Origin of the sequence: Nonomuraea sp. NPDC050202, from assembly GCF_040656115.1 — a bacterium.
Taxonomy (GTDB): Bacteria; Actinomycetota; Actinomycetes; order Streptosporangiales; family Streptosporangiaceae; genus Nonomuraea.
Genome location: NZ_JBFALF010000004.1, coordinates 169,423 through 225,690 on the forward strand (window position 1 = coordinate 169,423; position 56,268 = coordinate 225,690).

Sequence of the window (56,268 nt, forward strand, 5' to 3'; positions counted from 1 at the left end):
CCCCCGCCTCCACCAGCCCAAACACCGCCCCGGCATGCTCGGGCGGGTCCCGGGTAGGCGCAGCGGCATGGGTAAGAAGGATGGAGCCGTGCTGGACGTCCTGCTCGACCGCTACGGCCGCACGTACGCGGCCGAAGCCGGCATCAAGCTGGCCGACCAGCCGAAACCGCTCTACCAGCTTCTCGTCCTGGCCACCCTGCTCAGCGCGCGCATCTCGGCCGAGGTCGCCGTGGCCGCCGCCAAGGAGCTGTTCGCGGCCGGGTACGGCACGCCCAAGGGCATGCGCGAGGCGAGCTGGCAGGACCGGGTGGACGCGCTGGGCCGCGGCCACTACCGCCGCTACGACGAGCGCACCGCCACGATGCTCGGCGACGGCGCCGACCTGATCATCGACCGCTGGAAGGGCGACCTGCGCCGCCTGCGCGACGAGGCGGGCGGCGACGAGCGGCGGCTCATGGACCTGCTGATGGAGTTCCCCGGCATCGGGCCGACCGGGGCCGACATCTTCCTGCGCGAGGCCCAGGCCGTCTGGCCGCAGGTCGCGCCGCACCTGGACAAGCGGGTGCTGGACGGCGCGGGCAAGCTCGGGCTGCCCCGCCAGGCCCGCCCGCTGGCGGAGCTGGCGCACTCGGGCGACGAGCTGGCCCGCCTGTCGGCCGCCCTGGTGCGGGTCTCGCGCAGCAAGAAGTCGGTGGACGCGGTCAAGTCCGCGGCGGCGGCCGGGTGAGCACCTGTTAGGTTCGATCACATGGGTGAGTTTGTGAGCGTCGAGGTGGCCGACCAGATCGCCACGATCCGTCTCGACCGGCCGAAGATGAACGCCCTCAACGGCCAGGTCCAGGGTGAACTCGCCGAGGCGGCGGGCATCGTGGACGCCGACCCGCAGGTGCAGGCGGTGATCCTGTACGGCGGGGAGCGGGTGTTCGCCGCCGGGGTGGACATCAAGGAGATGGCCGACATGTCGTACGCCGACATGGCCGCCCACTCCGGCACGCTCCAGGCCTGCTTCACCGCGGTCGCGAAGATCGGCAAGCCGGTCATCGCCGCGATCACCGGCTACGCCCTGGGCGGCGGCTGCGAGCTGGCCCTCTGCGCCGACTTCAGGGTCGCGGGCGAGTCGGCCAAGCTGGGCCAGCCGGAGATCCTGCTCGGGATCATCCCCGGCGCGGGCGGCACCCAGCGGCTGCCCCGCCTGGTCGGGCCCGCCCGCGCCAAGGACCTCATCTTCACCGGGCGTCACGTGGGGGCCGCCGAGGCGCTGGCCATCGGGCTGGTCGACCGGGTGGTGCCGGACGAGCAGGTCTACACCGCGGCTCTCGAGTGGGCCGCCACCTTCGTGGGCGGGCCGGCGATCGCGCTGCGCGCCGCCAAGCAGGCCGTGGACCACGGGCTCGAGACCGACCTCGACAGGGGGATGGAGATCGAGCGCCTGCAGTTCTCCGGCCTCTTCGCCACCGAGGACGCCAAGATCGGCCTGCGCGCGTTCGCGGAGAAGACCAAGCCCAAGTTCACGGGCCGGTAGGCAGGCCCAGACGAACAGCTCGCCGATGGTCAGGGCGGTCGCCGCGCGATGTGGACCGGCCACGTGGCGGGCGACATGGTCTCCTCCAGAACCGGGCAGATCGCCTGCCGCGCCGGGTGCAACGAGAAGTCAACGCATTCGGTAAGGGTCGTCCATTTCGATGTTGGTTTGCCACTATGGTGGCGTTTCATGATGCGCGTCCCCGTCCCTGCCCGGCTCAGAAAGGCCGTGCGCAGATGGTTCGACTCCCGGTACATCTCCATCGCCGATCACCGCCAGGACATCCGGGACGCGCTCTGGGAGGTCCAGACCCTGCGGCGGGAGATGGCGACCCTGCAGAACGAGGTCGAACGGCTGCGGAGCGCCCGCCCGGCGGCGGCCCCCAAGCCTGACCCGGCGCTCAGGGCCAAGCTCGACGACACCCACCGGCTCGCCCAGGAGACGGCCAAGGCGCTGGACGGCGTGCTGCAGAACGAGGTCCTGGTCTGGCAGGCCATCGACGACCTGCGGGCCCGCCGCGACGAGCCGGGCAGGCCCGAGGAGCAACCGTGCGCGTGACCTGGAGCGCCGGCACGACCCTGACCTTCCGGCTCGACCCGGAGGACGAGATCACCGGCCAGGCGTCCGACGAGTACCCGATCAAACTGGCCACCAACTCGTGCTCCATCGGCGGGGTCCCCGGCGACGCGCACCCCGACCTGTACGCCGTGGCGGCCTGGACGATCGTCGCGCCCTGGACCAGGAGGCGGATGACGTTCGACCGGGCCGTCTCGGCGGAGCTGGCGCAGGCGCTGCACGACGGCTGGGGGGTCGAGGCGGGGCCGGTGGGCGCGCAGCCCCGGCGGCCGGGTGCCAGGCTGGCGATCTCCTACAGCGGCGGCGCGGACTCCGTGGCGGCGGCGACGATCTTCCCCGAGGCCCCGTTCGTGCACTTCCGCCGGGTCGCCCACCCGCGCGTCCCGAACCGCTGGCCGCACTACCGCTCCGACGTGCTGGCCAAGCTGGCCGCGCGGACCGGCCGCGAGCTGAGCACGGTCACCTCCGACCTGGAGTACACCCTCGCCGAGCCCCGCCCCGGCTATCCCGAGCACCACGCGGTGGCCGCCGGCGCCCTGCTCCTGGCCGACCGGCTCGAGCTGGGCGGCCTGGGCTTCGGCTACGAGATGGGCTCCCGCTGGCTCGGCGGCGGCCGCTACCTGTGGCGCTTCACCCCCGACAACCCGATGTGGGCCCCTCACGGCAGGTGGGGCCGCCTGTTCGCCGCCGCGGGGGTGCACATCGTGCTGCCCGTGGGCGGCGTGAGCGAGGCCGTCACCATGCGCCTGGCCCTGGGCTCGCCGCTCAGGGAGCAGGTGCGCTGGTGCCTGCGCGGCACCGACGGCCCGTGCCGCAACTGCGGCAAGTGCCTGTACAAGGAGCTCATCCAGGCCGCCGTGGAGCGCCGCCCGCTCGACACGCCGATCACCGCCGACCGCCCCATGGCCCGCAAGTACCTCAAGAAGCCGCCGTACGGGGGCCAGGAGATGATCCAGTACGGGCTGGCCCGCGTTCCCGGGATCGAGAACACGCTGTTCGCCCCGGCGCTCGACTACTTCGACGTCTCGGAGGAGTCCACGAGCTGGCTGGACCGCTGCTACCCGCCGGCCCTGGAGGAGATCCCGGAGCGGTGGCGGGCGCAGGCGGCGGCGTTCATGGAGGAGAACGTCGGGCTGATGACGGAGTCCGAGGTGCGCAGGGTCGAGTCGTGGGGGAGCGCGTGAAGGTCTATCTGTCGGTCGACATGGAGGGCGTGACGGGTCTGACCGACCCCGAGGAGATGCACGCCGGCCAGCGCGGGTACGAGCGGGGCTGCGAGCTGATGACGGCCGACGCGAACGCTGCCGTCGAGGGCGCCTTCGAGGCGGGCGCGAGCGGCGTGCTGGTCAACGACGCCCACGGCTCCACCAAGAATCTCCGCATCGACCTCCTCGACCCCCGGGCGAGCCTGATCAGGGGGCCTGGCAAGGCGCAGCGCATGGCGCACGGGCTCGACGGCTCGTTCCAGGCGGCGGGCTTCGTGGGGTACCACGCCCGCGCCGGCGTGCCGCACGGGGTGCTCAACCACACGTGGATGGGCAAGGAGATCCAGAACGTCTACCTCAACGGCGAGCTGTGCGGCGAGACGCGGCTGGTCGCGGCCTGCGCCGGGTTCCACGGGGTGCCGGTGGTGCTGGTGACCGGGGACGAGGCCGTGGGCGAGGAGGCCCGCGAGCTGCTCGGCGACGTCGAGACCGTCGCGGTGAAGAAGGGGATCGGCAAGTTCTCGGCCGAGCTGCTGCCGCCGAGCGTCGCCCAGACCCGGATCCGTGAGGCCACGGCTCGGGCGCTGGGGCGGTTGAACGACTTCACGCCGTACGTGGTGGAGGCGCCGTACACGCTCGGGGTGGAGTGGAACTCCACCGCCATCGCCGCGGCCGTGTCACTGATCCCGGGCGTGACGACGGCGGGCCCGCGGCACACGGAGTTCAGCACCGGCGACTTCAACCAGATCATGGCCCTGTTCGGCCTGTTCGCCTCCATCGCCGGCCAGGTCGCCTGCGGCAGCGGGCCCTATGGCTGACAGCCCCGGCTCCGAGAGCCCTGGGCCCGACAGTCCTGCGTCTGACAGCCCTGCGTCTGACAGCCCTGTGTCCGGGAGCCCTGTGTCCGGGAGCCCTGTGTCCGGGAGCCCTGTGTCCGAGGGCTCCGGGGCCAGGAGCAGGGGCGGCGTGCTGACCCGGCGGGGGCTGCTCGTCGGGATCGGGGCGGCCGGTGGCGCGGGCGCCATGTACGCCGCGATGGGCGCGCTCGGCCTGGCCCCCGCCGGGCAGGACAAGGAGTACACGCCGCCGCGCCAGGGCGACTTCACGCTGAGCGGCAGGGCCTCGGCCAAGGTCGTGATCATCGGCGCGGGTGTGGCCGGGCTGACCGCCGCGTACGAGCTGGGCAAGGCCGGCTACGACTGCACGCTGCTCGAAGCCCGGCAGAAGCCCGGCGGCCGGAACCTCACGCTGCGGGCCGGCGACCGCCTGACCGAGCTGAACGGTCCTGCCCAGGACGTGAGGTTCGGCCCGGGCGTCTACTTCAACGCCGGCCCCGGCCGCATCGCCCAGTGGATGGTGACCCTCGACTACTGCCGCGAGCTGGGCATCCCCATCGAGACCTTCATCAACAACAACGCCTCGGCCTACGTCCACACCAACGGCCAGACGGTCAGGGCCCGCACCGCCCGAGCCGACATGTACGGATATATCGCCGAACTCCTGGCCAAGGCCACGAACCTCGGCGCCCTGGACAAGGCGCTCACCAAGGACGACAGGGAACGCCTGCTGGAATTCCTCAGGCGGTTCGGCGACCTGGGCCCGAAGCTCGACTACGAGGGCTCCGCGCGCCGCGGTTTCATGAAATTTCCGGCCATGGACGGTGGGATCCCCATGCCCGACCCCGGCACCCTCCACCAGGTCCTCGCCGCCGGCACCGGCCGCGCCATCACCAACGACTTCGGCTACGAGCAGGCCACCCCCATGTTCCAGCCCGTCGGCGGCATGGACGCCATCGTCACCAAGCTCCAGCAGGCCATCGGCCAGGACAGGATCAGGACAGGCGCCAAGGTCACCGGCATCACCACCCTGGACGACGGCGTCGAGGTCACCTACACCGGCGGCACGCTCAAGGCCGACTACTGCATCGCCACCCTCCCGCCCCACCTCCTCGCCAAGATCCCGCACAACCTCGGCGCCCGGATCACGGCCGCGCTGAGCACCCCCGTCCCGATCGCCGCAGGCAAGATCGGCCTGGAGTACGGCAGGCGCTGGTGGGAGCTGGAGGACCGTATCTACGGCGGCGTCACCGAGACCGACCTGGACATCACCCACATCTGGTACCCGTCGCACGACTACCACGCCGAGCGCGGCCTGCTCGTCGGCTACTACAACACCGAGCGCGCCGCCGAGCTGTACGGCGCCCTCACCCCGGAGGACAGGCGGCGCAGGGCGCTCACCCAGGGCAAGAAGATCCACGGCGAGAAGTACCGCCAGAACCTGCTGTCCAGCGTCTCCATCGCCTGGGAACGCCAGGAGCACATCCAGGGCGGCTGGGTGCGCTGGCCGTCCGTTGATTCGTCCTTCACTCTTCTGCAACGCCCCGCGGGGAGGGTCTACTTCGCGGGCGACTGGCTCACCCATCTGATCGCCTGGCAGGCGGGGGCCATGGAGTCCGCCCGCGGCGCCGTCACCCAACTGCACAGGAGAGTCCTGCAGTCTCCGTGACGTCGCCCGCTGCTCCCGGGAGCGCAAGTAGGCTCCTGGGAGAGGCGATCGAGGAGATGGAATGACGTTGCGCTGGGTGCCCGCGACCGGACGGACCGACCTGCTGGCCGATCCGGTGGCCCGTGCCGTGCCGAACGTGGAGGGCGTCGAGGTGGCCGAGATCGATCCCGATCTGGCCGACACGGCGGCGTTCTGCGAGAAGTACGGCGTGACCCTCGACGAGTCGGCCAACTGCGTCGTCGTGGCGGCCAAGCGGGGCGGCGAGACGCGTTATGCCGCGTGCATGGTGCTCGCGACGATGCGCGTCGATGTGAACGGCGTGGTGCGCAGGCACCTCGACGCCCGCAAGGCCAGCTTCGCCCCGATGGCGGAGGCGGTCGAGCTGACCGGCATGGAGTACGGCGGCATCACGCCCCTCGGCCTGCCCGAGGAGTGGCCGATCCTGGTCGACACGCACGTCGCGGAGCACCCGAGGGTGGTGATCGGCAGCGGTGTACGCAGGTCGAAGCTGGCCGTCTCCGGCGCCGCGCTGGCCGGGCTGAAGAGGGCAGAGGTGCTCTCGCTGGGCGGCTGAAGGCAAACTGAGGCCGATTCGAGACCGTTGGATGGGAAACCGATGAGGCCGTTCTGGACGTTGTACGAGTGGGAATGTGGCCTCATGGTTCATCTCGTGGGCGGGGATTAAGCCGGTATGGTGCTTCATGCCATGAACGATGACCGACTAGGCCCTTACCGGCTGCTCAGGCGGCTCGGTGAAGGCGGGATGGGCGTTGTCCACCTCGCTGTCGACCCCCAGGGGCGGCAGGTGGCCATCAAGGTCCTGCGCGGAGAGGTCGCCGGTGACGAGGTCGCCAGGCGACGGCTTTCGCGCGAGGTCGAGACCATGCGCCGGGTGCGCAGCAAGTACATCGCCGAGGTGCTCGACGCCGATGTGACCGGTCATCGTCCGTACATCGTCACGCGTTACGTGCCAGGGCCGCCGCTCGACGAGATCGTCAAGAACGACGGGCCGCTCGACCTGCCCGCGCTGCTCAGGATCGCCCACGGGGTGGCCTCGGCGCTGGCCGTCGTGCACTCGGTGGGCGTGATCCACCGCGACCTCAAGCCCGGCAACGTGCTGATCCTCGACGGCGAGCCGGTCCTCATCGACTTCGGCATCGCCCAGGCGGTCGACGCGACGCGGCTGACGCAGACCGGCATGTTCATCGGCACGCCCGGCTACCTCGCGCCCGAGATCATCGAGGGCCAGGAGGCGGGCCCCGAGGTCGACATCCACGCGTGGGCCGGCACGCTGCTGTACGCGGGCACGGGCCAGCCGCCCTTCGGCAAGGGCACGCTGGAGATGATCTTCTACAACATCACCGCGGGCAAGGCCGACATCAGCGCCGCCCCCGCCGAGCTGCGGCCGCTGCTCAAGGCGGCCTTCCAGCGCAACCCGGCCAAGCGGCCCAAGGCCGCCGAGCTGGCCGAGCAGATCGCCCGGATGTTGCCCAAGCCGGCGCAGAGCTCCTCACCCGACGAGATCTCCACCGTGCCGCGCCCGGAGCCGCGCCCGGAGCCGCGCCCCGAGCCGGTCGCGCCGCCCCAGGTGACGGAGCGGCCGTCCTACGAGATCTCCACGCCGCCGGTCACGCCCAAGCGGCTGCTGGAGAACCAGGAGCAGCCGGCCGCGCCGCCGCAGCCGCAGGAGCAGCAGTACGTCTCGCTGCTGCCCAACCAGCCCGACCCGTGGCCGACCAGGAGGGTCTCGCCGGAGGAGCTGCGGCAGATCCAGCGCGAGGCCGGGGTCTACCCGCCGCAGTCGCCGCCGGCTACCGGCAACGGCCCGGCCGCGCCCGCGCATGGCGAGACCGACGTGCCCACGCGGCGGGTGCGCCCCGAGTCGCCCGACTACCGCAGGATGAACCCGGGCCCGCAGTCGGGCCCGAACCTCGGCAGGCCCGTCGTCGGCCCCGACGGCCGGCCGGAGACACCCGACTACGGCCGGCCCAACCCGATCCCGGTGCAGCCGCCTCCCTACATCCCGGCCCAGCCGCAGTTCCCGCCCGCCCAGCCGGACCGGCTGAGCACCAAGCGGGAGCCGTTCATCCCGGGCGCGCAGCCGGGCAAGCCGCTGCAGCGTTCCAGGGCGTACGGCGTGGCAGGCGCCATGCTGCTGATCCTGATGATCGTCGCGGCCGTGTTCAAGCCCGTGCTGGTGGCGATCGTGGCGATCCCTGTCGCGGTCCTGCTGCGCGCGGCCGACCTAGCGCAGCCCCAGCTCGCCGCCCGGCGGGCGGCGGGCGCGGCGGCGTTCGACGTGGTCAGGGTGTTCGCCTACCCGGGCGCGCTGGCCAAGTCGGCGGGCATCACGCTGGCGCTGGTGCTCTACGCGCTGATCCTGGGGCTCCCGGTCACCCTGCTGCTCACCGTGGTGGCCGGGATGGACTCCTACTACGCCCTGGCGTGGGGCGCGGCGATCGCGCTGTGGACGGTCTGCGCGGGCCCCGGGGTCGAAGGTCCGGGCAAGCAGATGCGCAGAACGCTCTCATCGCTCGTACCCTCGAGAACAGCGGCGATGGTGATGGCGGGAGTTCTCGCGGCGGGTGCCGCGCTCTCGCTGGGCCTCGCATCCAGCACGTTCGGGGACAAGCCTGAGGGGGAGGCCGTATGGACTCCGCTGGACGTCGGAGAAGTGGCCGAGCAGCTCAACCAGCTAGGGGGGAATTCCGGGGGATGACGCGGGGAAGGTGGCGATGAGCACCCAAGCACCAGAACGCCTCGGCCCGTATCGCCTCGTCAGGAAGATCGGCGAGGGTGGCATGGGGGTCGTCCATCTCGGCCTCGACGGTGAGGGACGCGAAGTCGCCATCAAGGTGCTGCATCCCCACGTGGCCGCCGACCTCAAGGCACGCGACCGGCTGACCCGCGAGGTCGAGACGATGCGGAGGGTGCGCTCCCCGTTCGTCGCGGAGGTGATCGACGCCGAGCTCGTCGGGAGCCAGCCGTACGTGGTGACCCGCTTCGCCCCGGGCCGGACCCTGGAGGACACCGTGCTGGCCGAGGGCCCGCTGGAGGCCCGCCAGGTCATCCAGCTCGCCCAGGGGCTCTGCCGGGCGCTGGTGGCCATCCACGCGGCCGACGTGATCCACCGCGACTTCAAGCCGTCCAACGTCATGCTGGTCGACGAGCGGCCGCTGGTCATCGACTTCGGCATCGCCCACCTGGTCAACGCCACGCGGCTGACGCAGACGGGCATGTTCGTGGGCACGCCCGGCTACCTGGCGCCCGAGATCATCCGCGACTCCGAGATCACCCAGGCGGCCGACGTGCACGCGCTGGCCTCGACGGTGTTCTTCGCCGCGACCGGCGCGCCGCCGTTCGGCACGGGCACGTTCGAGTCCGTCTGCTTCAACATCATGGAAGGGCGGGCGCAGATCGACAAGGCGCCCGCGTGGCTGCGCGGCTGGCTCAGCCGGGCGCTGCAGGTCGAGCCGTCGGACCGGCCGGGCGCCCAGGAGCTGCTGCGGATGGCCAAGGCGCTGGACCCGTCGGTGACGACGTTCAACGAGGGGCCGACGGGGACGAAGCCGGTGGGCCGTACGCGGACCATGGACACGTTCTCCGACCTGCTGCCGCCGGTCGAGTACGGCCAGGCCGCGCCGCCGCCCTCCCCGACGCGGCACGAGGAGCGGCCCAAGCGCAGGGAGGAGCGGCCCAAGCGCCGCGAGGAGCGGCCGCCGCCGTACGTGCCCGCGCCGATGCCCGCCAGGCCCGCGCCGCATCCCGACCAGCGCGTGGCCGGCTACCCGCCGCCCGACCGGCGGCTGGTCCCGGCGCCCACCTCGCCGTCGCCGGTGCGGCCCTACACCCCGCCGCCGCAGTACACGCCGCCCTCGGAGCGGAAGCGGTACCTGTTCGGCAGCCAGGTGGTCGGGTTGCTGCTGCTGGTCACGCTGGTGGCGCTGACCGTCATGATGCCGGTCATGGCCGGAGCGGTGGCCGTCGCGCTCGCGTTCGTGCTGCGCATCGGCGAGTACCTCTTCGGCGACCTGGTCAAGCGCCGCCAGGTGCGCGGGAGCAGCGCGGCCGACCCGCTGCTCGCCCTGGTCGGCACGCCGTGGGCGCTGGTCAGGTCCGCGCTCGTGACGGTGGTGCACGTGCCGCTGGCGCTGCTGTTCGGCATCTGCGTCTGGGGCGTTCTGTACTGGGCCGGGCAGATGGGCGTGAACGAGGCCGCGGCGTACGCGGCGGGCGCCTTCACCGCGGGGCTGTTCGTGCTGCCCGGAGGCAGCGCGCCCCGCAAGGCCGTCACGCGTACGCTCACCGGCGTGCTGCGCAGCCCCGGCGCCGCCCTGGTGGCGGTCGTGCTGGTGGGCACGGCGGCGCTGTTCGCGGTGATGTTCGCGCTGGGCCAGGACACCTCGTGGGCGCCCTGGCGGGCGCCGGAGTCGGTGGTCAACGATCTGGCGAGCGAGGCGAGGCAGAGCACGATCGGCCTGATCACGGGGCTGATCGGCGATCTGCTCAAGGAGCTGGGGCTGGGGTGGCTGAATCCCTGGTCCTGAGTGTCCCCGCCGTTCCCCCGGGGGAGAGATGAGGTATGAGCGAGCGCCTCGGCCCGTACGAGCTTCTCTCCCGTCTGGGGGCCGGCGGATTCGGCGAGGTGCACCTGGCGCTCGACCCTGAGGGCCGGACGGTCGCGGTCAAGGTCCTGCATCCGCACGTCGCCGCCGACGGCGTGGCGCTGGCGCGGCTGGCGCGCGAGGTGGAGACCATGCGCATGGTCGGCGGGCCGCACATCGCGGAGGTGCTCGACGCCTCGCTGGAGGGCCCGAGGCCCTACCTCGTCACCCGGTACGTGCAGGGCCGCCCGCTCAGCTCCGTCCCCCTGCCCGTGGCGGACCTGCGGCGGCTGGCCTCGGGGCTGGCCGACGCGCTGCTCGCGATGCACGAGGCCGGGGTCGTGCACCGGGATCTCAAGCCCGCCAACGTGATGATGACCGAGGGCGAGCCGGTGGTGATCGACTTCGGCATCGCCAGCGCGCTCGACTCGCTGTCGGTCACCGCCTCCGGCGCGGTGGTCGGCACGCCCGGTTACCTGGCCCCCGAGGTGCTCGAAGGGCGGGCCGTGGGCGTGGAGGCCGACGTGTTCGCCTTCGGGGCGACGCTGGCGTACGCGGCCACCGGGCGGCAGCCGTACGGGCAGGGGCCCGCCTCCGCGGTCGCCTACCGGGTCGTGCACCATCCGCCCGATCTGGAGGGCGTGCCGGAGTGGCTGGAGCCGTTGTTACGCGAGTGCCTGACCACCGATCCGGCCGCGCGGCCCACGGCCGCGCAGATCTGCGCCAGGCTGGGCGTCGCACCGGTCCCGCACGCGCCGCGCGCCACTCCCCGGCCCGCCTCCGACGAGATGAGCACCATGGAGTGGCGGCCCGGCAAGGAGCGTTACCGCCGTTCGGTCGAGGAGTCGAGGGCCAGGCACCGGGAGAAGGTGCGCAGGCGCTGGCTGATCGGCTCGGGGCTGTTCGTGTCGCTGCTGGCGGCCGCCGCCCGGGAGCCGCTGCCCGAGGTGTCGCTCTTCCTGCTGGCGGCGTACGCGCTGGGTGTCGTGTCCGACGCCGGGGTGGCGCTGTTCTCCCGCAGCCCGTTCAAGCGGGGTCGCCTGATCGCCGATGTGGTGAGCGTGGCGGGGGCGGTCGGCCTCTGCTTCGGGCTGGCGGCGACGTTCAGCACCTTCACCCTGGCGCTGTTCGCGGGCACCGCTCTGGTGGTGGGTGTCGTGTTCCTGCTGTCCGCATGAGCAGCAACCGAATAAAGTTCGGTATGGTAGTGGTGGTTACGCGCGGATCACACGTGCTGCTGGTTTGCGCGTAAGCTACCCATGGGTAACATAACCGCGAACCACGGCAGACCCTCTGTCGGATGCCCGGCGGGCACCTGGCAGTCTGGACAGATGCATTTCGGCGCCCACCGCAGCGAGGCGGGGGCGCACGCGAACTACGGGAGGTCGGCCACCGGCCATGAACATCGTCGTCTGCGTGAAGCAGGTCCCCGACACGGCGACCGAGCGCAAGCTGCGGTCCGATGACAACACGCTCGACCGCGACGCCGCTGACGGCGTGGTCAACGAGCTTGACGAGTACGCGGTCGAAGAGGCGCTGAAGCTCAAGGAGGCCCACGGCGGTGAGGTGACCGTCCTGACCATGGGCCCCGGCAAGGCGACCGACACCATCCGCAAGGCACTGGCCATGGGCGCCGACAAGGCCGTCCATCTGAGCGACGACGCGCTGCACGGCTCCGACGCGCTGTCCACCTCGTACGCGATGGCCCAGGTGCTCAAGAAGATCGGGTTCGACCTGGTCGTCCTGGGCTCCGAGTCGACCGACGCGCGCACCGGTGTGCTGGCCGCGATGCTGGCCGAGCGGCTCGGTGCGTCCCAGCTCACGCTGGCCAACAAGGTCGAGGTCGACAAGGGCGCGATCACGATCCAGCGGCTGACCGACTACGGCTACGACCGCGTCGAGGCTCCGCTGCCCGCCGTCGTCTCCGTGGTGGAGAAGATCAACGAGCCCCGCTACCCCTCGTTCAAGGGCATCATGGCGGCCAAGAAGAAGCCGGTCGAGACGCTCGCCATCGGCGACGCCTCCATCGACGCGGCGCAGGTCGGCCTGGCTGCCGCCTGGTCCGAGGTCGTCGACTTCGCCGCGGCCCCGCCGCGCGCGGCCGGCACGATCGTCAAGGACGAGGGTGACGGCGGCGAGAAGGCGGCCGACTTCCTGGCGTCCAAGAAGTTCATCTGAGAACGGGGGTTAAACGGAAATGTCGGAAATTCTCGTTCTCGTTGAGCACGCCGAAGGCGAGGTCAAGAAGGTCACGCTCGAGCTGCTGACCCTGGCCCGCTCCCTCGGCACGCCCGCCGCCGTCTGGGCAGGCCCCGGCATCACGCCCGAGGCCAAGGCCCGCCTGGCCGAGTACGGCGCCGAGAAGATCTACGTCGCCGGCGCCGGCGACATCGTCGACTACGTGGTCGCCCCCAAGGCCGAGCTGCTCGCCCAGCTCGTCGCCGGCAAGTCGCCCGCGGCGGTGCTGGTGGCCGCCACGGCCGAGGGCAAGGAGATCGCGGGCCGCCTGGCCATCAAGACCGACTCGGGTGTCATCACCGACGCCGTCGGCCTGAGCGAGGGCTTCGTCGCCGACCAGTCCATCTTCGGCGGCGGCGTCAACGTGCACTCCCGGGTGCGCAAGGGCACGCCCATCGTCGCCGTACGCCCCAACTCCACCGCCCCCGTGGCCGCCGCGGGCGCCGGGACGGAGGAGGAGGTCTCGGTCACCCTCTCCGACGCCGCGAAGGCCGCCCGCGTGGTCGAGCGCGTCAAGCAGGAGAAGGGCGCCCGGCCCGAGCTGACGGAGGCCGCCATCGTCGTCTCCGGCGGTCGCGGCGTCGGCTCGGCCGAAAACTTTTCGGTCATCGAAGGCCTCGCCGACGCCCTCGGCGCCGCGGTGGGCGCCTCCCGCGCCGCCACGGACGCCGGCTGGTACCCGCACCAGTTCCAGGTGGGCCAGACGGGCAAGACGGTGTCTCCGCAGCTGTACATCGCGGCCGGGATCTCGGGCGCCATCCAGCACCGGGCCGGCATGCAGACGGCCAAGACGATCGTGGCCATCAACAAGGACCCCGAGGCCCCGATCTTCGAGCTGGCGGACTACGGCGTGGTGGGCGACCTCCACCAGATCGTGCCCCAGCTCACCGAGGAGGTCAACAAGCGCAAGTAGGGGTGATCCGGGGGTAGCGGCGCGGTCTTCCCGCCTCGGCGCCACGCGTTCGGGGCCCAGACCGTGACTTCGGGGGGCGCGAGCCCCTCGACGTGTCCCCCGGACCTCCGCCTGCGTGATCCCGGCGGCACTACCGTTGCCCGAGGAATCCTGGCTCACCCGTATCGGTGGGAAAGGCGGGACGAGATGTAGCGATGATTACATCGACTAGTCATCGCATCGGCGATTCGACTGGTTGAAGAAGTCATCGCTACATCCCCAGGCTTCGCCGGCCAAGCCTGTGATCGCCGGGCTCATGCCGTCCGACTGTGCGTCAAGGTGCCGTAGCAAGATGCGGTCGCATCCACGGGTACGGATCGGCGAGTGGGGTTCGCCTTGCTCGACGGCCTTGTTGAATGCGCTGCAACGGTTCGCCTGCCGTGTAGAAGCGTCCTCTTCCGCTGCCGTGTGCGATGAGGACTCCGGCGTTGGCCAGAGCGGCCAGATCGCGGGTGGCGGTCTGGTCCTCGACACCGGTGCGCTTGAGATAGCCGGCGCGCCTGACTCGGTAGCCCAAGACAGCTTCGAACATGGCATCGATCGAGCGTTCGGGCAGCGCATGTTCGGCGATGAGGGCGTCAAGCTCGGACCACGTGACTCCGGCCTCCTCGATCCGTCGAGCCACGGTCTGGGCCTGCATGTGGTGCGCACGCAGATTGAACGACAGCCAAAGATTCGCATCGTCGCGTGGTCGCCAGGAACCGTGCCCCGTGAGGGCCAGGGCGGAGTAGTAGTCCTCGGTATTTGCTCCAAGCCATTCCTCGATGCTGGAGAACTCGGGCTCCCCGATATCGGATCTGGTGAGCACGGATGTCGCAAGGGCGCGAGCCATGCGCCCGTTGCCGTCGCGAAAGGGGTGGATCATCACCAGATTCAGGTGCGCCATGGCGGAGCGTACGATCGGATCGATCTCTGGCTCGGCATGCAGGCTCTCGACCAGCGCCTCCATGAGCGCAGGGACGTTCGCGGCATCAGGACCCTCATAGACCACGCGGTCTGTGCGGTCGTCATGCACAAAGACGGGCCCCTTGCGATACCGGCCGGGCGACTTCGATGGTTCATGTCGAAGCATCATGTAGTGCATCGCGCGAATCTCTGTGGAGTCGAAAGTCGAATAGTCCTCTTCACCCATCGCCAGCACGTAGCCCAAGGCGTGCCGGTATCCCTGGATCTCCAGGAAAGTCCGTTCATCGGCGCTGATCGGCTCGGCATCATCGAGCGCAGCGGCGGCGTCGTCCTCGGCGACCCGGTAGCCCTCGATGCTGTTGGATCCCCGAATCGCTCGCGCCAACGCGGATCGGCGCAGGTTGCCTTCCCAACGTTTGGGTGTTCGCAGGACGTGCCGGAGCTTCTTGCGCATCTCATGGATCTCGGCCAGCACGGCTCGATCCTCTGAGCTCAGGGCGGGCGTTCTGTAGATCGGCGGATGTAGCGATGAGGACTTCATCTAGTCATGATAGCTAGGCTAAGGCTACTTCAATTAGACATTGCTTCATCGGCGACCCCGCCGGTAGGAGTGGAACGTTGCCGTTGAGCGCGATTCGCGTCCACCAGTGCCGGCCCGCCGTCCCGTCGTGACGACGATTCTGGTGCATGGCTCACCCGATGAACTGGTGATCGGACAGGACCCGGCCGTCGCCGTCCAGGGTCAGGACGTCCAGACCGCCGCCGACGGCCTCGCCCGTACGGACCGACACCATCGACCACCGGACGCCGACCACGCGCGGCAGCAGCAGGACCGCCTGCCCGGCCGCCTCGAAGACGTGCTCGCCCGGCTCCACGAACATCTCGTAGGCACGCGTCACCCGGGCGTCCAGGGCATCGTGGCCGTGGACCTCCAGCGGCGGTGCGGGGAAGGCGATGGCCGCGGCGGCGTCGCGGATCGCCTCGGGCGGGTCGACCAGGACGTGGACGGCGTCCTTCGCCCACAGCTCGCGGATGAGGGCGCTGCGCGCCGCCGGGTCGGGCTCGTTCCACTGGGCGACGTAACGGCCGGCCCACTGCTGCACGTCGAAAGCGTTGCTCATGCCCGGCAGTCTGCGGCCAAGCCCTGCGGTCCCGCGATTCCCCGCAGGGAATCGCGCAGCCGCCGGCGTGCAGTATGAATGGGGGCATGACGGTGCCGACGAAGCCTGATCGGTTCGCCCGCGAGCTGCGGCGATGGCGGACGCGCCGCCGCTTCAGCCAGCTCGACCTGGCGATCAGGGCCGACACCACACAGCGCCACCTGAGCTTCCTGGAGCAGGGGCGATCCCGGCCGGGGCGGGCCATGGTGGTGCGGCTGGCCGAATCACTGGACCTGTCGCTGCGGGAGCGGAACGGGCTGCTGCTCGCTGCCGGCTTTGCCCCCGTCTACACCGAGTCGAGGCTGGACGCGCCCGAGCTCGGCCCGGTGCGCGAAGCGCTGGAACGCATCCTCGAGGGGCACCTGCCGTACCCGGCGGCCGTCGTGCGGCCGTACGGGGAGCTGGTCGCCGCCAACGCGGCGTTCGGGGTGCTGGGCGAGGGGGTCGCGCCCGCGCTGCTGGAGCCGCCGGTCAACGTGCTCCGGCTCGCCCTGCACCCGGAAGGGATGGCCCGCCGGGTGGAGAACCTGGCCGAGTGGGGGCGCCACATCACGGGCAGCCTACGCGAGCAGGCGCTGCGCAGCCCCGATCCGGGGCTCGACGAGTTCATCGCCGAGCTGGACGGGTACCTGCCGGAGCTGGATCCGCCGGCCGAGCACCTCGGCTTCGCGGTGCCGCTGCGGTTGCGGGCGCCGGAGGGGGAGTTGCGGCTGATCAGCACCTTGACGTCGTTCGCGACCGCCGTCGACGTCACGCTTTCCGAGCTGCGGCTCGAAGCGTTCCTGCCCGCAGACGAGGCCACGGCGAAGATTCTCAGGCAGCGTGCCGCCACTGCTCGCGGATGAGGGCGAGATCCGCGGGTAGCGCGGTGTCACTCCTCGCGGGTGAGGCGGACGTATCCGTACGGGTTGAAGAACAGGTCGTCCTCGTCGTAACGGTCGCATGTGCCGGTGCGCAGCACCCAGCGCGGCGCGGGCCGCTTGACCCAGGCGGTGACGAGCGCGGCGGCCAGGTTCTCGTTCGTGGCCCCGGCGGCGTCGTCGGCCAGCGCGAACCAGCGGGCGCGGCCGTGGGTGAGCCCGTTGCTCTCGTTCTTCACGGCCGCGGCGCCGGAGCGCAGCAGGGCGGCCGTCGCCGCCAGCAGCCGCCGGGACGTGTCGGCCGCCAGCTCCCGCATCAGGGGCGCCGACAGCAGGTAGCCGACGGTGTCGTGGGACCGCACCGCGTCCCGGTCCGCCTCGTCGAACGAGACCGCCGCCATGCTCGCCTCGAACGCGCCCGGCATCCGGGGGTCGGGCTCAGCCTCGGAGTACTCGCGGTCGAGCACGAAGCCGCCGAAGCCGGCCGCGATCCGTTGCATCTCCGAGAGCTCCAGGCCGGAGCCGAGCACGCACAACACATGCCGAGGGAAGACCTCACTCATCCCGGCACATTATCGATCAAGGCCGACGTCTCACGTGGATGTCCACAAATCCTGTAAGTGATCGTCAAGCGTGTCGCCCTACCGTGATCACGTACCTGGGCACGGGGGAGTGGTCATGAGAGGGTTCGGCAGGGCGATCTGGCTGGTCGCGGCAGGCGCGCTGGCGGGTGCGGCACTCGTGGCGGGTGGTGTGGCACTGGCGGACGGGCCCCCGTGGAGCGGCGGCGAACAGGTCAGCTACGTCAAGGAGCGCAGGTCGATCCCGGCCGGCTACCTCTCCACGAACGTGGTGTGCCCGAAGGGGCAGCAGGCCGTCGGCGGCGGCTACGCCCATCTCGGCGAGCACGACCGGGAGAGCCTGGTGATCGCCGAGGTGAGCGCTCCTAGCAACACGAGCGGGAAGCCGGACGAGGTGAACAACGCGTGGAGCTTCTTCTTCATGAACGAAAAGGAGAAGACGACGCCGATCGACGTATATGTGATCTGCGCGCCGATCGACGGCTGATGACCGTCGAGTGACCGATGCCGCGGGATGATTCCTCGCCTGCCGCGTGCGGGGCTGTGATCACGCGAATACGGAGGCGGGGCCGGCGGCACTATCCCGGAGTTCGGCTCTGATGGATACTGGCCCGAAAGGCCGCCCTCTCGCAGTTTCGCGTTCGAGGAGAAACATGTCGAGTGAGCCTCTTGACGGGCTGATCGCCGCCGACCGGTCAGATGTGCACGAATCATCGTATATAGGTCAGCTCTTCGATGTGTTGGAGTCGGGATACCGGAAAGTCTTCATCGTCTGGCTTTCCCGGTCCTTGAGTGCCGCGAAAACGAGTCGGCTGGCTGCCGCGATCTCCGTCCTGCTCGTGGCAACCTGGCCGTACGTGGTCGATCTGCTGCTTCTTGTCGTGGCGCCGAGCCAGACACTGCGTGGCGGACAGGAACTGATGTGGACCGGCTCCGTAACCCTTACGGCTCTGCTCATGCTCGCCTTCGCGTGGAGCGCGTGGTCATACGCGAAACGGCTCGTGGTTCCCCTGGGGCAACTGCTCGGCGACTCCCCGCAGCGCGATGAGCTGCTCGTCTGGCTGCGCAGGCGCATGAGCTTCGGATGGCAGTTGCTGAGCTCGCTGTGTGGAGTCGCCATCGCCTGCGCCCTGGTGGTGTTCACGTCGTTGCAGCCGACGAGCAGCATGGAGTCGACGGTGGCTCTGTACGTGCATGCCGGATGGTCGGGATTCCTGGGCGGCAACGCGTTGTACTGGCTGATCACCTTCGCTGACCTGCCGCTGCGTATTCGGCATTTCAGCGGGTTACGGTTCTCCTGGATCGACCCTGCGCGTACCCCTGCCATGGTCCACCTGTGCCGCTGCTATGCCCTGGTCTCGGCCGCGATGGGGGTGGGGCTCATAGGTACGGAGCTGACCGGCATCATCCTGGCCGCACAGAATCCCGGGATGGCGCTGAGCCTCTTCATCATCAGCTTCCCTGTGGTGGGTGCCGGCATCGCCCTGTACGTCGGTGTGCAGCCGTATGTCACTCTCGCCAGGATCGTTCGCCATCACTTGGACGACATCCTCCTGCCGCTGCTGGAGCCTGATACGCATGCGCACGATTCATGGGTGCGGCTCAACAAGTCCGAGGAGCAACTCAAGGCGTATTCTTACTATTCGTCCTTGCCTGCGCTGCCCATCAAGACAGCGAATATCCTGCAATACGTCGCCGGAATCCTGGCCTCGCTCATCGTGTTCTTCTTCCAGCAATCCCTTTCGTGAACGTGCTGACCCCGCAGCGCGGGTCCTAGGACGAGGGGGCGGGTGCCGTCCAGCCGGCCAGGAGGCGGAGGGCGTCGGCGGTCGGGGAGCCGGGCTCGACGTTGTAGACGCACAACGTCTGGTCCGGATCGCCGGGAGGCTGGAAGGACTCGTAGGCGAAGTGCAGCTCGCCGACGAGCGGATGGTGGTAGTGCTTGGCGCCGTGCGTGCGGCGCAGCACGCGGTGGTCGTTCCACCAGGTGCTGAACTCGGGCGAGCGCAGGGTGAGCTCGCCGATGAGGTCGGCGAGGCGGCGGTCATGGGGGTAGCGGCCGGCTTCGAGGCGGAGCATGGCGACGGTCTCCGCGGCGATGCGCTCCCAGTCGCCGGTACGGGTGCGGGCCTCGGGGTCGAGCAGGTAGTACCTGGCCAGGTTGCGCTGCGTGGCGGGCAGGGCGTCGAAGTCGGTCAGCACCTCACGGGCCAGGCGGTTGGCGGCCAGGACGTCGGTGCGGCGGCCGAGGACGAAGGCGGGCACGTGGTCGAGGGTCTGCAGCATCAGGTGCAGCCCCGGCCTGACCCGCTGCGGGCTGATGGGGGCGTGGCGGGCGGGCCGGGTCAGCAGGTCCGTGAGGTGCTCGCGCTCGGCGGGGTCGAGCTGGAGCGCCCGGGCGAGCGCCTCGGTCACCTCGGGCGAGGGGTTGCCCGCACGGCCCTGCTCCAGCCGCGTGTAGTACTCGGTGCTGACCCCGGCCAGCCTGGCCACCTCGTCGCGGCGCAGGCCGGGCACGCGGCGGGGGCGGCCGTCGGCGGGCAGCCCCGTACGGTCCGGCGTGATCCGGGCGCGGCGGGTGCGCAGGAAGTCGGCGAGCTCGCGACTGCGGTCCATGTCCCCAGTGTGGCCCGGCCCGCGTGCCGGCGGGGCCGCCGGGGTGGCCCTGCCAGTACCTGTTTCGCGGTTACCTGCCTGGTCAGGGCAGCCTCGGGCACCCCGCGAGCGGGGTCGCGGGTGGTGTGCTGGTGGAGGAGCGCGGCGACCGGCCGCGCAGGACGTCGAAGGGCGTACACACCATGAACACCTCTCTTTCCGGCCGCGTGGCCGTCGTCACCGGTGCCTCCAGCGGGATCGGCGAGGCCACGGCCGAACACCTGGCCGGGCTGGGCGCGCGGGTGGCCGTTCTGGCACGGCGCGCGGAGCGGCTGGACGGCCTGGTCTCCCGCATCGAGCGGGCCGGGGGCCGGGCGCTGGCACTGGCGGCCGACGTCACCGACGCGGCGGCGGTGCGGGCCGCCGCCGAGCGGGTGGCGGCCGAGCTGGGCGGCGCCGACCTGCTGTTCAACAACGCGGGCGTGATGCTGCCCGCCCCGGTCGAGGAGCTGGCCGCCGACCAGTGGCAGCACCAGATCGACCTGAACATCTCGGGCCTGATGAACGTGATCGGCGCGTTCGTCCCGCAGCTCGTCGTGGCCGCGGGCGAGCGCGGCGTGGCCGACCTGATCAACACCTCGTCGATCGCGGCGCAGAACATCTTCCCGAACTTCGCCGTCTACTCAGGGACCAAGGCGTTCGTCACGCACCTGTCGCGGCACCTGCGCGTCGAGCTGGGCCCCAAGAACGTGCGGGTCTCGGCGATCGAGCCGGGCATCGTCGGCACCGAGCTGCAGAGCCATGTCACCGACGAGGGCGCGCGGGCGTGGCTGGAGGGCTCCAAGCAGACGATGGAGTGGCTCACGCCGCAGGACGTGGCGCAGACGGTCGGGTTCGTGGCGAGCCTGCCGCCGCGGGCGAACCTCCAGCAGGTCACCATCATGCCCACCGCCCAGCAGAGCTGACGATGAGTTCCGCCCGCCGGGCGGGTCATCATCGGTAGGGGACCCCGGCAACCGATGGGAGCACGCTCGTGAGGATCACCTTGGCCACCTACCTCTCGCTGGACGGCGTCATGCAGGGGCCCGGCAGGCCCACCGAAGACCCCAGCGGCGGCTTCGAGCACGGCGGCTGGCAGTTCCCCTACGCGGACGAGGAGCTGGGCACCTTCTCCGAGCAGTGGTTCGCCGAGGCGGATGCGTTCCTGCTGGGCCGCAGGACGTACGAGATCTTCGCGGCCTTCTGGCCGACCGTCACCGACGCGGACGATGTGATCGCGACCAGCCTCAACACCCTGCCCAAGTACGTCGTCTCGACGACCCTGGACAGGGCCGAGTGGCACAACACGACGATCATCAGGACCGACGTGCTCGAGAAGATCGCCGAGCTGCGGGAGCGTCCGGGCCGCGAGCTGCAGATCCACGGCAGCGGCGCGCTGGCCAGGACGCTGCTGGACCACGGCATGCTCGACGAGCTGCGGTTGTGGACGTACCCGGTCGTCCTGGGCAGCGGCATGCGGCTGTTCGAGCCGGGACGTACGGCGACGGCGATGCGCCTGATCGAGTCCAGGACGACGGGGAGCGGCTGCGTGGTCAGCGTGTACCGGCCGGCGGGCAAGCCGACGTACGGCGACTTCGCGCAGGAGGGCTGAACGGCGCGCCTGGGAAGCGGCTCGGTTCAGGGGGGCGGCGGCGGAAGCCTGGGAAGCGGCCCGGTTCAGGGGGCGGCGGCGGGAAGCCTGATCTCGAAGGCCGCGCCCCTGCCCGGCGCCGACCGCAGCTCCACCCGCCCGCCGTGCGCCGCCACGATCGACCGGACGATGGCCAGCCCGAGCCCGGCCCCGCCCGTGGCGCGGGCACGGGAGCCGTCCGCCCGGTAGAAGCGGTCGAAGACCCTCGACGCCTCCTCGGGCTCCAAGCCCGGCCCCTCGTCGGCGATCACGAGCACCGCCTCGCCGCCGTCCGTGCCGACCCCGATCCTGACCGGCGTGCCGGCGGGCGTGTGGGTGACGGCGTTGCCGACGAGGTTGCTGACCACCTGCCGCAGCCGGGCCTCGTCGCCCAGCACGGGAGCGCTGGCGGCCGGGCCGCCGGAAGGGCCGGTGTAGGCGATGGGCCTGGCGGGGTCGAGGGCGGCGAAGTCGTGCCGGGCGTCGGCGGCCAGCGTACGCAGGTCCATCGGGGTCAGGTCGAGCCCCGGGCCGTCGCTCTCGTCGAGCCCGGCGAGCAGCAGCAGGTCGTCCACCAGCTTGGCCAGGCGGCCCGACTCGCTCTCGATGCGGGCCATGGCCGGCCCGGCCTCGGCGCCGCCCATGCGGTACAGCTCGGAGAAGCCCTTGATCCCGAACAGCGGGGTACGCAGCTCGTGGCTGACGTCGGCGACGAACCTGCGCATCCGGGCCTCCGACTCCACCTTCGCCGCCACGCCCTGCTCGATCTGGGCGAGCATCGTGTTGAGCGAGCGGGCCAGCCGCCCCACCTCCGTACCGGGGGCGGCGGGCTCGGGCACGCGCCTGGTGAGGTCGCCGCCGGCGATGGCCGCCGCCGTCTCCTCCACGCGGCGCAGCGGGGCCAGCCCGGCCCTGATCGCGATCCCGCCCGCCAGCGCCAGCACGGCCAGAAGGATCGCGCCGGCCACCAGGCAGGCCGCGCGCACCCGGCTCACCGTCGCGTGCACGGTCTCCAGCGACACCGCGGCGACCACCCCCGAGTGCGCGGTGCCGCCGCGCGCGGGCAGCGCCACCACCCGCCACTCCTGCCCGTCCGCGCCCTCCACGGTGAACGGCTCGCCGGCGCGCGCCGCCACCTCGGCGGCGTCGAGGCGAGGCAGGCCGGGGCTCGCCAGGTCGCCGAAGGAGTGCAGCACGGCGCCGCCGGCGGACAGGTAACCCACGTACCCCTTCGTGATCAGGTCGAGCGGGTCCGCCGTCAGCGGCCGCCGGCCCACCTGGGCCTGCAGCCGGCCCAGCAACTCCGGCGGCATCGTGGACAACGCCCTGCTCATGGGTGCGAGCTGGGCGTCCACCCGGGCCAGGAGCTGGTGCTCGAGCTGCCGTACGACGACCGAGCTGATCACTACCAGGCCGACGACCAGCAGGGCCACCGTGATCGACAGCAGCCGGGCTCGTAGCGACATCCTCCTCATGAGCGTGGTTTGCGCAGCAGGTAGCCGACCCCGTGCACGGTGTGGATCAGCCTGGGGCCGGTGGTGTCGAGCTTGCGCCGCAGGTAGCTCACGTACGTGTCGACGATGCTGGTGTCGCCGGCGAAGTCGTAACGCCACACGTGCTCCAGGATCTGCGGCTTCGGCACCACCCGCCCGGCGTTCAGCACCAGGTGGAGCAGCAGCCTGAACTCGGTGGGCGACAGCCGCACGGGCTGCCCCGCCCTGGTCACCTGGTGGGCGTCGGGATCGACCTCCAGGTCACCGACGACGAGCGTGTGGTCGTCGGGGACCGCGCCGGTGCGCCGCAGGATCGCCCGGATGCGAGCCAGCAGCTCCTCCAGGTCGAACGGCTTGGTCACGTAGTCGTCGCCGCCGAGCCTGAGCCCGTTGATCTTGTCGGCGGTGGCGTCGCGGGCCGTCAGGAACAGCACCGGCACCGGGCCGGGGCGTCCCCCCGCCCTGGGCAGGCCGCGCAGGCGGCGGATGACCTCGAAACCGTCCAGGTCGGGCAGCATGACGTCGAGCAGCACCAGGTCGGGCGGGTCGAGCCGGGCCGCCTCCAGCGCCTGCGTGCCGTTGTCAGCCGAGGTCACGGTGAAGCCCGCGAAGCGCAGGGTCGCCGACAGCAGCTCCTTGACGGTGGGCTCGTCGTCGACCACCAGCAGCCGTTCGCCCAAGTGAGGCACCTCCCCGGTGTCCAGCGTAATCAGACGTCCCGCTGTTTGAACCGGACGAAGGCCGCGACCACCAGGACCGCGACGAAGGCGATGAACAGCCCGTACGCCACCACCGGCGGCAGCGCGGAGGTCCCGGAGAGGGCCTGGAAGGCGGTGGTGTTCGGCCAGAAGGTCTGGATGAAGTCGCGTACGGGAGCGGGCGAGGGAGAGGCCAGGATGGGCACCAGGAGGAACGCGGTGGCGGTGTTCACGGCGGAGGCCGTGGTGCGCAGCAGGAACCCCAGCGCCATCCCGAACAGCGCCAGCAGGGCCAGCACGACCGGCCCGAGCAGCAACATCCGCAGCGCGGCCGGGTCGCCCGGCATGACGTACGGCACCCCGTTCGCGGCCAGCGTGACCTGGCCGATCGTGTACATCAGCCAGATCGCGGCCACGCTCACCGGCAGGGCGGTCAGCACGGTCAGCCCGGCCTTGGCGGCCAGCAGCCGGCCGCGTGCGCCCACGGCGGCGAGGCTGGCCCGCATGGTGCCCGAGCCGTACTCGGAGGAGGTGATGAGCACCCCCAGCGCCGCGATCAGGAGCTGGGCGATGAACACACCGCGCATGCTCATGTCCAGCGGCTGGAAGTCGAGCCGCTCCTGCGCCGTGAGCTCGGCGTACTCGGTGGCCCCCGCGTTGCCGAACAACCACCCGAACGCCCCCGACACGGCGACGGCCGCCAGCGACAGCACCATGGTGGCCCTGATGCTGGCGAACTTCGTCCATTCAGCCCTGAGCAGCGCCGTCTCGATCATCGGGCCGCTCCGTACTCGACGGCGTCGCGGGTGAGGTCCATGAACGCCTCCTCCAGCGAGACGCGCCGTGCCGCCAGCTCGTACAGGGGTACGCTCTCCGCGCAGGCCAGCCGCCCGACGTCAGGCATGCTGAGGCCGGTGACCAGCAGCTCGCCGGCCTCTCCCGCCTGCACGTGCGCGCCGGCCAGCTCCAGCCGGCGGGCGAAGGCCGCCGCCTCCGGCGTGCGGACGACCACGGCCGCCCCCGTCTCGGTGAACTCGCCGAGGTCGCCCTCCGCGATGAGCCGGCCCCTGCCGATGACCACCAGCCGGTCGGCGGTCATCGCCATCTCGCTCATCAGGTGGCTGGAGACGAGTACCGTACGGCCTTCGGCGGCCAGCCCTCTGATGAGCGTGCGGACCCACCGGACACCCTCCGGGTCCAGTCCGTTGACCGGCTCGTCCAGCATCAGCACCGGCGGATCCCCGAGCAGCGCGGCGGCGATGCCCAGCCGCTGGCTCATCCCCAGCGAGAAGCCGCCCGCCTGCCTGCCCGCCACGTCCGACAGCCCGACGAGGTCGAGCACCGCGTCCACGCGGGAGGCCGGCAGGTCGTTCGTCTGCGCCAGGTAGAGCAGGTGCTTGTACGCGGTGCGCCGCGGGTGCACGGCCTGCGACTCCAGCATCGAGCCGATCACGCGCAGCGGGCGCGGCAGCTCGTGGTGGTGGCGGCCGTTGATCGTGGCCTTGCCGGCGGTGGGCAGGTCCAGGCCGAGGACCATGCGCATGGTCGTGCTCTTGCCCGCGCCGTTCGGGCCCAGGAAGCCGGTGACGAGGCCCGGCCGTACCGTGAAGGTGAGATCGTCCACGACGAGTTTCTCGCCGTAGCGCTTGGTCAGTCCGTTGAGCTGGATCATGACGTCCAGCGTGCGGCGGGTGGTTGGCGGGACTCTGGGCGGTTCTGTGAGTTCTCTGTGAGCGCGGGGCCGCCACGTGGTGTGCGTGGCGGGGCCCGCGCCGGATCCACAGGAATGTCTCAGGAGAGCGCCGCCCTGAGGCGGGCGGCCAGCTCCTCGGCCTGCTCTCCGGTCCGGGGCAGCACGCCGTTCTCCGCCATCAGCGCGTGGAACTGCTGCTCCTCGTACGGGGTGCCGGGCGGCAGCGCGGCGATGTGCCAGTGCAGGTGCGCGTTGCCCTGCTGGCTGCCCAGGGAGAGCACGTACGTGCGCTCCGACGGCACCACCGACTCCACGGCCAGCGCCACCCTCCTGACCACGCCCATGATCGCGTGGAAGTCGTGCTCGTCGAGGTCGCGCACGACGTGCTCGACGTGCCGCTTCGGGCTGACCAGCACGTAGCCGGGGACGGTGGGGTAGCGCGGCAGGAACGCCAGGTGCCGCTCGTCCTCGTAGACGATCTGTTCGAGGGCGTGATCCGGGTCGCCGGCCACGATGGCGCAGATGAAGCAGGGGCGCGACTTCACCCGTGCCACGTAGGCGGCGACGTCGAAGGGCACTTTCCGCTCAAGATCCATCACCTGATGATGTCAGGCCGCGGCCTCCACGGCCTCGCGGGCGGGCAGGGAGCCCAGCTCGGCCGGCTCACGGCGCGGGAGCAGCCGTCCGGACACCGCGATCAGCACGCCGAGCACGACGCCGATGCCGAGCGCCGTACGCAGCGAGGTCGCGTCCGACAGGAACCCGATCACCACGGGGCCGAGCAGCAGCCCGGCGTACCCCATGGCGCCGGCCTGGGCGATCGCGGGTCCGGGCGCGTCCGTGGCCGTGCCCGCCAGCGACAGCGTGAGCGGCGAGATCGTCGCCACGCCGAGCCCGACGAAGAACATCGCGGACACCGCCACCAGCGCCGCCGGCGCCAGCAGCACGACCGCGAAGAACCCGGCCGTGGCCACCCCGGACGCGGTCAGCATCCCGCGCACCCCGAACCTGACGCGCAGCCGGTCACCCGTGAGCCGGGCGATCAGCATGCCCGCCTCGAAGACCGGGTAACCGAGCGCCGCCACGGCCTCGGGTGCCCCCAGCTCGTCACGCAGGTAGAGGCCGTTCCAGTCGGCCACGGTGCCCTCGACCATGAACGCGAAGAACATGATCGTGCCGAGCAGGTAGACGATCGGCGGCATGCGCCGGCGGCCCTGCCGCGCGGTCTCCGCCGCCGGGGGCTCCGGCAGGTACGTACGGCCGAGCAGCACCATGACCGGCAGCGAGACCAGGGCGACCAGCGCCACGTTCACGGTGAACGGCAGGCCGGCGGCGATCGCCAGGCTGCCCAGCCCGCCCGCCGAGATGGCGCCCACGCACCAGCCGGCGTGCATGCCGTTCATCAGCGGGCGCCCGTACGCCTGCTCGACTGCGGAACCCTGGGCGTTCATGGCGACGTCCACGGTGCCGAAGGCCATGCCGAAGAGCGCCACGGCCACCAGGAGCAGGGGAAGGTCCGGAGCCAGGGCCACGCCGAGGAGGCCGAGTGCCGTCAGGGGGCCGCCTGCCCGCAGGAGCGTCCGGCTGCCCACGCGCGCCATGACGCGCCGCATGGACTGCATGGTCACCAGAGCGCCCAGGCCCCATACCAGCAGGATCGTCCCGACCATGGCCTCGGACAGGCCGAGTTTGTCGGTCAGGGCGGGGATGCGCACGGTCATCGTGCCCACCATCAGGCCGGCAAGGACAAAGGTGAGGACCGCCCCGTAACGGGCACTCCTCAGCTCGCGGGTCATAAGGCCACCTCACTGAAGTTCATAGTTTTTCGTGATGAATCGGGCATGGCAGGTGTGCTGCGGGGCAGCACGGGGCCCGGCGTGCCGGGCCGACCGGGGGGTCGGGTCGGCCGGGGGTCGGGTCGGCCGGGGGGCGGCGTGTGGGCCTGCCGGGGGGTCAGCGTGCCGGGCCGTCAGGAAGCCGCTGTCCTGACGCCTCCTGGCGGAGAGCGACGGGCAGCGGCGTCGACGGGCGACTCCGACCGGGCGGTCGGCGGCGATGGCCTGCCCTGGCGCGGGCGTACCGGAGGGGAGCGGCACGCGGGCACACCGGGGGCCGCGACCCGCATCCGGGCCACGACGTCGGGGCAGGATGGTTGGCGGGCCGGCCGTACGGCGGCCCGGGACGAAGGGGGCAGGACCTAGGCGGACGTGGGTTCGATGAGCGCTTTGAGGCGCTGCTCCAGGACCTGGAGGTCCGCTTCGGTGTTCAGCTCCGGGTCGTGGCTGGCCACGTCCCAGAGCCCCTCGCACGCGAGGCGGACGATCTGCGAGGCCACCGGGTCGGGCTCCTGGCTCAGCTCCTCGCGATGCCATCGGGTCATGGCCTCGCGCAGCGGCGCCAGCAGGAAGAGGTTGCCCGACGCCCCCGTGACGACCGCCCATCGCCGCAGCCTGCCGGAGCGGACGGCGGCCAGGGTGGCACCCAGGTAGCGCTCGGTATACGTGCCGCCGGGCTCAGCGGCCATGAGTGTGTCGAAGTCTTCGATCAACCGCTCCACCATGCCCTTGATCAGGGCCTCTTTGGAGCCGTAGTGATAGAGCAGACCGCCCTTGCTCACGCCCGCCCGGTCGGCCACGGCCGCCAGGGTGAGCGCGGCCGAGCCCTGGTCGCAGAGGAGGTCCTCTGCCGCGTCCAACAGCTCGTCCCTTCGCATGCCTCAACTATACCGTCCGGACGGTACAGTCGCAAACGAGATACTCTGAGCACGTGACCAGACCGTCGGCCTACCTTGATCATGCGGCGACCACCCCCATGCTGCCCGAAGCGATCGAGGCCATGACGGCTCAACTCAAACGCGTCGGAAATGCTTCCTCGCTGCACGCGGCCGGTCGCCAGGTGCGCCGGGTGGTCGAGGAGTCGCGCGAGACGATCGCCGGCGCGCTCGGGGCCAGGCCGAGCGAGGTCGTGTTCACCTCCGGCGGCACCGAGGCCGACAACCTCGCGATCAAGGGCCTCTACTGGGCGCGCCGCCCGCGCAGGCGCGTGCTGATCAGCTCGGTGGAGCACCACGCCGCGCTCGACCCCGCCCAGTGGCTGACCGACAGCCAGGGCGCCGAGGTGGAGCTGCTGGAGGTGGACGAACACGGCCGGGTGCACCCCGAGACGCTGCGCGCCGCCATCGAGCGCGACCCCGACGGCGTGGCCATGATCAGCATCATGTGGGCCAACAACGAGGTGGGCACCGTGCAGCCGGTCCACGTGCTGGCCGCCATCGCGCACGACCACGGCATCCCGTTCCACACCGACGCGGTCCAGGCGGTCGGGCAGTTGCCCGTGTCGTTCTCCGGCTCGGGGGCCGACGCGCTCACGCTCACCGGCCACAAGATCGGCGGGCCGATGGGGGTCGGGGCGCTGCTGCTGGCCAGGGGGCTGACGCCGGTCTCCGTCCAGCACGGCGGGGGGCAGGAGCGCGACGTGCGCTCCGGCACGCTCGACGCGCCCGCCATCGCGGGGCTCGCCGCCGCCGTCAGCACCGCCGTGCGGGAGCAGGAGGCGCTGGAGCGGCGGCTGGTGGAGCTGCGTGACGAGCTCATCCGGCGTGTCCGCGAGGCGGTGCCCGACGTGGTGCTCAACGGCGACCCCGTCAACCGGCTGCCCGGCAACGCGCACTTCTCCTTCCCCGGCTGCGAGGGCGACGCGCTGCTGATGCTGCTCGACGCCAAGGGGGTGGAGTGCTCGACCGGTTCGGCCTGCTCGGCCGGCGTCGCGCAGCCGTCCCACGTGCTGCTGGCCATGGGGGCCGACGCGGCGGCGGCGCGCGGCTCGCTCCGCTTCACGCTGGGGCACACCTCCACGCGCGACGACGTGGACCGGCTGATCGAGGTGCTCCCCGGCGCGGTGGAGCGGGCCCGGCGCGCGGGGCTCGGCTGACCCCGCGCCCAGGCGCGCAGGTGCCGGGCCGGGCGCTGCTCAGGTAAGGAACGGCGCCACCGCGGTCCAGGCAGGGTCGGAGCTCACGTCGACCCGGGGCTCGCCCTCCTCCCAGCCCACGATCAGCTCCTTGGCGTGGATCGCGGCCTCGCCCGTGGGGTCGGCGTACACGTGGATGATCCGGTGGCCCTCGGCGCTGAGGTGCGCGGCCAGCACGGCGTCGTCGCGCAGCTTGAGCAGGCGGGCGGCCAGGCGCTCCTCGAAGTCGCGCAGCGCGGCGAGGGAGTCGCCGACCGGCAGGCCGTTCTCGTCGCGGTGCGCGTACGGGAGCGTGATCGCGATGTGCTGGTCGAAGAGCGGGTGGTCCACCGGACGCAGCGGGTGGCGGGCCGTGGCGACCAGCGGCGCGCCGGTGCCGGTCTGGCCCTCCAGGAGCATCCACTCCTCCTCGGAGTATCCCGAGGCCACGTCGGCGACGACGGCGGGCAGGTGCACCGCCGCCACGGAGTCGATCGGCTCGAACGTGACCGCCGTGATCTCGCCCACCCACCTGGCCACGTCGTCCTCGCCGAGCAGCCAGTCGAGGGCCAGCAGCGTGGTCTCCAGCCGGGTGTCCTCGTCGAGCTCGCCGAAGACGGGGTGGTAGGCGGCCACGTCGACCCTGGGCTGGTTGCGCGGCACGCGCAGGCCGAGCGTGAGCTTGTCGAGCTCGAACACGAAGCCGCCCACGTCGAGCTTGAGCTCCGTCGCCTGCGGGTTGGCCTGGCGCGACGGGTGGAACTCCCACAGCAGGTCGGACGGCGGCGCCGCCTTGGCCCAGCGGTGCGCGAGCGAGCGCAGCTCGGCGTCGCCCGCCGCGGTCACCACCAGGGCGTGCGCGGCCTGCCTGCCGGGGGCCACCTCGTAGACCAGCCCGGGGTTGATCGCGGCGACCGCCGGGGTGAGCAGCTCCTCCACCCCTTCGGCGTCGCCCGCTCCCAGCAGGGCGTCGAGCCGCGGCCTGGCCTCCTGCCACCACGCCCAGAATCCGGCGATGGCCTCGGCCGGCCCGGCGGCCCCTTCGTCTGCGTCCTTGCGCCCGAACAGTCGCATGGTCGAATACTCCCAGACCGAGGGCATGGTCGCGCACTCCCAGGCGGACAGTACGCTGGAACGGTCATGGGACTGCGTGTGCTTGCCGCCATGTCGGGCGGCGTCGACTCCGCCGTGGCCGCCGCTCGGATCGCCGAGGCCGGTCACGACGTCACTGGTGTCCACCTAGCGCTGTCGGCCAACCCCCAATCCCACCGCACGGGGGCCAGGGGCTGCTGCACGATCGAGGACTCGCGCGACGCGCGCCGCGCCGCCGACGTGATCGGCATCCCCTTCTACATCTGGGACATGGCGGAGCGCTTCCAGCGCGACGTGGTCGAGGACTTCGTCTCCGAGTACGCCGCGGGCCGCACCCCCAATCCCTGCCTGCGCTGCAACGAGAAGATCAAGTTCGCCGCGGTGCTGGACCGGGCGCTGGCCCTGGGCTTCGACGCCGTCGCCACCGGCCACCACGCCAAGCTGGTCGACGGGGTCCTGTCGAGGAGCGTCGATCACGGCAAGGACCAGTCGTACGTGCTCGGCGTGCTCACCCGCGAGCAGCTCGGGCACGCGATCTTCCCGCTGGGCGACTCGACCAAGGCCGAGGTGCGTGAGGAGGCCGCCAGGCGCGGCCTGACCGTCGCCGACAAGCCCGACAGCCACGACATCTGCTTCATCGCCGACGGCGACACGCGCGGCTTCCTGGCCGAGCGGCTCGGCGCGGCCGAGGGGCCGATCGTCGACCAGAGCGGCGAGGTCGTGGGCAGCCACCAGGGGGCTCACGGGTTCACGGTCGGGCAGCGCAAGGGCCTGCGCATCGACCGGCCGGCGCCCGACGGCAGGCCGCGTTACGTGCTGTCCATCGAGCCGGTGTCCAACACGGTGACGGTCGGCCCGCGTGCGGCGCTGGAGGTGACCACGATCACCTGCGGCGCCCCGGTGTGGAACGGCCCGTCCGGCCGCGACGACCTGACCGTGCAGCTCAGGGCGCACGGCGAGGTCTACCCGTGCCGGTTCGAGGAGCGCGGGGGCGGGCTGACGATCGAGCTCGCCCGGCCCGCGACGGGTGTCGCGGCGGGCCAGGCGGCCGTGCTCTACTCCGGGGCGACGGTGATCGGCTCGGCCACCATCGTCTCCGCTAGCTGAGCGTGGTCGACTCGCCGACGGGGATGCGGCGGATGTCGGCGCCCTGCTTGTCGGCCTCCATCTTCAGCCAGCCGTCCACCAGGCGGTAGCCGAGCTCGCCGTAGAGGGCGTCATGGGTGGAGTACGCCCGCGCGGGGCGGATCTCGCGCAGATACTCCACCACCTCGCCCAGCTTCAGCCACGGCGCGCCGGTCGGCACCAGCAGCGTGCCCACCTCGGCCTGGGGGACGGTGAGCGCGTCGCCCGGGTAGAACAGCTCGTCGTCGAGCAGGAAACCGACGTTCTGCACGACGGGTATGTCGGGGTGGTTCCTGGCGTGCCACTCGCCGAAGACCCTGACCTGGAAACCGGCCGTCTCGAAGTCGTCGCCGTGCCGCACGACCTGGACCTTGCCCGGCACTTCGGCCAGGTTCGCCGCGACGGCCTCGCAGGTCCAGATCTCCAGCTCGGGTGAGGCGGCCTTCAGCTTCTCGACGTCCACGTGGTCGTAGTGCTCGTGGGTGATGAGCACCGTGTCGGCGCCGTCGAGCACCGGGTCCCGCGTGAACGTGCCCGGGTCGATGACCAGGACCTTGCCGTCCTTCTCCACGCGCACACAGGCGTGGCCGAATTTCGTGAGCTTCATTCGGCAGAGCCTACGCTTGTGCCCATGTCTACGTGGGAAGCCACCGGGGTCGGTTCGCATCCGGGCGAGGATCATCTTGAAGCGATCAGAGTCGTGTTCGGCGAGGTGCCAGGACTGCCGTACCTGCCCGAGCTGCCCGCCAGAGGCGTCGGCGCGGACATGGTGGGGCGGACGGCCGCGCTCCTCGTCGACCTGCCCGTGGAGGTGCAGCCCTCCGGGTGGCGGCTGACCGACCGGCCGGGGCGTGACCACCAGCGGGCCGTCGATCATCTGCGGCGCGACCTCGACGGGCTGGAGGAGGTCGGTCACGACTACACGGGGCCGCTGAAGCTGCAGGTCTGCGGGCCGTGGACGCTGGCCGGGTCGATCGAGCTCAAGTTCGGGGACAAGATGCTCTCCGACGCGGGCGCCGTACGCGACCTGACCGCCTCGCTGGCCCAGGGCGTGGCCGAGCACTGCGCCGAGGTGCGCCGGCGGCTGCCCGGCGTGACCGAGATCGTGCTCCAGCTCGACGAGCCGGGGCTGCCCGGGGTGCTGACGGGGACCGTGCCGACCGCCTCCGGGTTCGGGCGGCTGGCGGCCGTCGAGGAGTGGCGGGTGGAGGAGTCGCTGCGCTCGTTCGAGGATCCCGTCGTGCACTGCTGCGCGCCGGGCGTGCCGTACGCGCTGCTGCGCAGGGCGGGGGTGCGGGCCGTGTCGGTGGACGCGGCGCTGCTGCGGCGCAGGGACGACGAGGAGCTGGGCGAGCTGTTCGAGGCCGGGACGGCGCTGTTCATGGGGGTCGTGCCGGGCAGGGACACGCGGCTGGCCGGCCCCGGCGTGGTGGCCAAGCCGGCGCTGGAGCTGTGGCGGCGGCTGGGGTTCGCGCCCGACCGGCTGGCCTCGCAGGTCGTGCTGACCCCGGCCTGCGGGCTGGCAGGGGCCTCCCCGGCGTACGCGCGGGCGGCGCTGGCGGCCTGCCGGAAGGCGGCGCAGGTGCTCAGGGACGATCCGCGAGAGGGTTGAGCGGTGGTTGTGTCGGTGCCCGACGATAGCGTTTGCACAGGTCATCGTACGGAAGGAGGCTCACGTGGATGAGGTCGAGGGTGTCCCGGTGAGTGCGCTCAAGCGGCACGCCGAGCTCAGCGAGCTGGTCGAGGACGCCCGCTGGCGCTACTACGTGCTCGACCAGCCGACGGTGAGCGACGCCCAGTTCGACGGGTGGTTCAGGGAGCTGCTCGCGCTGGAGGAGGCGCATCCGACGCTCCAGACGCCCGACTCGCCCACGCAGAAGGTGGGCGCCGCGCCGTCGGGTGACTTCGCCAAGGTGCAGCACCTCAACCGGATGGAGAGCCTCGACAACGCCTTCGACGCCGAGGGCATGGCGGCCTGGCAGGCGCGCGCCGAGCGGCTGGCCGAGGGCGATCCCGGCCCCTACCTGTGCGAGCTGAAGATCGACGGGCTGGCCGTGGCGCTGGTCTACCGTGACGGCAAGCTGGAGCGCGGGGCGACCCGCGGCGACGGGCGCACGGGTGACGACGTGACGGCCAACGTCCGCACGATCAAGGGCATCCCGCACCGGCTCAAGGGCGACGACATCCCGAGCCTGGTCGAGATCCGCGGCGAGGTCTACATCCCGGTCGAGGGCTTCAAGCAGCTCAACGAGCAGCTCGTGGAGCAGGGCAAGCCGCCGTTCGCCAACCCCCGCAACTCCGCGGCGGGCACGCTGCGGCAGAAGGACCCGCGTATCACGGCCCAGCGGCCGCTGCGGATGCTGGTGCACGGCATCGGCATCTGGGAGGGCGCGCAGGAGCCGCGGACGCAGTCCCACTGCTACGACCGGCTGCGCGAGTTCGGCCTGCCGGTCAGCGACCTGTACAAGGTGGTGCCGGATCTCGACGGGATCAACGAGTTCATCGAGCACTACCGCGCGCACCGGCACGACCCCGCCTACGAGATCGACGGGGTGGTGGTGAAGGTCGACGACTTCCGCACGCAGCGGGAGCTGGGCTCGACCTCGCGGGCGCCGCGGTGGGCGATCGCGTACAAGTACCCGCCGGAGGAGGTCAACACCAAGCTGCTCGACATCCAGGTGGGCGTGGGGCGGACGGGGCGCGTCACGCCGTACGCGGTGATGGAGCCCGTCGTGGTGGCCGGCTCGACCGTCGAGCGGGCCACGCTGCACAACGCGGCCATCGTGGTCAAGAAGGGCGTGCTCATCGGCGACACCGTGGTGCTGCGCAAGGCGGGCGACGTCATTCCCGAGATCGTCGGGCCGGTCGCCGCGCTGCGCGACGGGTCGGAGCGGGAGTTCGTCATGCCCACGCACTGCCCGGAGTGCGGCACCGAGCTGGCGTACGAGAGGGAGGGCGACGCCGACCTGCGCTGCCCCAACGCGCGCGGCTGCCCGGCCCAGATCCGCGAGCGCATCTACTTCGCGGCAGGCCGGCGCGCGCTCGACATCGACGGGCTGGGCTACGTCGCGGCCACGGCGCTCACCCAGCCGCTGCCGCCGCAGGAGCCGGTGGTGCGCACCGAGGCCGACCTGTTCGACCTGACCCTGGAGAAGCTGCTGCCGATCAGGTCGGTGGTCCGCGACCAGGACACCGGCCTGCCCAAGAGGGACCCGAAGACCGGCGAGCAGAAGGTCGTCACCTTCTTCTCCAACCTCGACGGTCAGCCCAGCGCCGGCGCCCGGCTGCTCATCGAGGAGCTGGAGCGGGCCAAGCAGGTGCCGCTCGCGCAGATCCTGGTCGCCCTGTCGATCCGGCACGTCGGCCCGCCCACCGCGCGCGACCTGGCCGACGCCATGCGCTCGATCGACGCCGTCATGAACGCCTCCGAAGAGGAGCTGGCCGCGGTCGAGGGCATCGGGCCCAGGGTGGCGGCCACGATCAAGGAGTGGTTCGAGGTCGACTGGCACCGGGAGATCATCGAGCGGTGGCGGGCGGCCGGCGTCCGGATGGAGGACGAGCCGGCGCCCGAGAAGGGGCCGCAGACGTTGCAGGGGCTGACGTTCGTGGTGACGGGCACGCTGGAGGGTTACACGCGTGACACGGCCGCCGAGGCGCTGACCAGCCGGGGCGGGAAGGTGTCCGGGTCGGTGTCGAAGAAGACGTCGTTCCTGGTGGCGGGGGAGAACGCCGGGTCGAAGTATGACAAGGCGGTCAGTCTCGGCGTGCCGATTCTCGACGGGGCCGGGTTCGAGGTGCTGCTCGCCGAGGGGCCGGAGGCGGCGGCCGGGGTGGCGGTCACGCCGGAGGGCTAGCGTCCCGGCCGGAAGAGGGGTTCGTCCGCAGGGGTGCGGGCGGGCCCCTTCTTCGTTGTGTGCTCGGTTTGCTACTGAGGGTGCTTTTTGGGTATATGTCGGGAAGGAGAAGTGACGGAACGTACGCGCTTGGTTTCGCGAAGTGGGGTGAAGGTCGTACCCTCCCATAGTGACCTAATGGGGGTTCTGTTACCGATGACTGACCCAACCGACACCCGCGACACCGGACCACGCGTCGGCACACCCTTGTGGGGCTACCTCGCGGGAATCACTGTGATCGGCTTCACCGCTCTGGTGGTGGCCATGCTCAGGCTGGACGCGGCCGGGGTGGCGGGCCTGGCCCGCACGCCGCTGTTCTGGGTGCTCGCGGTGCTGGTGATCCTGGGGGAGCTCCGGCCGGTGATGGTGTCGTCCGCGACGACCGTCGGCGGCACGTACCCGTCCACCATGTTCACCTTCGCCGTGCTGCTCCACCTGGGGCTGCCCGTGGCGGTGCTGATGCAGGCCGTGGCCGTCGTGATCAATGGCGTGGTGACGCGCAGGTCGTGGCACCGGGTCATGTTCAACATCGCCCAGTCCACGCTCGCGCTCACCGCCGCGGCCGTGGTGCTGGGGACGTTCGGCATCGTGCCGAGCCCGGCCGCGCCGTGGGTGCCCGGCGGGGGCGACCTGCTGGCGATCGCGCTGGCCGGCATCGCCTACTTCGTCACCAGGGCCACCCTCGTGAGCGGCGCGGTCGCGCTGCACGAGCGGCGCTCGATCATGCGCGTGCTGAAGGTCACCGTGGGCCCGCAGAGCCTCGTCTACACCGGGCTGCTGGGCCTGGCGCCCCTGGTCGTGGTGGTCATGAGCCACTCGCCCGGCCTCGTGCCGCTCTTCGTCGCCCCACTGGCCGCCGTCTACTTCACCGCCACGCTCTCGATGCGCCGCGACCACCAGGCCCTGCACGACGAGCTGACCGGCCTGCCCAACCGCAAGATGCTCATCGTCAGCACCGAGGAGGCGCTGGCCGAGGCGCGCCAGGACGAGCGGGTCGGGCTGTTCCTGCTCGACCTCGACCGGTTCAAGGAGGTCAACGACACGCTGGGACACCCGGTGGGCGACCGGCTGCTGCAACTGATCGCGCACCGGCTCACCCATTCCGTACGGCCCGGCGACGTCGTGGCCAGGCTGGGCGGCGACGAGTTCGCGGTGCTGCTGCCCTCGATCAGGGACGCCCACGCGGCCAGGGAGGTGGCGGCCCGGCTGCGGGCGGCCCTGACCGAGCCCGTACGCCTGGAGGGCATGACGTTCGACCTCGACGCCTCCGTCGGCATCGCGCTCTACCCCGAGCACGCGCCCGACTTCGAGCTGCTGCTGCAACGGGCCGACGTGGCCATGTACCTGGCCAAGGAGGGGCGCACCGGCGTCGAGCTCTACCAGCCCGACAAGGACCGCAACTCGCCCGAGCGCCTCACCCTGCTCGGCGACCTGCGCCGGGCGATCGACAACCGCGAGCTGCGCCTGCACTACCAGCCCAAGGTGGGGCTGGGCGGCGGCGACATCCAGGGGGTCGAGGCGCTGCTGCGCTGGCGGCACCCGGTGCACGGGCCGATCGCGCCGTCGGACTTCGTGCCGCTGGCCGAGCAGTCGTACCTGATGCGGCAGCTCACCGCGTACGTGGTCGAGGAGGCGCTGGAGCAGGCGGCGGCCTGGTGGCACACGGGGCTGCGGGTGCAGATCTCGGTGAACATCTCCGCCCGCGACCTGCTCGCCTCCGCGCTGCCCGAGCAGCTCGAGGTCGGCCTGGCCAGGTACGGCCTGCCGCCCACCGCCATCCAGCTGGAGGTCACCGAGCGCATCCTGACCGGTGACCAGGCCTACACCCAGGAGACGATCAAGGCCCTGGCCGCGCTCGGCGTCCCCCTGGCCCTCGACGACTTCGGCACCGGCTACTCCTCGCTGATCCGGCTCCAGCGGCTGGCGGTGTCGGAGGTCAAGATCGACGCCTCGTTCGTCCGCCGGATCGCGGAGTCGGAGGACGACTACCGCATCGTGCGCTCCATCGTGGACCTGGTCCGCTCGCTCGGGCTGCGCTCGGTCGCGGAGGGCGTGGAGTCGGACGACGTGGCGATGCGGCTGGTGGAGATGGGCTGCGACGTGGGGCAGGGCTGGCTGTTCTGCCACCCGATGCCGGCCGAGGAGGCCGCCGTGTGGCTGCGTGACCGGGCGGGCGGCGCGGCGGAGTACGGGTACCAGCCTGAGGTCAGCAGCTCGGCCTGAGGATGTTGCCGGTGGGTTAATGGTTCGGGGCTGCTTGGTCAAGCCCCCTAGGATGGCAGTGTCCAAAGACTCCATCCACGAAACGGGTTCAACGACTCATGTCCGCCATAACCCGCGACGAGGTCGCACACCTGGCCCGGTTGTCCAGGCTGGCGCTGACCGACGACGAGCTTGATCACTACGCCACCCAGCTCGATGCCATCATCGAGTCGGTCGCGAAGGTGGCCGAGGTCGCCGCCGAGGACGTGCCGCCTTCGTCGCACGCGCTTCCGCTGACCAATGTCTTCCGTGCCGACGAGGTGCGACAGTCCCTGACGCCCGACCAGGCGCTCGCCGGCGCCCCCGCCGTCGAGGACGACCGCTTCCGGGTGCCGCGCATCCTCGGGGAGGAGGCATGAGCTTGATCCGTAAGACCGCCGCCGAGCTGGGGTCGATGATCGCCGCCGGCGAGGTGTCGGCCGTGGAGGTGGCCGAGGCGCACCTCGACCGCATGGCCGAGGTGGAGCCCAAGGTCAAGGCGTTCCTGCACGTCGATCGCGAGGTCACGCTGGAGCAGGCGCGGGCCGTGGACACCAGGCTGCGGGCCGGCGAGAAGCTCGGGCCGCTGGCCGGAGTGCCGATCGCGCACAAGGACATCTTCACCACCCACGACATGCCGACGACGGCCGCCTCCAAGATCCTCGAGGGCTGGCGGCCCCCGTACGACGCGACCGTCACCGCCCGCCTGCGCGAGGCCGGGCTGGTCATCCTGGGCAAGACGAACCTCGACGAGTTCGCCATGGGCTCCTCGACGGAGAACTCCGCCTACCACGCCACCCACAACCCGTGGGACCTGACGAAGATCCCCGGCGGCTCGTCGGGTGGCTCCAGCGCGGCGGTGGCCGCGTACGAGGCGCCGCTGTCCACGGGCACCGACACCGGCGGCTCCATCCGGCAGCCCGCCTCGGTGACCGGCATCGTGGGTATGAAGCCCACCTATGGTGGTTCGTCCCGTTACGGCCTGATCGCCTTCGCCAGCTCGCTCGACACGCCGGGGCCGTTCGCCCGCAACGTGCTCGACGCGGCGCTGCTGCACGAGGCGTTCTCCGGCTACGACCCGATGGACTCCACCTCGATCGACGCGCCCGTGCCCTCGGTCGTCGAGGCCGCCAGGAACCCCGACGTCGCCGGCATGCGGATCGGCGTCGTCAAGGAGTTCGCCGGCGAGGGCTACCAGGCGGGCGTCCTGGCCCGCTACCACGAGGCAGTCCAGCTCCTGGAGTCGCTCGGGGCCAAGGTCGTCGAGGTCTCCTGCCCGTCGTTCACGACCGCGCTGCCCGCCTACTACCTGATCGCGCCCTCGGAGTGCTCGTCCAACCTGGCGCGCTTCGACGCCATGCGGTACGGCCTGCGCGTGGGCGACGACGGCACCCGCAGCGCCGAGGAGGTCATGGCGCTGACCAGGGCCGCCGGGTTCGGCCCCGAGGTCAAGCGGCGCATCATGCTGGGCACGTACGCGCTGTCGAGCGGCTACTACGACGCCTACTACGGCCAGGCGCAGAAGGTGCGCACGGTCATCGCGCGCGAGTTCGAGGCCGCCTACCAGCAGGTCGACGTGCTGGTGTCGCCGACGACGCCGACCACGGCGTTCGCGATCGGCGAGCGCGCCGACGACCCGATGGCGATGTACCTCGCCGACCTGTGCACGATCCCGTCCAACCTGGCGGGCAACGCGGCCATGTCGGTGCCGTGCGGCCTGGCCGACGAGGACGGCCTGCCGGTGGGCCTGCAGATCATGGCCCCGGTCCTGGCCGACGACCGCTGCTACCGCGTGGGCGCGGCCGTGGAGCAGGCCCTGGAGAGCCGCTGGGGCGGCAGCCTGCTGTCCAAGGCCCCGGAGCTGTAGGGCGACCCGCACATGCTGCATCGATCCGAACGAAGGACCTCACGATGACTGCCGGCACGATCATGCCGTACGACGAAGCGCTCGAGCGGTTCGAGCCGGTGCTCGGCCTCGAGACGCATGTCGAGCTGGGCACCAAGTCGAAGATGTTCTGCGGTTGCAAGACGACCTTCGGCGCCCCGCCCAACACGCAGGTCTGCCCGACCTGCCTGGCCTTCCCCGGCGCGCTGCCGGTGGCCAACGCCCAGGCCATCGAGTCGACGATCCGCATCGGCCTGGCGCTCAACTGCTCGATCGCCGAGTGGTGCCGCATGGCCCGGAAGAACTACTTCTATCCGGACATGCCGAAGAACTACCAGATCTCGCAGTACGACGAGCCGCTCTGCTTCGACGGGTACATCGACGTCGAGGTCGACGGCGAGACCGTGCGGATCGAGATCGAGCGGGTGCACCTGGAGGAGGACACCGGCAAGTCCACCCACGTGGGCGGCTCGACCGGGCGCATCCACGGGGCCGACTACTCGATCGTCGACTACAACCGCGCGGGCATCCCGCTGGTCGAGATCGTGACCAAGCCCATCCCGGGCACCGACAGGCTCGCGCCCGAGGTGGCCAGGGCGTACGTCACCGAGCTGCGCGAGATCATGCGCTCGCTGGGCGTCTCCGACGTGCGCATGGAGGAGGGCTCGCTGCGGTGTGACGTCAACGTCTCGCTGATGCCGCGCGGCTCGTCCGAGTGGGGCACCCGTACGGAGACCAAGAACGTCAACTCGCTGCGCAGCGTCGAGCGGGCCGTGCGGAGCGAGATCGAGCGGCAGGCCGCCGTCCTCGCCGGCGGCGGGAAGATCATCCAGGAGACCCGGCACTTCCACGAGGACACCGGCACCACCACGTCCGGCCGGTCCAAGGAGGAGGCGCAGGACTACCGCTACTTCCCCGAGCCCGACCTGGTGCCGATCGCGCCCGACCCGGCGTGGGTGGCCGAGCTGAAGGCGGCCCTGCCCGAGCTGCCGTCGGTCAAGCGCAAGCGGCTGCAGACCGAATGGGGCCTGTCCGACCTCGACATGCAGGCCATGCACAACGCCGACGCCATCGACCTGGTCGAGGCCACGGTCGCGGCCGGCGCGCCGGCGGCCGACGCGCGCAAGTGGTGGATGGGTGAGCTGGCGCGCAGGTCCAACGAGACGGGCACGCCGCTGGCCGACCTGCCGATCACGCCCGAGCAGATCGCCCGGGTGACCGAGCTGGTGGCGTCGGGCGCGCTCAACGACAAGCTGGCGCGCGAGGTGCTCGAAGGCGTGCTGGCCGGCGAGGGCACGCCGGACGAGGTGGTCGAGCGGCGCGGGCTGAAGATCGTCAACGACGAGGGCGAGCTGTCGGCGATCATCGACCAGGTGCTGGCCGACAACGCCGACGCGGCCGAGAAGGTGCGGTCCGGGAAGATCGCCGCGGCGGGCGCGCTCGTGGGCGGCGTCATGCGGGCCAGCAAGGGCAAGGCCGACGCGGCCCGGGCCCGGCAGCTCATCCTGGAGAAGCTCGGCGTCAGCGAGGGCTGACCCCGATCCATCCGGTTGGCCCCGTCGATCCGGACAGATCGGCGGGGCCGCTCCAAGAACCACGATGAAGGATGCCCGGCCCGGGCCGCGGCTACTCCTCGCGTGACGGTCGCGGTCAGTCCTCCCCGCGTGGCGCGGGGGCGAGGCCGCGGCGGGCCAGGAGCTTCCTGAACAGGGGCGTCAGCAGCGCCAGCGCCGACAGCGCGAGCAGCACGGCCGCGATCGGGCTGCGGACGAGCACGCTCACGTCGCCCGCCCCGATGGCCAGCGCCCGGCGGAGCTGGATCTCCGCCATCGGGCCCAGGATCATGCCGATCACGGCGGGCGCCACCGGCAGGCCGAAGCGCCGCATGGCGAAGCCGAGCAGGCCGAGCACGTACAGGACGAACAGGTCCACCACGGTGCCGTTCAGCGCGTAGACGCCGAGGGCGGCGAAGAGCACGATCCCGGCGTACAGGTACGGCCGGGGGACGCGTAGGACGCGGGCCCAGAGCGGGGCCATGGGCAGGTTCAGCACCAGCAGCATCGCGTTGCCGATGAACAGCGACGCGATCATGCCCCACACCAGCGCCGGGTTGTGGTCGAAGAGCTGCGGCCCCGGCTGCAGGCCGTACTGCTGGAAGGCGGCCAGCAGGATGGCGGCCGTGGCGGAGGTGGGCAGGCCCAGCGTGAGCAGCGGGACCAGGGTGCCGGCCGCGGAGGCGTTGTTGGCCGCCTCGGGGCCCGCGACGCCCTCGATGGCGCCCTTGCCGTACTCCTCGCGGGCCACGCCGCGGGCCAGGCGCTTCTCGGCCGCGTACGACAGGAACGTGGGGATCTCGGCCCCGCCCCCCGGCAACGCCCCGAACGGGAAGCCCAGAGCGGTGCCGCGCAGCCAGGGCAGCCAGGAGCGGCGCCAGTCGGAGCGGCCCATCCACGCCCGGCCGACCGGCACCACCTCGGGAGGCGCGTGGCGCAGGCGGGAGGCCACGTACAGGGCCTCGCCGAGCGCGAACAGGCCGACCGCGACGATCACCACGTCGATGCCGTCGAGGAGCTGCGGGATGCCCAGCGTGAGCCGGGCCTGGCCGGTCTGCTGGTCGATGCCGATCAGGCCGATCACCAGGCCGAGGCCGAGCGAGGCCAGGCCGCGCACGACCGAGCGGGACAGCACCGACGACACGGCCGTGAAGGCCAGGACGGCCAGCGCGAAGTAGTCCTCGGGGCCGAACGCGATTGCGAAGCTCACCACCGCGGGCGCCGCCACGACCAGGAGCGCCGTGGCGATGGTGCCGGCCACGAACGAGCCGATCGCGGCCGTGGCCAGCGCCTGGGCGGCCCGCCCGCGCCTGGCCATCTTGTTGCCCTCCAGCGCCGTGATCATCGACGAGGACTCGCCCGGCGTGTTGAGCAGGATGGAGGTGGTCGAGCCGCCGTACATGCCGCCGTAGTAGATCCCGGCGAACATGATGAACGCGCTGGCCGGCGGCACCGTGAAGGTGATCGGCAGCAGCAGCGCCACGGTCATCGCGGGCCCGATGCCGGGCAGCACGCCGACGAGGGTGCCGAGCGTGACGCCGATGAGCGCGTACAGGAGGTTGACGGGGGTGAGCGCGGCGGCGAAGCCGTCGAGCAGGAGCTGGAAGGAGGTCACAGCGCGAACACCCCGTTCGGCAGGTTCACGCCCAGGCCGTTGACGAACAGCAGGTACGTCGCCACGCCCATGACCACGGCGATCACGGCGGCCCGCAACCTGTGCTCGGCCCCGAGCGCCACGGACAGGCCGAAGAACAGCAGGCTCGCGCCGACGATCCAGCCGAGCAGGTCCAGCAGCGCGGCGAAGGCCAGGAAGATGCCGCTGACCAGGGCGAGGCTGCGCCAGTCTGTGGGCGCGGCGGCGTCCACGTCCTCGCTCTCCTCGGGGTCGCCGTGGCCGCCGCGCAGCACGTCGGCCACGTAGAACAGGCCGATGAGCACCATGGCGCCGCCCACCAGCATGGGGAAGAAGCGCGGCCCGATGCCGAGCTGGGAGGCCGCCGCCGACACCTCGAGCGTGCCGACCACGACGAGCACGCCCAGCACCAGCACCACGACCGCCAGCCCGAGCTCGGGCCGCCACCGACGCCCGATCATCAGGAGACGAGCCCCATCTCGGCGATGATGCCCTTGACCCGGGTCTGCTCGGCGTTGAGGAAGTCGGCGAACTGCTGCCCGGTCTGGAAGGAGTCGATCCAGCCGTTCTTGGTCACCGCGTCCTTCCACGGCTGCGAGTCGTGCATCTTGGTGACCGCGTCCGTCAGGGCCTTCTTGTCGGCCTCGGAGAGCCCGCCGGGGGCGACGAAGCCGCGCCAGTTGGCCAGCTCGACGTCCAGCCCGGCCTCCTTGAGCGTGGGGGCGTCCAGGCCGGGCAGCCGCTCGGCGGAGGTCACGCCCAGGGCGCGCAGCTTGCCGGACTTCACGTGCTCGGCGAACTCCGCCACGCCGGAGATGCCCGCGCTGACCTTGTTGCCGAGCAGCTCGTTCAGCGCCTCGCCGCCGCCCGAGTGGGCGATGTAGTTGACCCGCTTGGGGTCCACGCCGGCGGCCTTGGCCATCAGGCCGGCCACGATGTGGTCGGTGCCGCCCGCGGAGCCGCCCGAGATCGACACCTTCGCCGGGTCGGCCTTCCAGGCCGCCACCAGGTCGGCCACCGACTTGTACGGGGACGCCGCCGGCACCACGACCAGCTCGTACTCCTCGGTCAGCTTGGCGATGGGCGTGGTCTCGGCGAGCGTGACCTTCGACTTGTTCTGCTCGATGGCGCCCACCATGACCAGGCCCATGGTCATCAGCAGGTTGCCGTTGCCCTTCTCGCCGGCGAGCTGCGCCAGGCCGATCGTGCCGCCGGCGCCGGGCACGTTGAACACCTCGACCTTGCGCTGCGGGTCGGCCGTCTTGAACGCCTGCTCCGCCGTGCGGGAGGTCTGGTCCCAGCCGCCGCCGGGCGCGGCGGGGGCCATGATCCGCAGGGGTCCGGCGGCGGAGGTGCCGCCCGACTGACCGCACGCCGTCAGCGTGCCGAGGGAGAGTGCCGCGAGAGCGGCGAGTACGCGCAAGCGCATGATCACTCCAGGGGGGATTTTCACTGTTATGGAACTGGCATGGTGAAGTGCCATCCGCGGCCCGTCGAGGCTTTGCGCGCTTGGCGTCATAGTGGTCGTATTGGTCGCGACCCGGACGTGACCTGTGTTTGTTTCCATGGGCCAGGTGAGACGGGTTCGTGACGCCTCCCTGGGGACGCAGCTGTTCGTCCTCCAGATGGTGATCGTGCTGCTCGCCGTCGGTGGCACCGGAGGCGTGTGGGCCGAGCACACGCGTGACCAGCTCGACGAGCTGCACCAGCAGCGGGCGCTGGCCATCGCGCAGTCGGTGGCCGGGCTGCCCGAGGTCAGGAGGGCGTTCGGGCTGGCGCGGCCCGAGAGCGTGCTGCAGCCGCTGGCCATGAGCGTGCAGCAGGAGACCGGCGCCGACTACGTGGTGATCGCCAACACCGAGCAGGAGCGCTACGCCCATCCCAACGCCTCCCTGATCGGCAAGCGGCTGTCCACCGACGGCAGCGCGGTCCTGCGTACGGGCCGGAGCTGGGTCGGCACCGAGACCGGCACCATCGGCACGACGGTCAGGGGCAAGGCCCCCATCCGCGACGAGTACGGCACGGTCATCGGCCTCGTCTCGGTCGGCGTGCTGGAGACCACGGTCATCAGCCAGGTCTTCCAGGCGCTGCCGCCGCTCCTGTGGACGGCGCTGGCCGTGCTGCTGGCCGGGCTCGCCCTGGCCGCGCTGATCACCGCGCGGGTGCGCAGGCAGACGTTCGGGCTGGAGCCGCGCGAGATCGCCGCGCTGCTGGAGCAGCGCGAGGGCGTGTTGCACGGCGTCAAGGAGGGCGTGCTCGCGCTCGACCTGGCGGGCAGGGTGACCCTGGTCAACGACGCCGCCCGCGAGCTGCTCGGGGACGTCGGCGCGGACCTGACGCAGATGCCGGTCTCCGAGCGCATGCGCGACGTGCTCGGCGGCGCCGACCCCGGCGAGGACCGCATCGTGCTGCACGGGGACCGGGTGCTGGTGCTCAACCGCACCCCCGTCTGGGTACGCGGGCGCCACCGCGGCTGGGTGGTCACCCTGCGGGACCGCACCGAGCTGATCCGGCTGGCCCGCGAGCTGGACGACGCCAGCAGCGCCACCGACGCGCTGCGGGCCCAGGCGCACGAGTTCGCCAACCGCATGCACACCGTGGTCGGCCTGCTGGAGCTGGGCGAGCACGAGGCGGCCATCGGCTTCATCACCCGCACCACCCACGGCGCCTACTCCACCGACCTGCGCGCGCGCATCCAGGACCCCACGCTCGCCGCCCTGCTGCTGGCCAAGTCGGCCGAGGCGGCCGAGCGCGGGGCCGAGCTCGTGCTGGCGGAGGACTCCTCGGTGCCCGAGGGCCTGCTCGGCGATCCCCGCGACGCGGTCCTCGTGGTCGGCAACCTGGTCGCCAACGCCATCGACGCGCTCGACGGCGCGCAGGGCACGATCGAGGTGTCGGTGCAGGCCGACGCGGGCGGGCTGCGCGTACGGGTCGGCGACTCAGGCCCCGGCATCGCGCCCGACCTGGTGGAGGAGGTCTTCAGGGAGGGGTTCACGACGAAGGCCGCGAAGGCGGGGCCGCGCGGGCTGGGGCTGGCGCTGACCCGGCAGGTGTGCCTGCGCAGGGGCGGATGGGTACAGGTACGGAACGCGGGCGGAGCGGTCTTCACCGCGCTGCTCCCGGCGAAGGCAGGTTCCTCGTGATCCGCGTGCTGGTCGTCGACGACGACTTCATGGTCGCCCGCATCCACAGCGGCTACGTGGGCCGGGTGCCGGGCTTCAGCGTGGCCTCCGTCGCGCACAGCGGCGCCGACGCGCTGGCGGCGGCGGCCGAGCTGCGGCCGGACCTCGTGCTGCTCGACATCTACCTGCCCGACATGTCGGGCCTGGACGTGCTCAAGGCGCTGCACGACGTGGACGTCCTCGTGGTCAGCGCCGCCCGCGACGTGCCCACCGTCAGGGAGGCCATGCGGGGTGGCGCGGTCAACTACCTCATCAAGCCGTTCACCGCCGCCGCCCTGGCCGAGCGCCTGCGGCAGTACGCCGACACCCGCAACCGCCTGACCGCCATCGGCCCCGAGGCCCGCCAGGACGACGTGGACCGGCTCTTCGGCACGCTCAAGACCGCCGTCCCCATGCCGAAAGGGTTGTCGGCGGCCACCTGCGCGCTGGTCGCCGATACCCTGCGAGAGGCGGGCCGCGACCTGTCAGCCGCGGAGGCTGCCGAGCTCACGGGCCTGTCGCGGGTCAGCACCCGCCGCTACCTGGAACACCTGTGCGCGGCGGGGCAGGCCGAGTTCCGTCCGCGTTACGGCACGGCCGGCCGGCCGGAACATCGCTACCGGTGGCTAGGTTGACACATTTCCGTAGCCATTTCCCGTGACATATGCGGATCTGCGTGCCTTACTGTTGCCTGAGACTTGGCTGCGGACCGGGAGGAGATTGAGGCGTGCGAAACGCCGGACCGATCGAATCACCGACCGACCCGTTCGCCTCGGTGCCCTTACCGACGTCGGCTGTCACCAGAAGACCGCGGATCGAAGGACTGCCCCCGGGGGTCTCCCGGGACATCTTCGGCCCGCCGGAGAAGCAGGAGCCGCAGCCGGCCCAAGGCCCGAGCGCCCCGGGCGGTCCGTCGGGCAAGGGCACGCTGCCACCGGTTCCGCCCGCGCAGCCCTGGCCCATGGCCGCGGAGAAGGAGCCGGCGAGCCGGCCCACCACCGCGTTCGGCACGCCGGAACGGCCCTCGCCGTTCGAGCCCGAGCCGCCCCGGCGCCGCCGGCTGCTGCCGGGCCTCATCGTGTTCGTGCTGGTGCTCGCGGCCCTGGCGTACGTGGTGCCGGCCGTGCTCATGTCCGGCTCCGTGCTGCGCGGCACGCACGTGGCCGGGGTGGACATCGGCGGCCTGACCGTGACGCAGGCGGCCGACAAGCTCCGCACCGAGCTGGGCGCCAAGCTCAGCAAGCCCGTCGTGGCCGACGTCGGCGGCAAGAAGGACACCATCCAGCCCGACGAGGCCGGGCTCGAGCTCGACGTGGTCGCCACCATCGGGCAGGCGCCCAGCGGGTTCCCCAGCCCGGTGGAGGTGTGGCGGGGGCTGGTCGGCACGACCGAGCTCCAGCCCAGGATCAGCGTCGACTCCTCCCAGCTCACCAGGACCGTCGAGGGGCTGGCGGAGAGCATCGACAAGCCCGCCGTCGAGGGCCGGGTGACCTTCTCCGGGCTGCAGCCCAGGGCCCGCCGGCCCGAGGACGGGGTGCTGCTCGACCGGGACGACGCCGTACGCAGGGTCAGCCAGGCCTTCCTGAACGGCGGCGGCCCCGTCGTGCTCACGCTCAGGCCCGCCAAGCCCGCCACCACCCCCGAGGCCGTCACCGAGGCGATGGCCAAGGCCAGGGCCGCCGTGGCCGCCCCCCTGACGCTGACGCTCGACGACAAGCAGGTGCAGATCCCGCCGGCCATGATCGCGGCGAACCTCACGTACAACGCCGACGGCGACGGCGGGCTCGCGCCCCGGTTCGACGCCGAGCGGGTGCTGGCCTCCGTCGAGAGCAGCCTGGTGGACGCGACGCAGCAGCCGCGGGACGCCTCGTACCAGATCGTGAACGGCAAGCCCGTCCTGGTGCCCGCCCGCACCGGCCGGGGGGTCAACGACAAGCTGCTGGCCAGGGACGCGGAGAAGGTGTTCGCCGAGGGCGGGGAGCGCACGATCCCGGTCCGGCTCGGCACCGTCGCACCGGCCGTGGACACCACGCAGATCCAGGGGCTCGGGATCAAGGAGCTGGTGGGCGAGTTCACCACGACGTTCGACTGCTGCCAGCCCCGGGTGAAGAACATCCAGCGGATGGCGCAGGAGGTCGACGGGTACCTCGTCAAGCCGGGGCAGACGTTCTCCGTCAACGAGGTGCTGGGGGAGCGGACGGTCGAGGACGGGTACGTCGAGGCCGGGCAGATCGTCGGCGGGCGGATGGTGAACATCGTCGGCGGCGGCGGGTCGCAGTTCGCGACCACCATGTACAACGCGGCGTTCTTCGGCGGGTTCGACGACGTGGAGCACCAGCCGATGGACTACTACGCGCCGCGGTACCCGGCCGGGCGGGACGTCGCGCTGCTGTACCCGGACCTGGACCTGAAGTGGCGCAACGACTCGGAGTTCGGGGTGCTGATCAAGACCGCCTTCACCGAGACGTCGGTGACGGTGGCGTTGTGGAGCACGAAGCGGTACGACCGCGTGGAGGCCGTGGCGTCGGAGCGGCGGGACTTCACCCCGTTCCGGCGGGAGAGCAGCGCGGCGGCAGGTTGCCTGCCGACGGTGGGGGAGCAGGGGTTCACGATCGACGTGACCCGGGTGTTCTACAACGATGGCAAGGTCCTCAAGAAGGACAAGAAGCTGACCACCAAGTACCGGCCGCAGCCCCAGACGACCTGCACCGCCGTCACTCAGTAAGACCCCTGAGCGCCCGCGCGGGCGGCATCGCCGTCGTGATGCCGCCCGAGCGTGAGCGGCGGTAGGGACGGGATGCCGCCCGAGTGCGAGCGGCGGTCAGGACGGGGTGACGGACATGATGCGGTCGTCGCCGTCCTTGGGGGAGCCGCGGCCGTCCTTGTTGCTGGTGCCGACCCACAGCTTGCCGTCCGGGGTGGCGGCGACCGCGCGGAGCCGGCCGTAGCGGTCGGTGAAGTGGGCCACCGGGGCGCCGGCGGAGCCGTCCTCGCCCAGCGGGATCTGCCACAGGCGCGCCCCCCGCAGGGCCCCCACCCACAGCGACCCGTTCGCGTACGCCATGCCTGACGGCGACGACTCCGCCGTGGACCAGGTGAGGATCGGGTTGATGTAGCGCTGGTCGTCGCCGCGGCCCTCGACCTCCGGCCAGCCGTAGTTGCCTCCCGGCTCGATCCTGTTGACCTCGTCGTAGGTGTTCGCGCCGAACTCCGAGGCGAACAGGCGGCCGGAGCCGTCCCAGGCCAGGCCCTGAACGTTGCGGTGGCCGTAGCTGTAGACCAGCGTGCCGAACGGGTTGCCCGGCGCGGGCGCGCCGTCCACGGTCATGCGCAGGATCTTGCCCCCGAGCGAGTCGCGCTGCTGGGCCAGGTCGCGGTCGCCGATCTCGCCGGTGGTGGCGTACAGGAAGCCGTCGGGGCCGAAGGCGAGCCGGCCGCCGTTGTGGATGCCGCCCTTGGGGATGTCCTGCACGAGGAGCTGCTGGTCGGTGAGTCCGCCGTTGGTGAGGCGGTAGCGGACGATCCGGTTGTCCAGCTCGGCGGTGTAGTAGAGGAAGAGCTGGTCATCCTTGGCGGCCACGCCCATGAGGCCGCCCTCGCCGTCGGGCCTGGCGTCCTCGATCTTGGCCAGTTCGGTGACCTGGCCGGTCCGGGTGACCCGCAGCACGCGGGCGGTGTCGCGTTCGGTGACCACGGCGTCCCCGCCGGGCAGGAACGCGATCGCCCACGGCACGGCCAGCCCCGTCACCACGTCCTCGGGAGCACTCGGAGCGGCGCCCGCCGACACGGCCGCCGTGGGGAACACCTCTCCGCCGCGGTCGGTGCAGGCCGTGAGCCCGGAGCATGCCGTGAGTGCGGTCAGTAGCATGATCGTCCAGAGCTTCCTCATGTGTTCCATACTTCCCCCGTAGTCGTAAGGTTCTCGGCATGAAGACCTGGGTTCCGTCCGATTCGGTGGCAGATGTACTGTCCGAGCTTCCTGGCGTCGAATGCGCCGTCTATGACGGCACGTCCGCGATGCCGGATGGGGTGGAGGATGTGGAGGTGTGGATCCCCCCGTTGGTCACCGTGCCCGACGTGCCGGGGACCCTGGCCAGGATGAGCTCGCTGCGGTTGCTGCAGACCGTGACCGCGGGCGTGGAGCCGTACCGGCCGCACATGCCCGAGGGCGCGGTGCTGTGCAACGCGCGCGGCGTGCACGAGGCGGGCACCGCCGAGTGGGCGGTGGGGGCCATGATCGCGGTGCTCAGGGAGTTCCCGGGGTTCGTGGACGCCCAGCGCAGGGGCGAGTGGACCTACCACCACACCGGCGTGCTGGCCGACTCGACCGTGCTGATCGTCGGGTACGGCTCCATCGGGGCCGCGCTGGAGCGGCGCCTCGACGGGTTCGAGGTGGAGATCGTCCGCGTGGCCAGGAGCGCCCGTGACGGCGTGCACGGCATGGACGAGCTGCCCGCGCTGCTGCCGGAGGCGGACGTGGTCGTGCTGCTCGTGCCAGCCACCGCCGCCACGGCCGGGATGGTGGACGCCGCGTTCCTGGCCCGGATGAAGGACGGCGCCGTGCTGGTGAACGCCGCCAGGGGCGGGGTCGTCGACACGGACGCGCTGGTCGCCGAGCTCAAGACCGGCCGGCTGCGCGCCGCGCTGGACGTGACCGCCCCCGAGCCGCTGCCCGAAGGTCACCCTCTGTGGAGCGCGCCGGGCGTGCTGATCACCCCGCACGTGGCCGGCAGCACCCCCGCCTCCGTACGGCGCACGCTGCGGCTCGTCCGCGCCCAGGTGCAGAGATACCTGGCCGGCGAGCCGTTGGTGAATGTCATCACCGACTCGTACTGAGAGGATCCCGGAACGTGGCTGGTCCGTGACCTTCGGTGCGTACGGTTACGTTTGCAGGGAGTTCCTGACTCACTGTCAAGGAACTCTTGGCGGCAATTGGTCTGTCTGGTTATCAGATCGGTGACGACATCGGCGTTGTCACCACCCGCGCACCCACGACAGCACACACTGGCGAAGTGATCGACCGGGCTTCGGCGGTCACTGGTGCAGAGTTCGAGACGGGATGGGCAACGACTGTGATCCGCTGGCGTGATCCCCGGGTGCCGCCGGCCGCCGCTGCGGCGGCAGGCGCGGCGGCGTTCGCCGCCGCCCTCCTGACGGAGAGCCCGGCCTTGGTCACCGGAGCGGTCGCCGGAGGGATCGCGGCGCTGGTCGCCGCCGCCTCCTTGCTGATCGCCTCGGTGAAGCAGGCGGCCACGCATCGCCCGACGGCGATGGGCGCACGCTGGATGGGCGGCGGCGCCATCATCTGGACCGCCGGAGTGGCGCTGCGGCCGTTCACCGAGAGTTTCGTCGACAGCTTCGCGGACATGTTCATGCTGCTCGGCACGGTGATCACGGCGAGCGGCGCCCTGGTGGCCGCCGACCGCAGGTTCCCGGCCAGGGCCGCTTTACGGCAGCTCACCGACGCCTACCTGTGCACGGCCTCGCTCTTCCTGATCGGCTGGATGGTGGCGCTGCGCCACGTCTACGCCGAGACGGCCGACGCGGCCGTGTTCACGCTGGTCATGCTGCCGCCGCTGGTGGGGCTGCTGGTGACGTTCGCCGTGATCCCGTCGGTGCTGACCAGCAGGTCGTCGTCCTGGCTGCTCAGCCTGGCCGGCGTGGGCGTGCTGGCCACGATGACCGTGGCCGGGATGTCGGCGGCGGTGGCCCGGCTCATGGACGCCGAGCCGCAGCTGTGGGGCGTGATGCTCGCGCCGGTCGCGTTCCTGCTGCTGGCGGCCGTCCCGTGGGGGCCGCGGGTCAAGCAGGCGAGCCGGCCCGCGGTCGGCCACGCGGTCGCGATCGTGCCCCTGGCCCTGGTGGCCGTGGCCGCCGGCACGCTGCTCGTGCACCAGGCCGGCGGGCGCACCGGGGCGCCCGTGACCGGCGTCGTGGTGGTCGGGGTCTCCGTGGTGCTGCTCCTGCTGGTGCGGTTGTTCGTGGTCTCGGCGGCGAACGTGCGCCTGCGCAGCCTGGTCAAGCTGAGCGAGCGCCAGCTCAAGGAGCTGGCGGAGAGCACCGGCGACGTGGTGTTCACCTGCGACTACGAGGGCGTCGTACGCGAGATCGGCGCGGGCGTCGAGGTGACGTACGGCTACGGCCCGCAAGAGCTGGTCGGCGGGTCGATCTTCGACTACATCCACCCGGAGGACGTGCCGGGCATCCAGGTCGCCATGCGCGCGATGAACCTCGCGGAGGACAACGCCGCGCCCGGCGCCTGCCTGATCGCCTGCCGCGTGCGCGCGGCCGACGGCACGTGGCGTCCCACCGAGTCCGTGGCCACCCGCCACGCCGGCGGCGAGGACCTGATGCTCGTGACGACCAGGGACGTCAGCGACGAGGAGGCGCTGCGCAACCAGGTCGCCCACCTGACCTTCCACGACGGCGTCACCGGGCTGCCCAACCGCGCCTACTTCGAGGAGCGCACCCGCGAGGTGCTGTCGGGCCGCACGGCGTCCCCCGGCACGGCGAACGTGGCGGTGATCTTCCTCGATCTCGACGGGTTCACCTCGGTCAACGACTCGGTCGGGCACGCCAGCGGCGACTACCTGCTCGGGCAGGCGGCCCGCAGGCTGCGCGGCGCCGTGCGCGCCGACGACACGCTGGCCCGGTGGGGCGGCGACGAGTTCGCGGTGCTCGTGGAGACCGGCGGCGACGCGCAGATCGCGGTGGACCTGGCCGAGCGGCTGGTGCGCGCGGTCTCGCAGGAGCCGTTCCGCGTCGCCGACCGCGACGTGGCGCTGACCGCGAGCGTGGGCGTCGCCTTCACCGAGGACGACGTGTCGGCGGGCGACCTCATGCGCAACGCCGACGTGGCCATGGCGCGCTCCAAGGAGCTGGGCGGGCGGCGCGTGGAGGTGTTCGCCGCGCAGATGCACGCCGACGTGATACGCCGCCTGGAGCTGGCGGCCGACCTGCAGCGGGCGCTGATCGAGCAGCAGTTCGCGATCGAGTACCAGCCGGTGGTGGACCTGGCGACCTCGCGGGTGACCGCGGTGGAGGCGCTGGTGCGGTGGTGGCGCGGGTCGGTGTTCGTGCCGCCGGAGCAGTTCCTCGGGGCGGCCGAGGACACCGGGCTGATCGTGCCGCTGAGCGAGTGGATCCTGCGCGAGGCGTGCCGCGAGGTGGCCGCCTGGCGGGCCTCGTCCTGGGACATCGGGCTGTCGCTGAACCTGTCGGCGCGCCAGATCATGGCGCCCAGGTTCGTCGAGACCGTGGAGGAGGCGCTGACCGAGAGCGGGCTGCCGGCCTCCGTGCTCACGCTCGAGGTGATCGAGGAGATGCTGGTCGAGGACGCCGAGGAGACGATCAAGCGGCTGTCGGAGCTGCGGGCGCTCGGCGTGCGGCTGGCGATCGACGACTTCGGCACCGGGTACGCCTCGCTGGCCTTCCTCAGGCAGCTCCCCGTCGACATGATCAAGATCGACCCGTCGTTCGTGTCGGGGCTGGGCAAGGACGACACGCTGACCCTGCTCACGCGCACGATCGTGCGGCTCGGGCACGACCTCGGGCTTATCGTGGTGGCCGAGGGGATCGAGCGTCCTGAGCAGCTCGAACTGCTGAAGCAGATGGGCTGTACGAGGGGGCAGGGTTTCCTGGTGGCGCGGCCGATGGCGGCGCGCGGGGTCGACTCGCTGATGCGGACGAGTCTCACTGTTTGAGACTTGTGTCCACGAAGTTGGCGCGATGGCGTTCGTTGCGGCTATGGTGTAAGGCATGCTTCGCAGTGAGATTCTCGTAGTACTTCGCCGGCGCGCAGGCCGATAGCGAAGCACGACGACCTGCGCGCCGCCCCAGTCCCGCCGCCTGGTGGGGAGGGGCCTTTTTTATGTCCTTAAGCGAGTAGCCACGCAAGGAACGAGCCGATGACCGAACGGATGACAGGTGCACAGGCCCTGGTCAGGGCGCTGGAGCACGTGGGAGTCGACACAGTGTTCGGGATCCCGGGCGGTGCCATTCTGCCGGCCTACGATCCTCTCTACGACTCGACCAAGGTCCGGCACGTGCTCGTACGGCACGAGCAGGGCGCGGGTCACGCGGCCGAGGGCTACGCGCAGGCCACGGGCAAGGTCGGGGTGTGCATGGCGACCAGTGGCCCGGGCGCCACGAACCTGGTGACCCCGATTGCCGACGCCTTCATGGACTCGGTGCCGATCGTGGCGATCACCGGGCAGGTGGCCTCCCCGATGATCGGCACGGACGCCTTCCAGGAGGCGGACATCTCCGGCATCACCATGCCGATCACTAAGCACAACTTCCTGGTCACCGACGCCGACGACATCGCCCGCACGATCATGGAGGCCTTCCACATCGCCTCCACCGGCCGTCCCGGCCCGGTCCTGGTGGACATCTCCAAGGACGCCCTGCAGGCCGAGACCGCCTTCAGCTGGCCGCCCACCATGCAGCTCCCGGGCTACCGCCCGGTCACCAGGCCGCACTCCAAGCAGATCCGCGAGGCCGCCAAGCTGATCGCCGAGTCCAAGCGGCCGGTCCTGTACGTCGGCGGCGGCGTCCACAAGGCCCGCGCCTCGGCCGAGCTGCTGCAGCTCGCCGAGCTGACGAACATCCCGGTCATCACCACCCTGATGGCGCGCGGCACGTTCCCCGACAGCCACCCGCAGCACATGGGCATGCCCGGCATGCACGGCAGCGTCTCCGCCGTGGGCGCGCTGCAGAAGTCCGACCTGATCATCGGCCTGGGCGTGCGCTTCGACGACCGGGTGACCGGCCACCTGCCGTCCTTCGCGCCGCACGCGAAGGTCGTGCACGCCGACATCGACCCGGCCGAGATCTCCAAGAACCGCCACGCCGACGTGCCGATCGTGGGCGACTGCAAGGAGGTCCTCACCGACCTCGTCGCCGCCGTCCAGGCCTCCGGCCAGAAGGGCGACTACGACGAGTGGTGGACGATCCTCAACGGCTACAAGCAGACCTACCCGCTGGGCTACGACACCTTCGACGACGGCTCGCTGGCCCCGCAGTACGTCATGGAGCGGCTGAGCGCCATCGCCGGCCCCGACGCGTACTACGTGGCCGGGGTGGGGCAGCACCAGATGTGGGCCTCGCAGTTCATCGACTACGAGAACCCGGGCACGTTCATCAACTCCGGCGGCGCGGGCACGATGGGCTTCGCCGTGCCGGCCGCGATGGGCGCCAAGATGGGCTGCCCCGACGCCACCGTGTGGGCCATCGACGGCGACGGCTGCTTCCAGATGACCAACCAGGAGCTGGCCACCTGTGCCCTGGAGGGCGTGCCGATCAAGATCGCCGTCATCAACAACGGTAACCTCGGCATGGTCCGCCAGTGGCAGACGTTGTTCTACGACCAGCGCTACTCCAACACCAACCTGCAGGCCCCCCGCCGCATCCCCGACTTCGTCAAGCTCGCGGAGGCCTATGGTTGTGTGGGCCTGCGGTGCGAGCGTCCCGAGGACGTGGACGCCGTGATCAAGAAGGCCATGGAGATCAACGACGTGCCTGTCGTGGTCGACTTCGTCGTCCACCAGGACGCCATGGTCTGGCCCATGGTCCCGGCGGGCACCAGCAACGACACCATCCAGATCGCCCGTGACATGGCTCCGAAGTGGGAGAACGACGATGAGTAGACACACGCTGTCCGTGCTTGTCGAGAACAAGCCGGGTGTCCTTGCGCGCGTGTCGGCGCTGTTCAGCCGCCGGGGGTTCAACATCGACTCCCTGGCCGTCGGGCCCACCGAGCACGACGACATCTCCCGCATCACGATCGTGGTGAGCGTCGAGGAGCTGCCGCTGGAGCAGGTCACCAAGCAGCTCAACAAGCTGGTGAACGTGCTCAAGATCGTCGAGCTGGACCCGTCCCAGTCGGTGCAGCGCGAGCTGATGCTGATCAAGGTCAAGGCCGACGCCGACAGCCGCTCCCACGTGCTGGAACTCGTCAACCTCTTCCGCGCCCGCTGCGTCGACGTGGCGGCCGACGCCGTGACCATCGAGGTCACCGGCACCCCCGACAAGCTGGAGGCCTTCGTCAAGGTCCTCGAGCCGTTCGGGATCAAGGAACTCGTCCAATCGGGCATGGTGGCCATCGGCCGCGGCGCCCGCTCCATCACCGACCGGTCCCTCAGGGCACTGGACCGTACCGCCTGAAAGGTTTTGAGCAAGTGACCGAGATTTACTACGACGACCAGGCCGACCTGTCGATCATTCAGGGACGCCACGTGGCCGTGCTGGGGTACGGCAGCCAGGGCCACGCCCACGCGCTCTCCCTGCGTGACTCCGGCGTGGACGTGCGCGTCGGCCTGCCGGAGGGCTCCAAGAGCCGCGAGAAGGCCGAGAACGACGGCCTGCGCGTGCTCAGCCCGTCGGAGGCGGTCGAGGAGGCCAACCTCACGATGATCCTGGCGCCGGACCACATCCAGCGCCACCTGTACGCCGAGCACGTGGCCCCGAACCTCGTCGAGGG

General features: G+C 71.3%; 50 protein-coding genes (1 of these 50 only partly in view). 33 read left to right on the forward strand and 17 right to left on the reverse strand.

Going from position 1 to position 56,268, the window contains the following annotated elements:
- The first annotated feature begins 67 nt into the window (after positions 1–67).
- The 12 genes from AB0I79_RS14515 to AB0I79_RS14570 all read left to right on the forward strand — a co-directional run bounded on the left by AB0I79_RS14515 (position 68) and on the right by AB0I79_RS14570 (position 13,563).
- Positions 68–727: an endonuclease gene (locus AB0I79_RS14515; RefSeq protein WP_357872049.1), complete on the forward strand. Its 660-nt coding sequence runs from the start codon at positions 68–70 to the stop codon at positions 725–727.
- A gap of 21 nt (positions 728–748) precedes the next feature.
- Positions 749–1,522 (forward strand): enoyl-CoA hydratase-related protein, encoded by a 774-nt coding sequence (locus AB0I79_RS14520; protein ID WP_357872050.1) that lies wholly within the window; start codon positions 749–751, stop codon positions 1,520–1,522.
- Between the two features lie 189 nt (positions 1,523–1,711).
- Entirely contained in the window at positions 1,712–2,080 is a 369-nt protein-coding gene (locus tag AB0I79_RS14525; RefSeq protein ID WP_357872053.1) for a hypothetical protein, read from the forward strand.
- Positions 2,071–3,282 carry a DUF6395 domain-containing protein gene (locus tag AB0I79_RS14530; RefSeq protein WP_357872056.1) on the forward strand — a complete coding sequence of 404 codons (1,212 nt, stop codon included), beginning with the start codon at positions 2,071–2,073 and terminating at the stop codon, positions 3,280–3,282. Before AB0I79_RS14525 ends, AB0I79_RS14530 begins: the two co-directional genes overlap by 10 nt.
- A complete protein-coding gene (locus tag AB0I79_RS14535; RefSeq protein ID WP_357872059.1) occupies positions 3,267–4,121 on the forward strand; it encodes a M55 family metallopeptidase in 855 nt (284 codons plus the stop codon). The genes AB0I79_RS14530 and AB0I79_RS14535 overlap by 16 nt, the downstream gene beginning before the upstream one ends.
- Positions 4,122–4,233: 112 nt before the next feature.
- Positions 4,234–5,808, forward strand: a complete 1,575-nt coding sequence (locus AB0I79_RS14540) for a flavin monoamine oxidase family protein (protein WP_357872061.1) — start codon at positions 4,234–4,236, stop codon at positions 5,806–5,808.
- Between the two features lie 61 nt (positions 5,809–5,869).
- Complete coding sequence (locus AB0I79_RS14545) at positions 5,870–6,382, forward strand: YbaK/EbsC family protein (RefSeq protein ID WP_357872064.1); 513 nt, start codon at positions 5,870–5,872, stop codon at positions 6,380–6,382.
- 132 nt (positions 6,383–6,514) lie between these two features.
- Complete coding sequence (locus tag AB0I79_RS14550; RefSeq protein WP_357872067.1) at positions 6,515–8,527, forward strand: protein kinase; 2,013 nt, start codon at positions 6,515–6,517, stop codon at positions 8,525–8,527.
- Positions 8,528–8,543: 16 nt separating this feature from the next.
- Positions 8,544–10,355: a serine/threonine-protein kinase gene (locus tag AB0I79_RS14555; RefSeq protein WP_357872069.1), complete on the forward strand. Its 1,812-nt coding sequence runs from the start codon at positions 8,544–8,546 to the stop codon at positions 10,353–10,355.
- A gap of 35 nt (positions 10,356–10,390) precedes the next feature.
- Positions 10,391–11,590, forward strand: a complete 1,200-nt coding sequence (locus AB0I79_RS14560) for a serine/threonine-protein kinase (RefSeq protein WP_357872071.1) — start codon at positions 10,391–10,393, stop codon at positions 11,588–11,590.
- Between the two features lie 220 nt (positions 11,591–11,810).
- Positions 11,811–12,590 carry an electron transfer flavoprotein subunit beta/FixA family protein gene (locus tag AB0I79_RS14565; RefSeq protein WP_357872074.1) on the forward strand — a complete coding sequence of 260 codons (780 nt, stop codon included), beginning with the start codon at positions 11,811–11,813 and terminating at the stop codon, positions 12,588–12,590.
- Positions 12,591–12,609: 19 nt separating this feature from the next.
- The gene (locus AB0I79_RS14570; RefSeq protein WP_357872077.1) at positions 12,610–13,563 is read left to right on the forward strand and encodes an electron transfer flavoprotein subunit alpha/FixB family protein; all 954 of its coding nucleotides are present in this window, start codon (positions 12,610–12,612) and stop codon (positions 13,561–13,563) included.
- Between the two features lie 313 nt (positions 13,564–13,876).
- Here AB0I79_RS14570 and AB0I79_RS14575 read toward each other — a convergent pair whose 3' ends face one another.
- Together AB0I79_RS14575 and AB0I79_RS14580 are read right to left on the reverse strand one after the other, a co-directional pair.
- Positions 13,877–14,983 (reverse strand): Fic family protein, encoded by a 1,107-nt coding sequence (locus AB0I79_RS14575; RefSeq protein WP_357872080.1) that lies wholly within the window; start codon positions 14,981–14,983, stop codon positions 13,877–13,879.
- 217 nt (positions 14,984–15,200) lie between these two features.
- Positions 15,201–15,629: a hypothetical protein gene (locus AB0I79_RS14580; RefSeq protein WP_357872082.1), complete on the reverse strand. Its 429-nt coding sequence runs from the start codon at positions 15,627–15,629 to the stop codon at positions 15,201–15,203.
- An 86-nt stretch (positions 15,630–15,715) separates the two neighbouring features.
- Between AB0I79_RS14580 and AB0I79_RS14585 the strand changes: the two genes are divergently transcribed.
- Positions 15,716–16,513, forward strand: coding sequence for a helix-turn-helix domain-containing protein (locus tag AB0I79_RS14585; RefSeq protein ID WP_357872085.1), 798 nt, complete (start codon positions 15,716–15,718; stop codon positions 16,511–16,513).
- Between the two features lie 26 nt (positions 16,514–16,539).
- Here AB0I79_RS14585 and AB0I79_RS14590 read toward each other — a convergent pair whose 3' ends face one another.
- A complete protein-coding gene (locus AB0I79_RS14590; protein ID WP_357872087.1) occupies positions 16,540–17,091 on the reverse strand; it encodes a hypothetical protein in 552 nt (183 codons plus the stop codon).
- A 115-nt stretch (positions 17,092–17,206) separates the two neighbouring features.
- Between AB0I79_RS14590 and AB0I79_RS14595 the strand changes: the two genes are divergently transcribed.
- Complete coding sequence (locus AB0I79_RS14595; protein ID WP_357872089.1) at positions 17,207–17,596, forward strand: hypothetical protein; 390 nt, start codon at positions 17,207–17,209, stop codon at positions 17,594–17,596.
- 166 nt (positions 17,597–17,762) lie between these two features.
- Positions 17,763–18,857 (forward strand): hypothetical protein, encoded by a 1,095-nt coding sequence (locus AB0I79_RS14600; RefSeq protein ID WP_357872091.1) that lies wholly within the window; start codon positions 17,763–17,765, stop codon positions 18,855–18,857.
- A 25-nt stretch (positions 18,858–18,882) separates the two neighbouring features.
- Here the strand turns inward: AB0I79_RS14600 and AB0I79_RS14605 are convergent, their stop codons facing one another.
- The gene (locus AB0I79_RS14605) at positions 18,883–19,725 is read right to left on the reverse strand and encodes a helix-turn-helix transcriptional regulator (protein ID WP_357872094.1); all 843 of its coding nucleotides are present in this window, start codon (positions 19,723–19,725) and stop codon (positions 18,883–18,885) included.
- Between the two features lie 182 nt (positions 19,726–19,907).
- Between AB0I79_RS14605 and AB0I79_RS14610 the strand changes: the two genes are divergently transcribed.
- Positions 19,908–20,669, forward strand: a complete 762-nt coding sequence (locus tag AB0I79_RS14610; RefSeq protein WP_357872097.1) for an SDR family oxidoreductase — start codon at positions 19,908–19,910, stop codon at positions 20,667–20,669.
- A gap of 68 nt (positions 20,670–20,737) precedes the next feature.
- A complete protein-coding gene (locus tag AB0I79_RS14615; protein ID WP_357872099.1) occupies positions 20,738–21,355 on the forward strand; it encodes a dihydrofolate reductase family protein in 618 nt (205 codons plus the stop codon).
- Between the two features lie 65 nt (positions 21,356–21,420).
- On the opposite strand, the gene AB0I79_RS14620 is transcribed toward AB0I79_RS14615, so the two are convergent.
- The 7 genes from AB0I79_RS14620 to AB0I79_RS14650 form a co-directional block, all read right to left on the reverse strand.
- Positions 21,421–22,839: a HAMP domain-containing sensor histidine kinase gene (locus AB0I79_RS14620; RefSeq protein WP_357872102.1), complete on the reverse strand. Its 1,419-nt coding sequence runs from the start codon at positions 22,837–22,839 to the stop codon at positions 21,421–21,423.
- 5 nt (positions 22,840–22,844) lie between these two features.
- Entirely contained in the window at positions 22,845–23,546 is a 702-nt protein-coding gene (locus tag AB0I79_RS14625) for a response regulator transcription factor (protein WP_357872104.1), read from the reverse strand.
- Between the two features lie 29 nt (positions 23,547–23,575).
- Positions 23,576–24,340 (reverse strand): hypothetical protein, encoded by a 765-nt coding sequence (locus AB0I79_RS14630; RefSeq protein ID WP_357872107.1) that lies wholly within the window; start codon positions 24,338–24,340, stop codon positions 23,576–23,578.
- Positions 24,337–25,236 (reverse strand): ABC transporter ATP-binding protein, encoded by a 900-nt coding sequence (locus AB0I79_RS14635; RefSeq protein WP_357872110.1) that lies wholly within the window; start codon positions 25,234–25,236, stop codon positions 24,337–24,339. The genes AB0I79_RS14630 and AB0I79_RS14635 overlap by 4 nt, the downstream gene beginning before the upstream one ends.
- A gap of 119 nt (positions 25,237–25,355) precedes the next feature.
- Positions 25,356–25,853, reverse strand: coding sequence for an HIT family protein (locus AB0I79_RS14640; protein WP_357872112.1), 498 nt, complete (start codon positions 25,851–25,853; stop codon positions 25,356–25,358).
- Between the two features lie 12 nt (positions 25,854–25,865).
- Positions 25,866–27,053 (reverse strand): MFS transporter, encoded by a 1,188-nt coding sequence (locus AB0I79_RS14645; RefSeq protein WP_357872115.1) that lies wholly within the window; start codon positions 27,051–27,053, stop codon positions 25,866–25,868.
- A 401-nt stretch (positions 27,054–27,454) separates the two neighbouring features.
- Positions 27,455–27,970 carry a TetR/AcrR family transcriptional regulator gene (locus tag AB0I79_RS14650; RefSeq protein ID WP_357872118.1) on the reverse strand — a complete coding sequence of 172 codons (516 nt, stop codon included), beginning with the start codon at positions 27,968–27,970 and terminating at the stop codon, positions 27,455–27,457.
- 53 nt (positions 27,971–28,023) lie between these two features.
- Here AB0I79_RS14650 and AB0I79_RS14655 point away from each other — a divergent pair, with 53 nt between their 5' ends.
- Positions 28,024–29,187 (forward strand): cysteine desulfurase family protein, encoded by a 1,164-nt coding sequence (locus AB0I79_RS14655; RefSeq protein ID WP_357872121.1) that lies wholly within the window; start codon positions 28,024–28,026, stop codon positions 29,185–29,187.
- Positions 29,188–29,226: 39 nt separating this feature from the next.
- On the opposite strand, the gene AB0I79_RS14660 is transcribed toward AB0I79_RS14655, so the two are convergent.
- Positions 29,227–30,279, reverse strand: a complete 1,053-nt coding sequence (locus tag AB0I79_RS14660; RefSeq protein WP_357872124.1) for a DUF695 domain-containing protein — start codon at positions 30,277–30,279, stop codon at positions 29,227–29,229.
- Between the two features lie 66 nt (positions 30,280–30,345).
- Between AB0I79_RS14660 and mnmA the strand changes: the two genes are divergently transcribed.
- Entirely contained in the window at positions 30,346–31,404 is a 1,059-nt protein-coding gene (mnmA, locus tag AB0I79_RS14665) for a tRNA 2-thiouridine(34) synthase MnmA (protein ID WP_357872127.1), read from the forward strand.
- Here mnmA and AB0I79_RS14670 read toward each other — a convergent pair.
- A complete protein-coding gene (locus AB0I79_RS14670) occupies positions 31,397–32,029 on the reverse strand; it encodes an MBL fold metallo-hydrolase (RefSeq protein WP_357872130.1) in 633 nt (210 codons plus the stop codon). The genes mnmA and AB0I79_RS14670 overlap by 8 nt on opposite strands.
- Before the next feature lie 24 nt (positions 32,030–32,053).
- On the opposite strand from AB0I79_RS14670, the gene AB0I79_RS14675 reads away from it, so the two are divergent.
- From AB0I79_RS14675 to gatB, 6 genes are all read left to right on the forward strand, one after another.
- Positions 32,054–33,034 (forward strand): methionine synthase, encoded by a 981-nt coding sequence (locus AB0I79_RS14675; RefSeq protein ID WP_357872133.1) that lies wholly within the window; start codon positions 32,054–32,056, stop codon positions 33,032–33,034.
- A 64-nt stretch (positions 33,035–33,098) separates the two neighbouring features.
- Positions 33,099–35,276 (forward strand): NAD-dependent DNA ligase LigA, encoded by a 2,178-nt coding sequence (gene ligA, locus AB0I79_RS14680; RefSeq protein ID WP_357872135.1) that lies wholly within the window; start codon positions 33,099–33,101, stop codon positions 35,274–35,276.
- A 195-nt stretch (positions 35,277–35,471) separates the two neighbouring features.
- Positions 35,472–37,538 carry an EAL domain-containing protein gene (locus tag AB0I79_RS14685; protein ID WP_357872138.1) on the forward strand — a complete coding sequence of 689 codons (2,067 nt, stop codon included), beginning with the start codon at positions 35,472–35,474 and terminating at the stop codon, positions 37,536–37,538.
- A gap of 98 nt (positions 37,539–37,636) precedes the next feature.
- Complete coding sequence (gatC, locus tag AB0I79_RS14690; RefSeq protein WP_043618492.1) at positions 37,637–37,936, forward strand: Asp-tRNA(Asn)/Glu-tRNA(Gln) amidotransferase subunit GatC; 300 nt, start codon at positions 37,637–37,639, stop codon at positions 37,934–37,936.
- A complete protein-coding gene (gatA, locus tag AB0I79_RS14695; protein ID WP_357872141.1) occupies positions 37,933–39,423 on the forward strand; it encodes an Asp-tRNA(Asn)/Glu-tRNA(Gln) amidotransferase subunit GatA in 1,491 nt (496 codons plus the stop codon). Before gatC ends, gatA begins: the two co-directional genes overlap by 4 nt.
- A gap of 44 nt (positions 39,424–39,467) precedes the next feature.
- A complete protein-coding gene (gene gatB / locus AB0I79_RS14700) occupies positions 39,468–40,976 on the forward strand; it encodes an Asp-tRNA(Asn)/Glu-tRNA(Gln) amidotransferase subunit GatB (RefSeq protein ID WP_357872144.1) in 1,509 nt (502 codons plus the stop codon).
- A 115-nt stretch (positions 40,977–41,091) separates the two neighbouring features.
- On the opposite strand, the gene AB0I79_RS14705 is transcribed toward gatB, so the two are convergent.
- The 3 genes from AB0I79_RS14705 to AB0I79_RS14715 are packed head-to-tail and all read right to left on the reverse strand — an operon-like array spanning position 41,092 to position 44,056.
- Positions 41,092–42,609, reverse strand: a complete 1,518-nt coding sequence (locus AB0I79_RS14705) for a tripartite tricarboxylate transporter permease (protein WP_357872147.1) — start codon at positions 42,607–42,609, stop codon at positions 41,092–41,094.
- Positions 42,606–43,088 carry a tripartite tricarboxylate transporter TctB family protein gene (locus tag AB0I79_RS14710; protein ID WP_357872150.1) on the reverse strand — a complete coding sequence of 161 codons (483 nt, stop codon included), beginning with the start codon at positions 43,086–43,088 and terminating at the stop codon, positions 42,606–42,608. Before AB0I79_RS14710 ends, AB0I79_RS14705 begins: the two co-directional genes overlap by 4 nt.
- Complete coding sequence (locus tag AB0I79_RS14715) at positions 43,088–44,056, reverse strand: tripartite tricarboxylate transporter substrate binding protein (protein WP_357872153.1); 969 nt, start codon at positions 44,054–44,056, stop codon at positions 43,088–43,090. The genes AB0I79_RS14710 and AB0I79_RS14715 overlap by 1 nt, the downstream gene beginning before the upstream one ends.
- A 136-nt stretch (positions 44,057–44,192) precedes the next feature.
- Here AB0I79_RS14715 and AB0I79_RS14720 point away from each other — a divergent pair, with 136 nt between their 5' ends.
- The 3 genes from AB0I79_RS14720 (at position 44,193) to AB0I79_RS14730 (ending at position 48,513) form a co-directional block, all read left to right on the forward strand.
- The gene (locus AB0I79_RS14720) at positions 44,193–45,770 is read left to right on the forward strand and encodes a sensor histidine kinase (protein ID WP_357872156.1); all 1,578 of its coding nucleotides are present in this window, start codon (positions 44,193–44,195) and stop codon (positions 45,768–45,770) included.
- Positions 45,767–46,423, forward strand: coding sequence for a response regulator (locus AB0I79_RS14725; RefSeq protein WP_357872159.1), 657 nt, complete (start codon positions 45,767–45,769; stop codon positions 46,421–46,423). Before AB0I79_RS14720 ends, AB0I79_RS14725 begins: the two co-directional genes overlap by 4 nt.
- 326 nt (positions 46,424–46,749) lie before the next feature.
- Positions 46,750–48,513 carry a VanW family protein gene (locus AB0I79_RS14730; protein WP_357872161.1) on the forward strand — a complete coding sequence of 588 codons (1,764 nt, stop codon included), beginning with the start codon at positions 46,750–46,752 and terminating at the stop codon, positions 48,511–48,513.
- A gap of 96 nt (positions 48,514–48,609) precedes the next feature.
- On the opposite strand, the gene AB0I79_RS14735 is transcribed toward AB0I79_RS14730, so the two are convergent.
- Positions 48,610–49,677 carry a PQQ-dependent sugar dehydrogenase gene (locus AB0I79_RS14735; RefSeq protein ID WP_357872164.1) on the reverse strand — a complete coding sequence of 356 codons (1,068 nt, stop codon included), beginning with the start codon at positions 49,675–49,677 and terminating at the stop codon, positions 48,610–48,612.
- Between the two features lie 38 nt (positions 49,678–49,715).
- On the opposite strand from AB0I79_RS14735, the gene AB0I79_RS14740 reads away from it, so the two are divergent.
- The 5 genes from AB0I79_RS14740 to ilvC all read left to right on the forward strand — a co-directional run.
- Positions 49,716–50,624: a 2-hydroxyacid dehydrogenase gene (locus AB0I79_RS14740; RefSeq protein ID WP_357872167.1), complete on the forward strand. Its 909-nt coding sequence runs from the start codon at positions 49,716–49,718 to the stop codon at positions 50,622–50,624.
- Positions 50,625–50,860: 236 nt separating this feature from the next.
- Entirely contained in the window at positions 50,861–53,491 is a 2,631-nt protein-coding gene (locus tag AB0I79_RS14745; protein ID WP_357872169.1) for a GGDEF domain-containing protein, read from the forward strand.
- 204 nt (positions 53,492–53,695) lie between these two features.
- Positions 53,696–55,435: an acetolactate synthase large subunit gene (locus AB0I79_RS14750; protein WP_357872172.1), complete on the forward strand. Its 1,740-nt coding sequence runs from the start codon at positions 53,696–53,698 to the stop codon at positions 55,433–55,435.
- The gene (gene ilvN / locus AB0I79_RS14755; RefSeq protein ID WP_357872175.1) at positions 55,428–55,952 is read left to right on the forward strand and encodes an acetolactate synthase small subunit; all 525 of its coding nucleotides are present in this window, start codon (positions 55,428–55,430) and stop codon (positions 55,950–55,952) included. Before AB0I79_RS14750 ends, ilvN begins: the two co-directional genes overlap by 8 nt.
- 23 nt (positions 55,953–55,975) lie before the next feature.
- Positions 55,976–56,268, forward strand: partial view of a ketol-acid reductoisomerase gene (ilvC, locus tag AB0I79_RS14760; protein ID WP_357873053.1) — the 5' end (the start) only. The gene runs 691 nt beyond the window's last position; the window shows 293 of its 984 coding nt (coding positions 1–293); it begins with the start codon at positions 55,976–55,978; its stop codon lies beyond the right edge, outside the window.

Bases quoted from the DNA above. Each gene is read 5' to 3' on its own strand.
- AB0I79_RS14515 (WP_357872049.1), top strand. From the start codon at position 68: ATGGGTAAGAAGGATGGAGCCGTGCTGGACGTCCTGCTCGACCGCTAC.
- AB0I79_RS14520 (WP_357872050.1), top strand. From the start codon at position 749: ATGGGTGAGTTTGTGAGCGTCGAGGTGGCCGACCAGATCGCCACGATC.
- AB0I79_RS14525 (WP_357872053.1), top strand. From the start codon at position 1,712: ATGATGCGCGTCCCCGTCCCTGCCCGGCTCAGAAAGGCCGTGCGCAGA.
- AB0I79_RS14545 (WP_357872064.1), top strand. From the start codon at position 5,870: ATGACGTTGCGCTGGGTGCCCGCGACCGGACGGACCGACCTGCTGGCC.
- AB0I79_RS14550 (WP_357872067.1), top strand. From the start codon at position 6,515: ATGAACGATGACCGACTAGGCCCTTACCGGCTGCTCAGGCGGCTCGGT.
- AB0I79_RS14555 (WP_357872069.1), top strand. From the start codon at position 8,544: ATGAGCACCCAAGCACCAGAACGCCTCGGCCCGTATCGCCTCGTCAGG.
- AB0I79_RS14560 (WP_357872071.1), top strand. From the start codon at position 10,391: ATGAGCGAGCGCCTCGGCCCGTACGAGCTTCTCTCCCGTCTGGGGGCC.
- AB0I79_RS14565 (WP_357872074.1), top strand. From the start codon at position 11,811: ATGAACATCGTCGTCTGCGTGAAGCAGGTCCCCGACACGGCGACCGAG.
- AB0I79_RS14570 (WP_357872077.1), top strand. From the start codon at position 12,610: ATGTCGGAAATTCTCGTTCTCGTTGAGCACGCCGAAGGCGAGGTCAAG.
- AB0I79_RS14580 (WP_357872082.1), bottom strand. From the start codon at position 15,629: ATGAGCAACGCTTTCGACGTGCAGCAGTGGGCCGGCCGTTACGTCGCC.
- AB0I79_RS14585 (WP_357872085.1), top strand. From the start codon at position 15,716: ATGACGGTGCCGACGAAGCCTGATCGGTTCGCCCGCGAGCTGCGGCGA.
- AB0I79_RS14590 (WP_357872087.1), bottom strand. From the start codon at position 17,091: ATGAGTGAGGTCTTCCCTCGGCATGTGTTGTGCGTGCTCGGCTCCGGC.
- AB0I79_RS14595 (WP_357872089.1), top strand. From the start codon at position 17,207: ATGAGAGGGTTCGGCAGGGCGATCTGGCTGGTCGCGGCAGGCGCGCTG.
- AB0I79_RS14600 (WP_357872091.1), top strand. From the start codon at position 17,763: ATGTCGAGTGAGCCTCTTGACGGGCTGATCGCCGCCGACCGGTCAGAT.
- AB0I79_RS14605 (WP_357872094.1), bottom strand. From the start codon at position 19,725: ATGGACCGCAGTCGCGAGCTCGCCGACTTCCTGCGCACCCGCCGCGCC.
- AB0I79_RS14610 (WP_357872097.1), top strand. From the start codon at position 19,908: ATGAACACCTCTCTTTCCGGCCGCGTGGCCGTCGTCACCGGTGCCTCC.
- AB0I79_RS14620 (WP_357872102.1), bottom strand. From the start codon at position 22,839: ATGTCGCTACGAGCCCGGCTGCTGTCGATCACGGTGGCCCTGCTGGTC.
- AB0I79_RS14630 (WP_357872107.1), bottom strand. From the start codon at position 24,340: ATGATCGAGACGGCGCTGCTCAGGGCTGAATGGACGAAGTTCGCCAGC.
- AB0I79_RS14635 (WP_357872110.1), bottom strand. From the start codon at position 25,236: ATGATCCAGCTCAACGGACTGACCAAGCGCTACGGCGAGAAACTCGTC.
- AB0I79_RS14640 (WP_357872112.1), bottom strand. From the start codon at position 25,853: ATGGATCTTGAGCGGAAAGTGCCCTTCGACGTCGCCGCCTACGTGGCA.
- AB0I79_RS14645 (WP_357872115.1), bottom strand. From the start codon at position 27,053: ATGACCCGCGAGCTGAGGAGTGCCCGTTACGGGGCGGTCCTCACCTTT.
- AB0I79_RS14650 (WP_357872118.1), bottom strand. From the start codon at position 27,970: ATGCGAAGGGACGAGCTGTTGGACGCGGCAGAGGACCTCCTCTGCGAC.
- AB0I79_RS14660 (WP_357872124.1), bottom strand. From the start codon at position 30,279: ATGCGACTGTTCGGGCGCAAGGACGCAGACGAAGGGGCCGCCGGGCCG.
- mnmA (WP_357872127.1), top strand. From the start codon at position 30,346: ATGGGACTGCGTGTGCTTGCCGCCATGTCGGGCGGCGTCGACTCCGCC.
- AB0I79_RS14670 (WP_357872130.1), bottom strand. From the start codon at position 32,029: ATGAAGCTCACGAAATTCGGCCACGCCTGTGTGCGCGTGGAGAAGGAC.
- AB0I79_RS14675 (WP_357872133.1), top strand. From the start codon at position 32,054: ATGTCTACGTGGGAAGCCACCGGGGTCGGTTCGCATCCGGGCGAGGAT.
- AB0I79_RS14685 (WP_357872138.1), top strand. From the start codon at position 35,472: ATGACTGACCCAACCGACACCCGCGACACCGGACCACGCGTCGGCACA.
- gatC (WP_043618492.1), top strand. From the start codon at position 37,637: ATGTCCGCCATAACCCGCGACGAGGTCGCACACCTGGCCCGGTTGTCC.
- gatA (WP_357872141.1), top strand. From the start codon at position 37,933: ATGAGCTTGATCCGTAAGACCGCCGCCGAGCTGGGGTCGATGATCGCC.
- gatB (WP_357872144.1), top strand. From the start codon at position 39,468: ATGACTGCCGGCACGATCATGCCGTACGACGAAGCGCTCGAGCGGTTC.
- AB0I79_RS14710 (WP_357872150.1), bottom strand. From the start codon at position 43,088: ATGATCGGGCGTCGGTGGCGGCCCGAGCTCGGGCTGGCGGTCGTGGTG.
- AB0I79_RS14715 (WP_357872153.1), bottom strand. From the start codon at position 44,056: ATGCGCTTGCGCGTACTCGCCGCTCTCGCGGCACTCTCCCTCGGCACG.
- AB0I79_RS14720 (WP_357872156.1), top strand. From the start codon at position 44,193: ATGGGCCAGGTGAGACGGGTTCGTGACGCCTCCCTGGGGACGCAGCTG.
- AB0I79_RS14730 (WP_357872161.1), top strand. From the start codon at position 46,750: ATGGCCGCGGAGAAGGAGCCGGCGAGCCGGCCCACCACCGCGTTCGGC.
- AB0I79_RS14735 (WP_357872164.1), bottom strand. From the start codon at position 49,677: ATGAGGAAGCTCTGGACGATCATGCTACTGACCGCACTCACGGCATGC.
- AB0I79_RS14740 (WP_357872167.1), top strand. From the start codon at position 49,716: ATGAAGACCTGGGTTCCGTCCGATTCGGTGGCAGATGTACTGTCCGAG.
- AB0I79_RS14750 (WP_357872172.1), top strand. From the start codon at position 53,696: ATGACCGAACGGATGACAGGTGCACAGGCCCTGGTCAGGGCGCTGGAG.
- ilvN (WP_357872175.1), top strand. From the start codon at position 55,428: ATGAGTAGACACACGCTGTCCGTGCTTGTCGAGAACAAGCCGGGTGTC.